We start from the raw sequence: 57,671 nt of genomic DNA, 5'->3' as shown, positions 1-57,671 counted from the left end.
CGAGGTTGGGTATGTGGACGGGGTTGGGCACGGGCTGTTGTGGCACCGGGTCGGGGGGCTGCCAGACGGGCGGTGAGGGTGTGTCCGCGGACATCTCGACGATGCCGGTGCCATGAGTCTGCTGACGCAGTGGCTGGCCTGTGGTGGGGTGGGTCAGGTCGGAGGTCACTTCGAAGTGGAGTGTGGCGTGGTCGTGATGACGTTCGATACGGGTGATCGTGGAGTTGAGGGTCTTTGCGCGGTGCGGCAGCACGATGACGGGTTCGTCCAGTTCAAGGTCGCGCAGACCGGTGGGTTCGAGGTCGGGGATGGCTTGACGTGCGGCACGAAAGGCCATGTCCATGACGACGGTGGAGGGGGCCAGTGGGCGGCCGCGGACCATGTGGTGGGCGAGGTCTCGGTCGCTGTCGAGGGTGAAGGTTCGGGAGGCGGTGACGGGCGTCGCCGGGACGGCGGGAACACTCGCGTCGGCGCGGGTGGACGACAGGGTGGGGGCTTCGCGTAGGAGCCAGCTCATCTCGGAGGCGGGCAGGTGCACGATGACGGGTGGCCGACTGCCGTCTTGCAGGGCCCGGAAGAACCACAGTATGCCTTCGTCGGATGTCATGAACTCATTGATGCCGAGCTGCCGCATGGCTGTGCGAACGTCGTTGTCGGCGGCGATACCGACTTCTGCCCAGGCGGTCCAGTTGATGGTGTATTCATTGCGGTCTTCCATCGAGTGAGCCCAGCGGGCGGCTCCGGCGAGGAAGTCGTTGGCGGAGGCGTAGTCGGCTTCTCCGGGCCAGCCGGCGAAGCCGATGAAGGAGCCGAAGTTGCACCATAGGCGTGGGGGGTTGTCCGCGGTGGCAGCGCGAAGGTTCAGGTAGCCGCGGACCTTGGTGTCGCGCCCTCGCCGGAAGTCGGTGAGCCGTTTGTTGGCGAGTGATCCGGCCTGGGCGGCGGAGGCAGCGTGGATGAGGAGGTCGATGCCGCCGTGCCGGCGCTGGATGGTGGCAATGATGTCGTTCACCGATGCTGCGTCGATGAGGTCGCAGGCCAGGTAGTGGACCCGGTCGTTGCCGCTGTGGTCGCGCAGTTCAGCCAGTTGCCGGGCGATGTTGTACTGCTTGGACAGCTTGCTGTAATCGCGTAGCAACTCGGCGATTGTCGCCTCGGGGCGTTCGGCGCGCTGCTGGGCGAGGAAGGCCGGCTTGTCTGGTGGGGCTACAAGGATGTCGGCGCTGCCGCCGGCCGGAGCGGGGGTGCGGCCCAGCAGGTAGATCGTTGGAGAGCAGTACCGGGCCATCGTGGTCATGATCTCGCCCGTGATGCCGGTGGCTCCACCGCATACGACGACGACGCTGTCGGTGTTGAGGGTGTCGTCCACGGCGGTGAAGGCCGGGGTGTGCAGGGGTTCGGGGTCCAGCGGTTGGAGCGCGTAGCAAAGGCGTCGTCCGTGCGGGACACGCACGGTGATGCCCAGGGGGTGATCCGCCTGTGCCTCTTCATTCAGTTGGGTGAGGGCTTCGGGCAGGTTCTGACTGTGGGTGGCTACCGTCCAGGCGCAGGCTGCGGGCGCTTCGACGGCCAGAGTTTTCATCAGCCCGTTGAACAGATGTACAGCGGGGTGCGGGATGTCGTGGCGCACGGCGTTGAGAAGGAGCGCCGCTGCGGTTGCGCCCGCGGTGAACCTGTCGTTGAGGATTTGCAGGGCGCCGAAGGTGAGGTCGTGCAGCGTCAGTACGCGTTCGAGCTCGTTAGCTTCCCAGGCGGGACCGAGGTCGGTCAGGGTGGTGATGACGCGCAGGTGCCGGATGCCGGCGGGCAGTGCGGCGCGTACGGCGTCCAGGTCTGCCGGGTCGACGACATTCAGGTGCGGGCGGTCCCCCGTGAGGGCGGTGGTGCTCCAGATCCGGGCGGAGTCGGGCAGGTCCAGTTCGACGACGGCCTGCGGGATGTCGGTGACGATGAGGGTGTCGGGCGGTACCGGCTGCCGCATGCGTGCTGTGGCGCTCCGGTCGAGAGCGGGAAGCTCGACCCACTGCGGGTGCTGGCGCGAGACGATGATGCTGTCGCAGTGCAGCACGTCCGATGCGTGTTCGGGGCGCGGGTGGCCGGAGGCTGTCTCTTCCTCGTCGCTGTCGGTGTCTGGGGCGTCGGGTTCGGCGACGGAGGCGTTGATGGTGACGTAGGGGCCGCTGGATACCTGGGAGGTGATGTGTACGGGGGTGCTGGATGTCAGGGCCGCGTTGAGACAGGCCAGCAGGCCGTCGGCGCCGAGGTAGGTCAGCTCGCTGCCGGCCAGTGGTGCCTCTTGCCAGGCGGTGGTGACGGACGCCGGACTTCGGCTACCGGGGCCGGCACTCAGTGTGGCGAGGACGGGCAGGTTCTCGCGCTCGGCGACGGAGCGGCGGGCAAGGGCGAAGGTGATGCCGCCGTCCGCTGCGCGTCGGCCGACCTTCGCGGTGCCGGTGCTGTGATCCATCCGTAAGCCGGAGTGGGCGTTGAGACCGGCCACAAACAGCAGGTCCGCGTCGTTGTGGCGCAGATACCGTTCCGCGACATGCAGGGCGGACAGTCCGGCGTCGGCACCGGTTTCGACGGCCAGTTGCGGCCCATGCAGGTCGAAATAGTTCATGGTCCAGCCGGCGATGAGGCTCGCGATGACACTGGTGCCGATGGTGTCGCTGCTGGCCGGAGCGACCGTGGTGCGCAGAGTGTCGGCGACGGAGGCGTGCGCGTCGCGGATGGCGGCGGTGACGTCCGCGTCGTCGTCGCGGTGGGTGAACGCCTGTGCGCTGTCGTCCAAGTAACAGCGCAACATGTGGCTTGCGGCGGCCTGGGTGTGGCCGACGTGGGCGACGAGAACCCCTGTGCGTGCACGCAGATCCTCGGCGTCAGTGCCGAGCCGATCCATGAGCTCGCCCACCATGCGCAAGGCCATGATCTCGGTGCGGTCCATCTTGGTGAGGACGGACGGCGGGATCCGCAGCTCGCGGAAGTCAGGGATGGGGAAGTCGTCACCGAAGTGGGGGGCTGGAGGTCTGCCTCCATGGGCGATCCAGTCCGTGGCGCTCTGGTGAGTGAAGTCACCGGGAAATGCGCTGCTCCAACCGACCAGGACGATGTTTTCGGCGGGGGCCGGATCACTGTCCTCGCCAGACGTGGTGGAGTCCGTCAGCACAAGATGGGTGTTAGCGCCTCCCATGCCGAAGGAGGAGATGCCCACCAAGCGCGGATCGGCGCCTGCGGGCCAGGGGATGTCGGCGGTGGGAACCTCGGGTGTGGTGTTGAGCTCAGGGGTCTGGGACAGTGCGGTGAAGAAGCGCTGGGCGGGTATCTCCTCGTGCTGCAGGGCGAGTACCGCATGTGCTACGGACACCAGACCACTGGTGGTGCCGGTGTGACCGGTCCACGCCTTGTTCGTGATGATCGGCGGCCAGGCCCCTCCGTCGAGCGCCATCTCCAGAGCGGCGAGCTCCACCGGGTCTCCCGTACGGGTTCCGGTCCCGTGCGCGATCAGTAGCCCGAGGTCGGAGCCGGAGATGCCGGCGGCCTGCCAGGCCCGTTCCACCGCACGCCGCTGACCCAGCGGGTTGGGGGCACTGATGGACTTGCCGCGGCCGTCGGATGCCTCGCCGTAGCCTGCGACCACTGCCAAGACGCTGTCCCGGTCTTGCCGGGCGCGCTCCAGCGTCTTCAGAACCAGGACGACGGCACCGTCGCCGAACATGGTGCCGTCAGCTTTCTGATCGAAGGGACGCACCTGATGCGACGGTGAGAGCACTCCGGCCTGCTGCAGAGTCACCATGAGCCGCGGTGTCAGCTCGTGCAGCGCCGCGCACAGGGCCACATCGCAGATTCCGTCACGCAACTGGCGTACGGCCAGGTTCACGGTGGCCAGCCCGGACGCGCAGGTCGCCGTGACGACGGCGAGCTCATCGATGTGGGGCACCACCCCGGACAGAGCCTGGCGGCACAGCGCGTCGGGCGTGAGGCCGATGCTGGTCCTGTCCGCCTGTGCGTAGCGGCGATCCAGTTCCTCACCTAGTGTCCAGATCGCCCGCTCCGCGGCGGGCGACCCCTGCCTCTCGACCGCCTCGGCCATGCGTTCACGCATGCCGATGGCGATGGAGTCCCGCTCCAGGTCCTGCACGGTGTCCGCGGAAAGAGCGATGGCGGCCAGGGAACGGTGGCCGGTGCCGACGTGTACGCCGTCGAGCGCCTGGAAAGCACAGTGGCGCAGCCAGGACGCGGGAGAAGAGGCGGCGGGGCTCCAACGACCGGACCTGACGTCGCCGATGAGTTGCGGGTGTGGAGTGAAGGTGTTGAGGAAGCTGGCTGCGCGCTCGCCCAGTTTGTCGTCCGCAGGCGTCGAGGACAGAAAGTGGTCGAGGTTCATGCGCAGTGGGCTCGGTTCGCTGACCGTTTCTCGCGTGGTGTGCAGCAGGTCCCACAGTTCGGCGGGGCTGCTGGCGTTGGGCAGCACCAGGCCCATGCCGACGATGGCGACCGGGGGCCCGGCCTGCGCCGGCTTGCGGCTTTGTGACATTGCGGAAGCCTTTCTGGTGGTGGCCGGGGTTCAGGAAGCCGCTGCGGAGGACGTGTGCTTGACGACTGCGTCGGCGATGTGGCCGATCGTGGGGAAGTCCGTGATACGCACTCCGGATGCCAGCAGCGGCACAGCGAACTTCTCGGCTACCGCGGCCAGCATGTGGGTCTGGCGTAGCGAGTCGATGCCCAGCTCGACCTCGACATGCGCGTCTTCGGTGAACACGTCCGCGGGATAGCCGGTGATCTCCGCGTACAGGTCGCCAAGGACGGCCACGACTTTCTGGCGGTGCTGATTTCCCTCGGCTGCGGCACCCGACGGGGCCGCGCCTGCAAGGGCGTTCAGTGGCGTCGGCCCCTGTGGCGGGGTGGAGACGGTGGCTGGCTCATTGGCGGCGTTCTGCTGCCGCGACGTGGGTGCCGAAGGTGGCGAACTGGTAAGGGAGTCGCGGACTGGGACTGTTGGGAGCCGTGCCGTGGCCGCGCTGGTGCCTGGGGTCCGCAGACCGGCTGCGAGCCGAGCGAAGTCTGGCGTGGCGGTGTTGCCCGGCAACGGGACGATGATCTGGACACGCGGGATGTTCGCCTCGACGAAGCGCGTCAGGGTGTCGCCGGCACCGCACTCGATGACGTGGGTGATGCCCTCGTCGTACAGGGACCGCACGCAGTCGACGAAACGGACCGGGCGGATCAGCATCTCGGCGATGTGGGTCAGCAGGTCGTCGGAGTCGTCGTGCCACCGGTCGTGAAACACGCATCGCGTGGGCGTCGTGTGGGCCTGAGCCTTGACTCCTGCCTCCTGCAGTGCTTCGCGTAGCGGAGTGACCAGCCCCGCCAGTAGACGGCTGTGGTAAGGATAGGGCGAGCTCAAACGGGTGATCTGCCAGTCGAGAGCTCCGGCGAGCCTTGCGAGACGGTCGAGTTCAGACGAGCTTCCGCTGACCACGCTCTGACGGGGGGTGTTGATGCACGCGACGGCCAGGGTGGGCAACGCGACGGCCCGCAGCAGGTGCTCGACCCGCGGCGGTGCGGCCTGTACAGCGAGCATGCCGCCGCGACCTCTCGTCGTTCCGATCGCGCGCATGCGCAGGCAGATCACGCGGGCTCCGTCCTCCACGCTCAAAATTCCCGCGTAGACGAAAGCCAGCAGTTCTCCGAAGCTGTGACCAGCCACTGCATGCGTCTCTATGCCGGCGGAACGCAGGCCCTCGGCAGTGGCGAGGGCCAGTGCGTACTGCAGGAGCGGCAGCACGGCCGGCTCCTCGTCCTCCAGCTGCGCCAGTGTGGCCGGCGGCTCGCAGAGGGCTTGGTCCTCCAGAGACGGCAGGTCGTAGGTGCGTGCGACGGCGTCGACCCGGCGCAGCACATCCATGGCCTCGGAGCGGGTGCGGCACAGGCCTGCGAGCCCTTGCGGTGCGTACTGCGTCACCCCCGGAAAGAGAAAAGCGACCTGGTGGTCCATGCGGTGTTCCATCCCTTCGAAGCACCCTGTTAGGAAGCGCATTTGCACATATCTACGAGCGCACACAACAGCGCACTGCAGGCTGCTGGTCGGTGCCGTTTGTGCCTATCGCAGCGCACCGTCATCGGTGCGCTGATCTGATGGCCCAGGCAGGTGACTGCCCGCATCCGTGCGCGCTCAGGCGTGACGGGAGGGGCGATCGGTGAACAACGATCACTGCTGGCGCACGGCTGCGCTCCGCAAGCTGGACAATGCGACCTCTCGGATGCTCTGCTGCCGCCCGGGCATGCTGATGGTCGATCCGGCTTGTTTCGCCTCGGTGCAAGTCCGGGCGCAGGCCGTATGAAAGGGTCATGAGCGCTGCCAGGGAAGGGTCGACACGCGACTCCGCAGTGACTTCGTCTCGCGGTCCCTCGTGTACGGCTTGGTGATGGAGTCCGGGTCTATCTCCGGAGACAGATGCGATCGTGCTCTCCGATGACGGAGCAGTACGGACCTCGCGGACGCAGGATCGATACGGCGAGGCATCGGGGCTGAGGGCCAGCCGGGTTCAGTCAAGGCCACGGCAGACACATGGATGGGGTTCGTCCTGCGCCCCGTCCCCCCAAGAGAACAGGCCGCGACGTGCACGGTGCAGCAGGTCGGTTCTTCGCGTTACGGCAAAGGAGCCGGCGGGCGGTGGTGACGCGCGCGCCATTCGGATAGGGAGTCTCACGCTCGACAAGGGCCGTCTTTCGTCCAGTTCCGCAGACGTGACGCGCCGGCATGGCCGGACAGCCGGCCGCTGTCTCGGCGCTCTCCTCTCGCGTTCCTGAAGGCGAGTCGCCCACCGCGCTGAGCGGAGCAACCGATGACGTGTTCTTGCTCTTGCCTGTGGAGCCCATGGAGTAGCCAATCTCGGAGTCGTTCGTTGGATCGCGTGATCGCCGTACCAGTGGTGACGCACAGGTGCCCCTGCATATCCGAAGAACGCGGACTCAGAGCGTCCAAGGCGTGCACGCGCTGAACGATTGCGCGCTTGTGAATGGGTGTGGTGCGTCTCGACCCGTACCAGGAGCGGGTGCCGCAGTGGCGTGGGAGTCGGCTGAGTGTGCGTGACGGGCAGGCGACGATTCGCTATCCCGGGCTGCGTGTCGAACTCATCCGCTCCGCCAGGGCGCGGGCTTGCGGCTCCACGGGGTAGCGAGCGAGGGCATGACTGAGACGCCGCCGCGCAGTGTCGACGTGCGCGGAATGCATGTGCGGATAAGCACGCAGAAAGCTGTGGGCGTAGCGCAGCCCCTCGTCGAGCTGGCCGACGGCCAGGTGCACCTCAGCAAGACGCGCGAGGGTCAGCGCGATACGCCTGCGGTCGGTCTGCGCGCGGTCGTGCGCTGATGCCTGCAGAGCGGAAATGGCCTCCTTGCTCTCTTGCATCGCGCCAAGGGTCTGGTAGCGCTGGTAGTTCAATGCCGCCCGCGGGTATCCGAAGAAGGGACCCGCCGAACTGGATGCACGGTCTTGGTGGCGTTCGGCGGCAACCAGGTCGGCCCGAGCCTCGCGGAACCGGCCGGCACAGGCACGAGCGTGCGCACGCTGGCTGAGCAGGAAGGCCTGAGCCGCCCCATCACCGCGGCCGCCCAGTACAGCCACAGCCATGTCGGCGAGATCGAGCGCCTGGCGCGGCAGGCGCAGCCGAAGCGCGTGGGTACTCATCGCGCGTAGCCCGATCGCGAACTGCCGCGCGTTCCCAGCGGCACGGGCCAGTTCGAGAGCGGACAGGTAATACAGCTGCGCTAGCCCGTGATAGCCACTGTCGTCGCTCATGCCAGCCAGGATGTGTACGAACTGCGCGGCGGCCGTGAATACCTCGCGATCCTGTCCGGTGGCAGGGCGCGGTTTCACCAAAACGGGCACCGCGCTGTCGCGCAAGTAGGCGACGACGAGGGGCCGGACGAGCCTCCCCCCGTGCCAGTCGGCCAGCTTTGTGAACGATGCGATCATGTCGTTATGCGTCTCCAACTGCGCTGCCGTGGTCAGGTCGCCATCCGCTGGGGTCGGCGCCTGTTCGGAAGCGGACCACGGCAGCACAGCGAGAGACGCCACGCTGAAGGGTGTCCGAGAAAGCGGAGTCCGGAGGTTCGAGTCGCCGTCCTGCCGCAGCAGGTCGAGTATCTGCTCGACCGGAGACGCCCGCCTCATCCCGAATGCGGGAATCGCAATGCTGTGCGACGACTGCAGCATGCCGGTGGCCTGAGCAGAGATTAACCGGCCGATGCGGCGAGACAGCGCGGCAGCAACGATATCGGGAACGGGGCGACGAGGGCGCGCCCCGGCCAGCCAATGCGCGACCGAAGAACGATCGTACCGAAGACTCAATTCCTGTGCCGCACCCAGTGTGTTGACAGCCTTCGCCAATTGAGTCGCGCTCCAGTGCGCCTCGACCAACAGTGCCGCCAGGGCCTCATTCCGTGTCCGCTCCGGCATGCAATCCTCAGCTTCCTACACCCGACCCGGACGTCACCAGACCGTGCGTTGAAGCATCCATTTTGTCCTGCGCTCACTGGCCGACATGCGTCCCGGCTTAGTCGATTTCTGCTTTACGTCGCGAGCGGCGGATTGCATATACCGTCTGGGTACCGTCTGGGCAGGCGCGCAGGGCCGCCATCGTAACTGAACATCCGAAAATGACGTTCGGAGTCATCTCAAGCAGATGATGCTACAAGCAGTGGAGTAGTGCGAGGTGGAGGCCGGCGCGTAACTCGTAGCGGATTCGTAGTCTCTGAACTCGTGGAGCCAGGCGAAGGTCCGCTCGACGACGCGGCGGGTCTTGCCCAGGGCGAACCATAGAAGGCGCCATTGCAGGCGATCTTCGGGATGATGCCGCGGACACGGAGGAGACGGCGGTACTTGTCGTCATCGTAGCCACGGTCGGCGAACAGTCTACGCGGCCGGCCACGGGCCCCGCGGATACGGGTATCGCATCCAGGAGAAGCTCGCTTGTGTGACGTCGTGACGGTTTCCGATGGTCAGTGAGACGACCTACGAAGTGCCATGCCGGTCGACGATCAGGTGGTGCCTGCCGGCGGCCCGGGCCCGGTCGACCGGCGGAGGTCAGGTACGAGCCCCCCTTGAGAGGCCGGACATGTGAGCCGTCGATCGCAACATCGTCCATGTCCGGCAGGCCGCGGACTGAAACTCGGCCAGCGGCACCTCGTGCGACCGCGATCAGACACCGGCCTCGGTCCAGGCCCACAGCCAGGCCGATCCGCTGGATGCCGACTGGACGCTGTCCACCACCACATCACCGGCCGCCTCCAGGAAGCCGCCCCGGCCGGGCGCCCGTGGAGGAGCCGGTAGCGATCAGGGAAGGTCTCCTGGTCCGGATACTCCCCGGCGGGGACGTCGCTCATGTCTTCCTCGGTTCGGGCTCTTCCAGGCTGTTGCTGCTTTCCTCCACGCTCCGGACGCTGCGGTTCAGGAAGCGGCCATTGCTGCGGCTGTTCCGCTCCTGGACGTCCCGAACGGCCCTTTGCCGTCACCGGCGTTGCGGTACAGGTTGCCCGCGGTGTCCCGCTCGACCAGGTCGCTCCTGCCGTCACCCGTGTTGTCGCCGACGCCGACGACCGCGTTGTACGAGGTGCCCCACGCGGAGAACACAGGGGAGGACCCGGTAACCGAAGGGGGAGGTTGATATGCCACCCTGACCGGCTCTCACCCAGACGACCACCACACCCACCGAATTTACGTAAAGATCAGTAAGGCTGCCTGCCCTGCTTCCGTTGTTTGCGGCGCAGACGCGGCCCTTCGAACGTTCCGGTCGCCTCGACGATGATCCGCACAGCGGAGGAGAACAGCGCGAGAAGAGCTGGACCGATGAATTCTCGGTTCCAAAGGAAGCAGCACGGCAGGGTAAGCAGACCCCAGATTGCCGCCGCTACAGTTCCTGCCTGCCTTTGGAAGGGAAACAACAGCCAGGGCACGAGTGGCGAGAGGAAGAATATGGCGAAGCCGATGAGAAGGGCGCCAGCCGCCATCGTGTGGGGCCTTTCTTTGTGAGCAATATATGTGGTCGCCCTCTGACCGAGGGCGACCACACGTCTAGTGGGTGTACTCAGGGTCGGGCGTCTTGTCGGGCGCGTTGCAGAAGTGCGTCGAGTCAGGGTCTGCACCGGGGTTCGGTGAGGGAGCCGAGATGTTGACGCTCCACGGGTTTCCGGAGTGACCTGAGGTTATTGTGCAGTTGGAGTAGGGGTCCTCGGTGCTCGGCGGCGTAGCGGGTCCGCTGAAGTGGTAGAAGTCGCCCGTGGTGATCGGGGCACTGGAACCGGTGTAGCTGCCGCCAAGATCGATGGCCTTGCCGTTACGGTACAGGTACTGGCTCGGCATGTAACTGGACCGCAGGACCGGTGCACCGCTGACCTTCTTGATGGTGCCGTCGGCGCAGGACTTGAAGTCCAGTTCCTGCCAGATGGGCGGCGCCTGGCCGAAGATCGAACCAGTGAGCCCCGGCTTGAAGAACATGTTCCGGATCTCCTGGCTCATGAGGGCAACGGGGTTGTCCGACGACCCCGTATCGTTCGAGACCCGGTTCACCCAGTCGGCCACGCTGTCGGTGAGGTGCTGGTCCGCGAGGGCCGGCCGGTAGCCGATGGATCCACCGGCGGTGTGCATCACCGCGACACAGGTACCGCTGTTGTCGGTGACCGCCTTGTCGTTGTCATCGGTGATGACCGGCCGCACGCCGATGGACTGGTACGCACGTCCGGGAAGGGTGCCGTCGCTGTTGGTCGTGGTGGTGACCCACTGGCCGTTATGCACGTTGAGGTCCTTCGCGACGTAGTCAAGGTCGGGCGGCTGGGTGCCGTAGTCCTTCTGAAGCGCCGCGAAGAAGTTCCGGACGAAGTCCGGTATGTGGGTGTCGGCGGTGCGGTCGTCGTAGGAGACGCTCTGACTGCCGTTGATGATCTTTCCGCCAGAGGTCTTGATGTACGACACCGTCGCCTTGTTGTACATCTTGTAGGCCGCGTCGTCGGTTCCGAACCACGACGGTTTGCTGTCGGAAGTGGGGCGGTCGGTGTAGGGGTTGGCGAAGTGTATCCACTGGGGGATGCTGTGCCCGTCGGGATGGTCGGTCGTGCTCGTGCCCGCTGCCTCGACGTCGGCGTTCCACTTTTCGACCGCGGCCTTGGTCTCCGGCTTCACGCAAGTGGGGGATCCCACGTCGATGCAGGTCGGCAGGCCGATGATCTTCTGCGAGGTCTTGGTCGCCCAGTCATGCAGGTCCTGCCGCGACTTCAGCGGCGTGTTGAACATGCTTGACTCGGGGCGGGTGTCGATGTTCTGGTCCTCATCGAAGAACGCATCGCCCTCGATCGAGTCCGAGACGTAGGTGCCGTCGACGGGCTGGAAGGCGACGGCACCGAGTGCGATGTCGTCGTCGCCGGTGCCGCCTGGCGTGTAGTTCGTCAGGCTGACGCTCGGCGTAGACGTGAACTTGTAGGCGCCCAGGGACACCCATTTGCCGTTATTATCGGCCTGGTCGAGGTACCGGTCGTAGGGACCGCCAAGGGCCCCGTGGATCACATAGTGAGCGTTCTTGGTCTGCGCTCCGGTGTCCGGGACTTGCACCCACACCTGAGCCAAGTCCATCTGCTCGCCGAGCGTCCAGGTTCCGTCGATGTCCATCAGTCCGCCCGGACCACCGAGATGGTCCTCGTTGCGGGTGTGGGTGTACCAGAAGTGACCGCCGAAGCCGCCGCCGACCTGGTGCAGGTCGGCTTTCGCCTCATAGTGGGTGCCAAGCGGGTCCGGATAGAACGTGAACCGGAAGCTTCCGGAGGAGATGGCCTGCCCGCAGTCGCTCCACGTCTCGGTGCTGTTGAGTACCGACGCGACCACGTGTGCCCCGGTCGGTTCGCCGGAGCACACGGGCATACCGTTCTTGAGGCGGTAGCCACGTCCGGGCTCCGGGATCAGCGTCTGGTACTTGATCAGTTCGTGACCGCACTCGGTAGCACAGTTCGTTTTGGCGGCACGCTTCTGGGCTGTCCAGCGCCGCCTGCGCGCCGAGCTCCCGCACTACTGCCACGGCATCGAGCAGATCGCCCGCCTGGCGCGGGCGCTGATGCCCGTTCATCTCCAGCCGCAGCGTCTCGCCGGCCCCGCCCCTGTGGCCGCCCTTCCCCTGCCGAGGGCTCGCGACCGACTGCGCGAAGCGGCTGGCTCTAGTCCCGACATCGGCAGGGTAATGACGTCGAGTCAGGTGTGGGAGGGGACCCTGGGAGCCCGGCTGACGTGCGCACTACACGGCGCTGGTAGCGCCGGTCGCCGCAGCGTGGGTCGCCGGCGCCTCCCGCATCGATGACGTCCTCGCCCGTAGCCCCCAAGGCAGCTCGTAAATCCTATCCCTGGGGGAGAGGTACGACAGCCCGCCCGGTTTGCTCCGGGCGGGCTGCCTTGAGGCGTGAAAACGCTGAACCAGCGCGTCAGCAGTAACACACCGAAGCGATACGGAAAACCGTACCGGAGGTTAGCGCTTCCGCTGCATGAGAACGACGCTGATTACTCCTAGCACGGCTCCTACTATGCCAGCCACTACCAATATCGTCAGCACTTTGTGCCATCCTCACTAGCGATAAGAAAGCTGTTCAGTCAGGAGGGGATTTGCGACCAGGCGTATCCGATGCCTCCGGAGACTAGCCCGCCGAACCCGCCTGCGACCGCGCCGGTAGCGCAGCCGGCAGCAGCACCCGGCCCGGTCCAGATCGTTGCTATGGCGCCACTCGCACAGCCTCGACCCCAGCGACCCCAACGGTCACCGGGCCCGCACACGCTGTCACAGGATCCGCACAAAGTTTCGCGCCGTTCCCGCCAATTCCCCTCACATACGGGCTGGAATTCGCCCCTCCCCTTCACGGCGAGGAGTAGTCATAAATGGGCATCAAGCCCGCCATTTTCATCACATTTAGTGACGCTGATTGCGGTCTGGCTTCAATATGATAGCTGAAATAGGAGCGCTCTCAGCGAGTTGCCTGACCGGTTTTCCCGGTGACTTTTGGGCTCGGCGTTCGAGCACCGCCCAGCCGGACGGACGGGGGCAGGCGGGATAGTTCCTTGGCGTGTCTGTGCGGCTCACACAAGCGGAGCCCAGTCATCAGCCGCTACAGGGTGACACCTTTCCCGAAGAGCCCCCACGGAAGGCGGCTTCGTCGGGTCCCTGTCGGGCGCGTCAGCCGACTTCACCCGACCTTTGGCTCCTCGCTGACTGCCCTGCTCGGCTCGGTGTCCGTACGGATTGTGTCGGTGCCAGTCGATCTATGTCTGGTCATAGGGGCCGCGAGGACTTCGGTTCAGCATTTTCAGGCCGCCCAAGTACCGCCCGGACGGCAGTGTGGGACCGGGGCGGCTGACGTGTCTGGAGGTGCGCGGTTCCCGTGCGCTCACGGCAGCCGCCCCGGCATACGTAGCCCTTTACCCGCGTTCCGGGGATTTCACAGGAACCCTGCGAAAACTTCCGGCGCGGACCGCCGGCAGCACCCCGCTCCGCCGGCCGCGGCCTCCAGACACGACATGCGGCTGCGGGCCCCACCCCCAGAGGGGTGGGGCCCGCAGTGTGCTGCTGCCGATGGCCGGCAGGCGGCTTTACCAGCGATACCAGCGTGCGCTGCCGCCCTTGGGCCGGGCCACGAACCCGACGAGCCACAGGACGAGCACGATGACAGCGACCACCCAGAGGGCCTTGGCGGCGAAACCGGCACCGAAGAGGATCAGAGCGAGCAGAAGAACGAGAAGCAGGGGAACCATGATTATCAACCTCCGGGCCACCTTGTGCCCGGCATCTCCCCTGCCAATCCCACTTCGCTGATCACGGCAGGTCAGGCACCGTGCCAGCGCCTCGCTCCCACCGACATGCCTGAGGCGCCGGCCCGGCGGCGCTGTGCCTGTCGACAGGCCCGCAGAGTCGCCGAAGCGCGGCCGGGGCTTCGGGGCGAGCTCCACCTCGATGGCGATCGCGAAGCGGGGCATGGGCTCGACCACGACCAGGTCGGGCCAGTGCACAGCGCGGGCGCCGGTCGACACCCACAGGGTTTCGCCACGCCGGGCGTCGGTGGGTACCCCAGATACCCGCAGGTCTCCAGGAGCCGCGCCAGGCGGTCAGGCTTGGCTACGGCGGCGTGGAGCTCCCGGCTCCGAGAACACCACGTACCGGTGCGTCTCCAATCCGATTCCGGTGTCCGCGCAGGCCAAGCGGTGCAGCAGCCGTTCGCCCGGCGGCCGCAGTACGCCGCCAGCCCTCGCCCCGGGTCTCACCCGTACCACCTCTCGACGCCGGCCTTCCGCTCACTCCCGGTAAGATCCCCATCCCCCATGCCTCCACTGCTGGTCTCTGCCCGCACGAGTCCCCCTTCTCGGTACGCACCAAGACCGGCCGCCCGGCGCAGCGCCGGGAGGTATCGGCTTCGCCGCGGCTGGCACCCGTCGCTCCGGCCGGGTGCCAGCCGCCACGCGCACACCAGCGGACTTTTCATCAGGCCCCTTTGTCTGCAGGCACTGCGAGCGGGGCGTCCGGGCTCGTCTTCTTCCTCCCGGCTTCGAGCGGGCCGGTTCGCGATGGGTCAGCGGGGCCGGCCAGAACAACTGACCCAGCCCCGTTGCGCATGACCTGTCCTTCAGAAATTCAGGTTCAGGAGGTCTGCTCCTTTTCCACGAAGTAGGAATAGGCGAAACCGCCCTGATCCGAGCCTGACAGGTCGGCCTCGAAGCTGACGGGGCCCGGCGTGGGCAGGTCGATGCTCTGCTGGAAGACGGATCCGTCGCAGTCCGAGGCGCGGGCGGCCGGGGAGAGCCGCTTGCCGTCGGTGAAGAAGGTCAGCGACACCTTCGCCCGGCCGGTGCACACGAGAGCGAACGTCACACTCTTCACCCTGGCGGGCGCTGCGGGCATGGTGTCGCCGAACGCGGCCTGGAGGAGGCCTGAACCACTGCCGAGTGACTCATGGCCGGTGAACTCCTGGTCCAGGATCGTCCGGGCTTTCTCGGCGCCCGCCCTCGCAGAGGCGGACGCCCTGGCGGCGGGCGGCGTCGACGCCTGCGAGCCGGTGTGCCCGCCGGAGTGACAGCCGGCGGCGAGGAGCGCCGTGCCGGCCAGGAGGCACAGATACGCTCCCTGCCGAGGCCGGATGGGTGTCATGAGTTCTGCCGTCCGATCGACATGTCGCCCTTACGCGGGGCTTTGACGGTGATGGTCTTCTGCTTGACCTTGCAGGGTGCCACGACCCAGGTTTTGACCGCCGTGAGCTTCCATTGCCCTCACACGACCTGCATCAGCGGGCGCGGCCCGCAGCCGCTGTCCCGGCTCCGCCGCCGCGCTCCCCCTGCCCCGGCGGCGGCAGGCCCGCGGGTTTCCTCAGCAGGTGTGGGTTCCGTCGTCGAGGCAGCTGGTCATGCCGTCACGGCCATCTCGGTCCCGGCGTAGTGCTTGAGATGCATCCGTTCCTTGACGGCATCAGCGCCGTGGAAAGAACTCCAGTACGCATGAGCGGTCACGGTGGTGGCCAGTTCCACGCACTCCTGGCGTAGCCGAGCGACGGCTGTCTTCTGCTCCTCAGTCCAGCCCGGGCTGGACTCGCGGCCGCCGGTAGCCTCGCCTGTGCGGGGGTGCTCGGTGCTGGCCCACCCGTCCATGGGCTCCACCGACCAGCAGGTCCCGCAGGAGCGCGGACAGCTCCGCGGCGGCTTGGTGTAGGCGGGCCTGGGCGACGAGCAAATCGTCAGGAAAGTCGTTCTGGGCCATATCAGAAATGATATACGGGTTCGAATTTGGTTGGGTCCGCGGCAGGCCGAGGGCTTCTACAGGCTGCTGCGGAACTCTGATGGTGGGGTTGACCGGAGCGGCCACGGCGATCGCGCCGGTGCCTGCCAGGCGGGAGGAGGGCGCGCCCGGAGAAAGCGCGGCGCCTCCGGGCGGTACGGGCCGGCAAGTCGGCGCCCGGCGGCTGCCTTCCGTTGCCGGGCCGATGTCCAGGTCCTCATCGTTGAGTGAGGGGGAGACCGGGCGGCCGGCGGTGAGGTCCGTGTACCGGTCGCGGTCGGAGGCCGTCACCCAGAACCGGTGAGTTCGGGAGCCGTCCTTGAACTCGATCGGAACGAGTAGGCCAGCGGCAGTCTGCCGTAAAAGGTCGTCGAAGAAGACATCCCGGGGCTTGGGCGTGGCATGCATCTTGCCGCAGCGGCGCTGGGTGTCCGGGCATCGGTACAGCGTATGCAGGTCGCAGCGCCAGAAGTCGAGTACGCGGAACCCCGAGACGACACGCAGGTCACCCGACTTTGCGATCACGTGGGCGGGCAGACGGTTGCTGCGTGTCCAGTGAGTGTCACTTCGGCGGGCATAGACCTCGCGGTCGGTGTGCCAGGCGGGAGTGATCCCGTGCTTCGCCGCCCGGTTCGCTCGCGCCCGTGGCTCCGCGGCCCGTGCGCCCCTGCGGTGGCCAGCTGGATCTCCCAGCCGATCAGCAGCCCGTCTTCTCCCCGTACGAGCGTGTCGGTCTGGATCCACGAGCGCGGTCCGATGCTCGTCCGCACCTCGCTGTCGGCCGGGAAGCCGGCCCCTTCGGCGGTCGTCAGGATCCGCTCCTGGTATGCCTTGTGTTCGTCGGACATGGCCGCGCGGTGACGTGCCTCGTCCTCGACCCGCTCGTGTACCGCCTCGCGCCGTCCGTTCGCCTTTACCCGCAGGTACATCCAGGCGACGACACCCGCCTTCCGGCACACTCCCCCGCACTGCAGCCCCCGCTCGGATACGGGCACGTTCCTCGCCGCGTACAACCGGTCCATCCGGTACAAGTTGTCCCAGAGTCCGACCAGCGCCTCGTGCCCTAGATCTTCGCGGGTGAGGTCGAGCTCGATACCCAGAGTCGTGTGCCAAACGACGTTCGCCAACGTGGACCACCTTCACCGTTGAAAGGACTCCTCCTTCGACGGTAGAGGTGACCACTGACAGTCAGCCGGGGATGACCGCGCCGTGGGTGGCCTCCGCCGGGGTGTCGATGTCGTGGGCGAGGTACTTGCCGTGGCTAGGTGGGGTGGAGCTGACGTACCGGTCGTTGACCTCTTTGAGAGCGGCCCACACCGGCCCGCTGGCCGGGCGCGGGCGGGGTCCTTGGCCAGGAGCCGGCCGGTGAGCCGCTCCAGCTCCGCGGGGCGTCCGGGTAAAGGATGCGCAGCGGTGCCGGGGCTTCGGTGTGGTGCTGGTTGACCAGGCGCCGACCGCGGCCTGCGCCGGTACGGTGCCAGTTTTAACCCGCTCGAATGACTTGGGGAGGTGGGGTGGACACACAGCAAGACCGCCCCCCACTGGTGAAGTCGGCCCGGGCCGACTTCACCAGTGGGGGCCAGAAGGCTCGTGGAGGCCGGCAAACCCAGGAAGCGGGCGAACTCAGCGGCGATCATGGCGCCCTGCGATCGCCTGATCCGGCCGCTCCCCTGCCGTACGCTGGCTGATCAGCCCGCTGACACGGCCTCAAGCGCCATGGCGGGAGCGATGATCAGATCACCGGACGGCAGGGGGCTCCCGTGGAAGCACGAATGTGGAACGGACTGGTCGGCGTCGCGAAGGAGACGTACACCGCCTCGCTGGGTGAGGGAGTCGTGCCGCGCCCACTGATGACGCCGCTGGTGCGCGGCGAGCTGGCCGGGCTGATCTGGGTCCGCCCGCTCAAGGCCGGCCAGGACGCGCTCGCCGGGATTGCGGCACTCGCGAACATCGCCGCGGCAGCTGGCGCGGACGAGGTGGTCCTCGCCTGAGAGACGCACGACGTCGCCACCGCCTGCGAACTCCCGATCGTCGGCCCGGCACCGTGCCTGAACATGGTGCTCGCCACCCGGGACGGACACGTCCTGCACCAGTTCCCCTACAGCGAGCAGCTCCTGTCCCGCAGCCCGGAGGGCTGGGCGTCGGTCGCCCCCGACTGACGGCCGGCCCCCGCGCCGCAGTCCGGCGGCGAACTGGTCCCGCCGATCCAGACCGCGGTGAACTTCTCCTTCACCTCCATCGAGCTGGACCACCCCAAACTGTCCCGCCAGGAGGGATGGGGCATCGCCGTCGCATTGGCGACTTCGTGCGACAGCCCCGGCCGAGCGCGGAGCCACCCACGGCTCAGACGATGGTGAAGCTGACCGGCCCGGAGGTGGTGGTGAGGCCTTCAGAGGTCAGGCACGCGGTCAGGTCGGTCGAGGCGATGACCTTGGTTTCCACCAGCGTGTGGCCGACGTAGTCGCCGGAGGTGATGTCCCCCGTGAGCACCAGGACGCTGTTGCCGTCGGGGCGCACGGAGACGGCGCCGGTGTAGGTGAAGCGTGAGGGGTGGGTCCCAGTGTTGGCCCAGGTGGCGGTGCCGGTACCGGTCGAGCTGCCGCCAACGCAGGTCAGGGGGCCGTCACCGTCTACCACGAAACTGCCGCCGGTGTGCCGCAGGTCGGTCGAGACGCAGACTCCGAGGTTGCCGGCACTGTGCAGGTGTACGCCCGAGGGAGGAGCGGTGAGATGCAGCCCGGGACTGTATGTGGCGGTCTCCGCTCCGAGCGGGCAGGTGACCAGACCAGTCGCGCTGGAGGTGGCGTTCGCGGTTGTGTCCACGGGCATGGCCAGGGCCGTGGACGGCGCGGCGACCACGCTGAAGAGACCACCTAGGCCGAGTGCGGCGGCTGAGGCTGCCGCCGCCGTCCACCGTATCGAGGAAGCTCTGGCAGACATGAGAGATACTCCTTTCTTCGTTTTATCCGACTCCGATCGTCCAAGTGCCGCGCACCTCATGTCCATCACTCACACGAGTGAGAAACGCGCATACCGCATGTTGGCGGCGGTCGGAACATCGGTACAGCGGCTGGCGCCGAGATTGATCTTGGTCGGCCAGCACACCGGTCGCGGGCTCCGCTGGGCTTCGCGGAAAGATCGCCGGGTCAGACCCGGGGCCGGCTACGGTCCGCTCGTGCCGGTGGAGTTTCCGACTGATGAGCAGGCCGAGGCGTACGGGAAGTTCGCCGAGGAGCCGACGCGGACCGGGAGGCGGCGCAGGCCAAGCGGCGGTCGCATAACCGGCTCGGATTCGCGGTCCAGCTGACGAGCGTGCGGTTCCTGGGCCGGGTCATGGCGGATCCGCGGCAGGTGCCGGCGGAGATGGCGGAGTACCTGGCCGGGCAGTTGGGCATCGAGGACGCCTCGTACCTGATGTTTGTACGGCGAGCGGGACGGTACGGCCTATACGCACGCCGGGTAGATTCAGGAGGCCGGGGGGCTGGCGGAACTTCGCGGAGGTCCGCGAGGAAATGCGGGGTGGCTGGACGCGCGGGCGTGGACGACTGGGGAGGAGCCGAAGGCGTTGTTCGACGCGGCGGCGGTGTGGCTGTGCGAGGGCCGGGTGCTGCTGCCGGGTGTGAGCCGTCTGGCCCGGCTGGTGGGGCCGGTACGGAAGGCTGCGAACCAGCGGCTGTGGGACACCCTGTATGGGATGCTCGGCGTCGGGCAGCGGGCGGTGCTGGACTCCCTGCTGACGGTACCGCCGGGTGAGTGTCTCGGAGCTGGACCGGCTGCGCAGGGGCCCGGTGCGGGTGTTGGGCCCGCAGATGAAGCGGGTGCTGGAACGGGCGGAGGGGACCGCCGCGCTCGGGATGGGAGCCGTGGACGCGTCGGGGATACCGCCGCGCAGGTTGGCGGAGCTGTCGCGGTACGGGGTGGACGGGAAGGCGTCGCTGCTGCGCCGGCACTCCGGCGCCCGTCGGCTGGCTACGCTGCTGGCCATCACGGTCTACTTGACCTCGCGAGCGGTGGAAGACGCGCTGGAGGTGCTGATCGCGACGAAGCTGCTGGCGAAGGCGGAGCGCGAGAGCGCGAAGGAGAAGCTGAAGACCCTGGCCGCGGGTGAAGCGGGTGTCGGCGAAGCTGGCGACCGCCTTCCAGGTCGTGTTCGACACGACCTCGGAGCAGGTCGGCACCGAGGCCGAAGTCGCCCGCGCGGTGAAGGTGCGCGCCCGGCACTCGCACTGCGACACCTAGCAGGCTGCCGATGATGCAGCAGAACAAGCCCGTTGGCGCACCGCCCACCACCTGCTCCAGACCCGCCTGGCCACCGTGCGCGCCACGGCCGGTGCACCCGCGGCAGCTGCGCCGCAGCGTCCGGTCCAGGCTCGGTGGGCCGACCGGCTCCCTGACGTTGCCCGCCGGCCGCTGAGCACCGAGCAGCCGAAGGAGAACGCATGACGAATCATGGCCCGGCAGGCGAACGCGGTTCCAGTCGCAGCGGGTTGGAGGTGCCGTCACGGCTGGCCGGTGATGCGGGTTGGTAGGCACATGTCCTTGAGGCGCCCAAGGCCACCGACTGCGTGAGCCGTTGGGCGTCGACCGCTGGCACCATCTGGGGCAGGCCGCCCACCATCAGGTCGTCCTGGCCGCGGGCGGCATCGAGTCGTTCCTCACCGTCGGTGACTTCGCGTTACTGGGCGGACCGTTCAGCCAGTCGGCGCCCGAGTGCGAGAACCACCGTTTTGAGGACTTCCGGCTGTTGGATGATGAAGGGCCGGTCCAGCATGGCGAGTGTGCCGGCGACCCACTCGAGGCGTTCAGCCCGCAGAAACACCTGCAGCCAGTCATGACCGTCCGCAGCGTCGGGAGGAGACGCCGGCGCAACTGACCCGAGTGTTTCCGGAATCCAGCGCCGCACATAGGCCGGATCAGCGCGGATGAGCACGGAGACGTCGTATCGCGAAGGTGCCGCCGACAGTGGTCCCAGCACCTGGGCGACTGGGTCGATGTTCGCGGGCGCTTCAAAGGTGCCTGGCAGAAGCCGCAGATCGGCCATCCTGTCCAGGCGGTAGGTACGCTGCGCCTGGCGGTCGGCGTCGAAGCCGGTGAGGTAGAGCAGGTTTCGGTACGCCACGATGCCGTGCGGCTGTACGTGCCGCGTAGCCGCATGCCCCTGACGCGTCCGGTACGTGAACGCAACCGGGCGCTGGTCCCGTGCTGCCTCAGCCAGACCGAGCAGCGTCTGAGCGCCTTCGTCAGCAGCAGGACGAGCTTCGGCGTCGTCGTGGTCTTCCGCGCCCGGGCGTCGCTCACCGGTGAAGTCCACTGCCCCGAGTACCGCGTCGATGCGGCGGGCAAGCACGGCAGGGAGTACTCGGCGCACCTTCGCCGTGGCCGTCTCCATCACCAGTGGGGTTACCGGACCACTGTGCGCATGTTGGTTGACCAGCAACGCCCACACCACGGCAAGGCCTTCCTCGTCTTTCAGCATCAGCGGCGGCATGTGGTAGTGACGGGCCAGACGGTAGCCGCCGTACCGGCCGCGGACCCCGTCCACTGGAATGTCCATTTCGCGTAGCTGCTCGACATAGCGACGCACGGTGCGCTGATCGACTCCGAGGCGCTCGGCGAGGTCGACAACAGTGCGGGTTCCTCCCGTCTGCAACAACTCCAGCAAGGCGAGAACGCGTGCGGTTGGTCGGGTCATACCTACGATGATGCGGCATTTCCGGGCGGAATATGACCTGTATTCATTCTAAGGTGACCACATGACCTCAGCCGCAGTGCAGCTCGCCTCCGTCCGTCTCATCACCGATGACATTCCGCGGCTCGTCCGCTTCTACAAGGCCCTCACCGGTGCGACCCCGCAGTACCTCACCGAGGATTTCGTCGAACTGGTGACCCCTTCAGCCACCGTCGCTGTCAGCGGCTCCGCCCGCGTCGCTTTCATCACCACCAATACGCCCCGTGGGGGTGCAAACAACAGTGCGATCGTCGAGTTCCTCGTCGACGACACCAACGCCGTATACGAGAGGCTTGCGACCGATTTTGGCGACGATCTTGATGTCGTTCAGCCTCCGACCGTGATGCCGTGGGGTAATCTGTCGGCTCTCGTCCGCGACCCCGACGGGTCCCTTGTCAACCTCTACACACCAGTCACCCCCGAGGCATGGCAGCTTCAGCGCAACCGGACACCGAGGCCACCGCACGCAGGCCTGTAAAACGAGCGGTGTAGCCGAAGCCGGCGACGGTACCGGCGGCACGGCGGACCTGATACAGGCGGGTCGGGCGAGTGCGGCCTGCTGATCGGGTCGGGGTCTGCGGGTTTCCGGGCGCGCCACCCGTGAGTTCGGTTTCGAGCCCCTCTTCGGAGAGCTCGAAGCCACGGCCTTCCGCCATCTCGTGCAGCCGCTCGATCACGGCACGGCAGCGCCGCGGGCGGTGCCCGCCGTTGAACGGCTGCCAGGTGTATGGGCTCCAGTCGCCGAAGTGGACGGCGTACTCCTCCATCGCGCACTGTTCCCAGCGCTGCGCCTTGATCCACTCGGCGGCGGCCCGGTGACGCTCGTCCTTGAGCGAGGGGAGCATGAGCGGGATCAACTGGCAGTGGTAGCGGTCGAGCTCACGCGCGAGCCTGGTCTCGCCACAGGCCTGGTTGTAGATCACGATGCGGCGGGTCCCGTTGCTGCGCCCTGCCGGCAAGGGCCGGATCGCATGGGCGGTCAACGAGGTCTCCGGCGCGGGCTGGACGGCCAACGAGATCCTGGCGGCCCTGGACCTGCGCCAGGAACCTCTCGTGGCGTACGGCGCGCGTCCGGGCTCCTCGCGGCCCGGCCGCGAGGCATGGCGACCAGGCCCGGCTGGACCAGCCGCCAGCAGCGCGCCGTGCAGGTCGACCGAGGTTCTCGATGTTGGTGAAGCGGACCTCTCGCGGTACGTCAGTCAGGCTCGGAATCCGATTCCGATCCGACTTCCGGAACCTCAACGCCCCGCTTCGTCACCGTTACATACGTGTTCTCAACCACGCTGTTGATCTTCTGGAACATGGACTGTGCGCGGGCTTCCTCGTTTCCCAGGTCGTTGTGATCGTACTCGGGGAAGCCGATGTTGGAGACGTCGTCGGAGCGGAAGATCCCTGGGTGGACACCCTGGTCTCCCTCGGGGTAGAGGACCGCGACGCACGAGGGGCAGGGACGCTTGGTTCCGCCGAGATGGTCCGGAACGACGCCGCCGTTGCGTGCGGCGATCCGGCGCTCGGCGTGCAGGCCGGCCTCGCCATCTGTCGCCACCGTGATCCCGGCAGCCAGCGCGCCCCGGAGCGCCGGGAGATTCAAGGGCGAGTCGAGCTGCGGCTTCACCTTCCTGTGCTGCCGGTCTCCGCGTTCGTGTATCTCCTGCTGGTTCCTGGGCTCGCCGGGAAGACCATTCTGGCGGGTGTCCTCGATCATGGTGCCCAGTACCTGGGCGGCACCGGTATGCCGGAACATGTTTTGTAGGTGGTTGTTCGAGCTGGTGTCGTTGGCCGCGACGAGCAGCTGACCGCGCGTGCCGATGCCAGCCTGCACCTCCACGGGGTTGAAGCCCTGGTTACGAAGGTATGCCTTGATGGCCGTCGACACGCGACGAAGCTCCTTCACCTGTGGTGTTTCCGCGAAGGCCCTGGGTCTGGACCGCTTCTTGGGCCGCTTGGACGCCGTAAAGTGGGCAATGATGCCGTCGGGGCCTTGGGTGCCGCTCACGTCCCACCGGCCGGAACGCACGAACTCCCCATACAGGAGAGTGACGAACCGCGCCCGGCCGCTGTCGAAGAGGTCCTGCTCTGTGAAACCCCCGTCATCGAACTCGTCCGACGAACTCCGGGGCGCCCGCTGGATGAACGTACGCTGCACCGGCATACCCGGCCCGTGTGCCGAAGCCGGGCCGGGCCCATCGCCTCGAACCGTGCTGGTGCCACCGGAGCTGATGCGGGCGGCGTTGGTCTCCGCCTCCCGCTCTTCCGGGTCGCGGGGACGGGTCATGTTGAACCCGCCGCCCGTCGGGCGTCCGGCGGAACGGCGTTGCTGGTTACGTACTACATGCGCGAGCTCGTGGTTCAGTGTTTTGAAGTCGCCACCCTCCTTACCGATCACGATGTCCTGGTCCACCGTGAAAGCCCGAGCTTGCACGGCGGTGGCCGCTTCCTGTGCGGCAGTTCCGGTGTGCAGGCGGACACCGGAAAGATCAGCGCCGAACTGTCCCTCCATACGTGCCCGCGTCCCTGGTGCCAGAGGTCGACCGGGGGTGCGCAGTCCCGCCTCGACAGCTGAGAGCTGGACGGACTCCCCGTGTCCGCACTCCCCGTCGTGGCGGTGCTCATCTTCGGCCTGGCCGCGGGACAGCATTCTCCACACGACCTGGTTGCCGACACTCGCCTGCAGGGCCATCAGGCCACCCCGAGGAAGCGGGCGGGGCGACCTACCCTTGTCCACCTTGCCGACCGCAGCAGCAGACCTCTTCTCATCGCTTGAGCGCAAGGAAACCCCTCTCCTCAGGGCGGCGGATCTTCAGGGCGGCGGAACAAACACTGACACCGCGTGGTGTGACCGGAATGAATCACTGTCGGTATTCTCCTGCCGCCATCCAGCATCCCGCCCAGCGATGGGGATTTCCAGACAAAATCGATGGCCAGATGAGCCGAGGCAGCGCAATGCGTCCGTGTTCCTGGTCCGCCGCGCACGAGGCGGCAACCTTAACGAAGCCGCTCAGTTCCTCGGCATCAGCGGCCAGTCGGCGCCTCAGCTCAGCGACATTCCCGCCGACCTCACCCAGCAGCGCCCACCTCGTCCGACACCGCATACCCCAGGCGGACCCCGGGTCCGCCTGCCCGGTCGTCTTGGCCTGCTCCAGCCAGCGCCACACCATACGCTCCGAAACACCTACTCGTCCCAGCGACCGCACGCACATGCCTCGTCGACACCCCCCGCCCGCTGACGCTCCAGCAGACGACGCACCACCAAACCCCGGGGCAGCACAGGCCCGCAGCTGGCCTTTACCTCTTGGCCCACCCCACGATCACACCGGCCGCGCCAAACTCACCGCATGAGGACTCTCGAACCTGAGGCAGCATCAGCTGCCAAGCGACAAAGCTCCACGACAGCGAACCCACCCACCAATCTCTCATCTCATGACAGCGGCCGCGGTGATCGCGGACGCCGCACGGACCATGCCGCACACCCTGCGCTCGCTGGAACTGACCGACGAGATCACCGCCGAGCTGACCGTGCTGGTGGGCTTCGACCAGGACCTGGCGGCCGAGGCCACCCGCACCTCCAACCGGATACGCGGCCTGCTCACCCAGTTCCACCCCAGCCTGGAACGCGTCCTCGGCCCGCGCCTGGACCACCCCGCCGTGACCTGGCTGCTGGAACGCCACGGATCCCCAGCCGCCCCGCGCAAAGCCGGACGCCGCAAGCTGGTTGAGGTGATCCGCCCCAAGGCCCCGCGCATAGCCCAGAGGCTGATCGACGAGGTCTTCGATGCGCTCGCCGAGCAGACCGTCGTGGTCCCGGGCACCGGCACCCTCGACCTCGTGATCCCGTCCCTGGCCCGCTCGCTCGCCGCGGTCCACGAACAGCGACGAGCCCTGGAAGCACAGATCGGACAGCTGCTGGAGGCTCACCCTCTTTCCGCGGTCCTGACCTCGATTCCGGGAGTCGCGGTCAGGACCGCCGCCACCTTGCTGGTCACCGTCGGCGACGGCACCGGCTTCCCCACCGCCGCCCACCTGGCCTCCTACGCCGGCCTCGCCCCGACTACCAAGTCGTCGGGAACATCGATCCACGGCGAACACGCACCACGAGGCGGCAACCGGCAACTGAAACACGCGATGTTCCTGTCGGCGTTCGCCGCGCTGCACGATCCCGTCTCCCGCACCTACTACGACCGCTGCCGGGCCCGCGGGAAGACCCACACCCAGGCACTTCTCCGCCTGGCCCGACAACGGATCAACGTGCTCTTCGCGATGCTCCGCGACGGCACCTTCTACGAACCCCCAGCCCCACACCCCGCTTGACCAAAGACATAGAGGCACCCCCCTGTTCAGCGGCATACGCGGCGCCCAAATCGCCGGCCGCGCCAGCCTCATCACCTGCGGCCCCCTCCCCGCCCGCCACGGAAACACCCGTCCCTTCACCGACCTCATCACCGATATGGAAGCCGCCCTCGACCTGACCCAGCACACACCCGGCGCACTTCCCCGCCACGCCTCCTACCTCCAACAGCGCACCGCCGGCCGTATCGGAAGCCTCACCCGCCTCATCCGCCAAGCCGCCATCACCGCCATCTGTGACGGCACCGAACGCATCACCAATCACTCGAAGCCATCCAGCTCGACCACCTCGCCGAAGAAGCAAGCCGCCCCCGAACCCGCCAACCCGCCAGAACGGCATGATCCGGACGTGAAAAAGAGCGCTGATACGCCCGACGACGAAGACTTCACCGTCCTCTACGACCGGGCCTGGGACACCCTGATCCCCGCCCGCGCCAACTACCTGGCCGGTGTCTCGCCGCACTACGATGAGGTCTTCCACGACGTCGTACAGCGAACCGAACGCGCAGGCAGCCTCGGCAAGACGGACATCGCAGCCCTCGTCGTCTGGAAACGGCTCTCCGCACAGACCCGTTGGGGGTCGGCGCTCATGTCCCTGCCCGAGGCACAGATCCGCTCCGTCGCCGAACGGGCCGTCACCGCTGTCCGCGACACCGTCACGCGCAGTGAAGCCGCCCGCACCGGACGCAGCATCATCTGGGAACTGCCCGGCTTCCGCACCGGTGACGCCCTCGCCTCAGCCGTCCTGACCGCAGCAGCACCCCAGCGGATGGCCGTCTACGACCAACGCGTCCAGCACACTCTGGACACCCTCGGCCTCACCCTCACCCCCACACCGGGACGCTACGGCCGCTACCTCCAACTCCTCGACGACCTCCTCCAACACGGCGCAGCACACACCGGCGACTGGACCGCGCGCGACATCGACACCGCCCTGTACTGGACCGGAAGCCCCCCCGGTACCAAACCCCTGACCAGCACAAACCCGCACCGGTCCTTTAGATGCCAGACACCATCACCAGCGCCACACCACCGTTATCAACGAACCCTCAACAGTCTCAGATCAGAAGCCTCGGCACCACCACCGGAGCATCCCAGAGACACCCATCCACTTTTCAGCAAAACTCCAACACCCCAGCTCACACTCCACTCACTGCACCAACTACGAACCCCGGAATCACATGAGGGTTTGCTGGTCGAGTTCGCGATCAGTCAGGCGGAGGCGTCCTGGAGAGCGGGGTGGGGGGAAGGAGGCTGGAGTCCGAGGCGGGACTGCAGTTGCACTCGTGAACTGACCCCCAGTTTGCGGTAGATCCGGGTCAGGTGCTGCTCCACCGTGCTGGTCGTGAGGTAGAGCTTGCCGGCGATCTCCCGGTTGGTCAGGCCCCTTGCCGCGGCCTTGGCGACCCTCCGCTCCGCATCGCTGAGCGCGAGCATGTCGACTTCCGTCTCCTCCAGCACGTCCGGCGCGCCGACCCGCCGAGCGGGCTGTTCCGCGAAACACGCCTGCCTGATGCTGTTGGTCTTGCGTGCCACCGACCGCGCCCGGCCGGCATCCCCGAGTTGGGTGTACGCATCGTGCAGCGCGGCGAGCGCACTCGCCAACTCGAACTTGTCCCCGCTCCGGTGCAGCACGTCCACAGCCTCGCGCAGCATCGGTGGCCGCAGGTGCAGTTCGCGGGTCGCCGCCAGCAGCCGCATGGTGCGCCCGCGCACCCGCAGGTGGCTGTCCGTGCCGATCCGGCGCAGCTGCTCGCGAGCGTAGCGCGCGGCTGTCTCGTGGTTCCCGAGTTGCAGGTGAGCGGCGGCCATCTCCGTGCGCCACGACAGTGTCTCGGTTTCGGCCATCCCCCACTGGTCGAGCAGGTCGGCGACGGCCTGGAAGTCGTCGAGGGCGACCTGGGCGAGACCGCGCTCGACGTAGTGACGGCCGCGCGCCAGCAGGTAGGACAGCCCGAACGGCGTCTCGAACATCACGTCCGGCACTCGCAGGGCCAGCGTGCGGGCCGCTTCGTCGTGTTTGCCCTGCAGCGTCTGCGCCGTCAGCAGGGTACTCAGCGGTTCAGCGGCCAGTACGCCCCAGTCGGCGACCGGGATGAGTTCGAGCGCGGCGCTCGCCCGGGAGGCCGCAACGCCGAGCGAGCCCCGGCGCAGGGCGATGTCCGCCGCTATCGCGCAGAACAACGCACGCCAGGTGGGTGCCTGAAGATCGAGGCAGGCCTGCATCAGCTCCCGGCACCGCTGCTCGGCCTCCTCCAACCGCTCGGCATACACCATCGTGCGCAACGCGAGAATGAGCGGCAACAGGTTGATCTCGGTCAGCGGCTGCTGCCACAGCGCCTCGTCGGCCTGGCCCAGCCGCTCCGCCGTCGCCCCCTGATGGTGGGAGCTCTGGAAGTGTTCGAGCAACCGATAACCGATGGCGCCCGGAGGCGTGATCGGCGTGCCGTTCGTCCTGCTCTCGCAGGCCACGCGCCGGAAGATGCCGGGATACACGTCGGCCAGCCACATCCGTACCATCTCGAACTCCCACGAGGGCGGGGAGCCCGGCGGCACGTCGGCCGCCAGCCGGGAGAGCACGGAGCAGGCATCCTCCACCCGGCCCTGGAGCAGCAGCATGATCACGGGCAGCGTCGTGTGCCGGCCCCGGAGCCGGCCGCTCAGCATCGCCTCGGTCAGCTCGGGCAGATGCCCGACCGAGGCTCGCAGGTCGTCCCGCCACCCCGCCCGCAGCAACAGGGCAAGGATCTCCACCCGACGCCGGCCGTCGGTATCCACCTGGTACGCCAGCCGCAGCAGCTCCGTGGCCCGCCGCGCGTGGCCCTCCTTCAGCGCCTGCTTCGCCCCTTCCACCAGGTTCAGCACGGCCGACGGGTCGTCGAGACGGCCGGAGGCGACGAAGTGCTCCGCGATCGTCAAGGAGTCCGCACCGCACGCCTTGAGCAGATCCGCGGCACGCCGGCTCAGCTCGGACCGGTCCGCGGCCGAGAAGGTGTTGAGCACGACGCCGGCCATGACCGGGTGCCGCATCCGGCCGGCCTCCACCAGACCCGTGCGGGTCAGTACCTGCATGGCGACAGCGACCCGGTCCGACGGGACGCCGACCAGCCGGTCGAGGTACGCGAACCGCGACGGCTCACCGATGACCGAGATCGCACCGGCGACCCGCGACGTCACCGGATCGCACCGGCCCAGGACGAGCTGGACCGCCCGCTCGAACTCGGGGCCGGTGTTCAGCTCGGCCGGCGGGCCGTCGCCGCAGGCGGCGGCCCAGCTGTCTTCCAGTAACGCGTGCAGCAGGAGCAGATTGCCCCCGGTGAGCTGGTGGGCCTGCGCGGCCAGCTCCGCCGAACCGGACTCGAGGAGTCTCCCGGCCATGAGCTGCGCGACGCCGCTGGACGACAGGGGAGCCAGCAGCAACCGCCGCAAGTAGGCCTGCTGGTAGAGCTCGGAGCACAGGAGGCGGGAGTTGTCCGCAGACATCTCGATGTCGTCGTCGCGCCAGCCGAACACAATCAGAATGCGGGCGAGCCCGGCACGGCGGAGCAGATAGATCAGCCAGTCCTGGGAGAACGTGTCGAGATACTGCGTGTCGTCAATGGCGATCACCACCGTGCTCTGCCCGGCCAACTCCAGAACCGCCGTCGCCAACCCGTCCAGCACCCGGGACCGGCTCACCCCGTCGCACGCCGCATCGGCGAGCAGCTGGTGGTCGAGCAGACCACGCACGGTCGCCGCCCAGTCGCGGTCGAACACCTCACCAGCAAGCAACTGACGCACGATACCCAGCGACAGCGAGCTCTCGGTCGGCGCCCCACTCGCCCGCAGCAGCCGCGCCCCCGCCTCGCGAGCCCGGCCGCCGAACTCCTCGAGCAACGCCGTCTTACCGGTTCCGACAACCCCCTGGAGCACGACAACCCGCACGCCCCCAGCGGCGGACTCCGCAAAAGCTGCAGCCAACTCAGCGAGCTCAGACTCTCGCTCGATCATGCACGATCCCCTGTCTCTCATGGAGCTGTTCCTACGTCGCGCGCACCGACATGCCACGCGGAACAAGGGTTTAGGAATACGGAAATCGATGGGTTGAGACCGGACATCAATGCCACAAAATTAATGCGACCACTCCTGCGGGCCGACATTGGCCACCACCATGGCCACACTCATATCTACCCCAGCCGATCACGCCGTTGAACCTATGGGCAGAATAAGGAACCACCCTGGTTTCAACCTCAGTTGGTGCTGCGAGCTGGGGGTTCGCGGTCGCTCGGTAGTGGTTTCCGGTCGGCGCGACAGGCAAATGTGCCCTATCTCACCGCGTAGGCCACGGTGGTCGCGGGAGTCGGCTCCATCCGGCGGTGGCGACCTCTTCGTGCGAACTCGGCACCGGAGCCGAGGGGTATACCGAGAGCAAAACTGCCGCCACCCGGAGTCACAAGAGGTTCCTTGCGCAATGAGGCCATACCTTCTAAGACCAAGTCCGGGCCCGCGGGGTTGACAGAGCCAGGGTTTCTTTTTCTTGAATACTGCGTACAGAGAAAGTCGAAACGTCCATGACAAGCGTTCCGCCTCATCTACGAACGGCGCCGTGAAGGCCGCGAGAGAGTGCCTTTCACCGCGACGTCGGCCGCGTCGAGGTGCCCGGCGACGGGGGGGGGCGGTGCTGATGCCGTGCGCTACCCGCACAGCGCAGATCGGCTCGACACCGCCGGGGCGGTCCCGCATCCCGGCGGTGAACACTACGAGCGCGGGCGTGCGTCCGGCGTCACCGGCCGGAATCCCGGTGCACCTGGCGGAACGCGTTGATGCTGCCGAGGTGCCGGGCACGCTTCTCCCTGTCCCGCACGCCGAGGCCTTCTTCCGGCGCGAGGCACAGCACGCCGACCTTGCCGTGGTGCACGTTGCGGTGCACGTCGAGCGTGGCCCGGCCGGTGTCCTCCAGCGCGTAGGACTTCGACAGCGTCGGGTGGATGAGCCCCTTGTCGATCAACCGGTTGGCTTCCCACGACTCCCGGTAGTTCGCGAAGTGCGATCCGACGATTCGCTTGAGGTTCATCCACAGGTACCGGTTGTCGAACTGGTGCGTGAACCCCGAGGTGGACGCGCAGGTCACGATCGTGCCGCCTTTGCGGGCCGCGTAGACCGAAGCGCCGAACGTCTCCCGGCCCGGGTGCTCGAACACGATGTCCGCGTCGTCGCCGCCGGTCAGCTCCCTGATTCGGGCGCCGAACCGCTGCCACTCCTTCGGGTCCTGGGTGTGCTCGTCCCGCCAGAACCGGTACCCCTCGGCGCTGCGGTCGATGACCAGCTCCGCACCGAGGCGGTGGCAGATCTCCGCCTTCTCCGGACTGGACACGACGCACACCGGGATGCCGCCGCCGTTGAGCACGTACTGCGTGGCGTACGAGCCGAGCCCGCCGGAGGCGCCCCAGACCAGGACCACGTCGCCCTGCTTCATGTTCGCACCGTTGCGCGACACCAGCTGCCGGTACGCGGTCGAGTTGACCAGCCCGGGGCTCGCCGCCTCCTCCCACGTCAGGTGTGCGGGTTTGGGCATCAGCTGGTTCGCCTTCACCAGGGAGATCTCGGCGAGGCCACCGAAGTTGGTCTCGAAGCCCCAGATCCGCTGCTCGGGGTCGAGCATCGTGTCGTCGTGGCCCTCGGGGCCTTCCAGTTCGACGCTGAGGCAGTGCGCCACGACTTCGTCGCCGGGCTTCCAGCGGTGCACCCCGGGCCCGGTGCGCAGCACGACTCCCGAGGCGTCCGAGCCGACCACGTGGTGGGGCAGGTCGTGTCGCTTCGACAGCGGGGACAGCTTCCCGTAGCGCCGGAGGAACTTGAAGGTCGGCAGGGGTTCGAAGATCGAGGTCCAGACCGTGTTGTAGTTGATCGCGCTCGCCATCACCGCGATCAGCGCCTCACCGGGCCCGAGCTCCGGTGTCGGGACCTCCTCCACATGCAGCGACTTGCGCGGGTCCTTGTCCGCGGTGGCGATGCCCTCGAACATCTCGGTCTCCTCGGCGTGTACGGTCACGCCGCGGTAGCTCTCCGGCACCCGCAGTCCGGCCAGCGCGCCCGGGTCCCCGGTCACGACGGCCTGCTGGATCTCCTTGAGCTCTGCGTTCGGCACGGCTTTCCTTCCTTCGCTGATCCGGTTCACGACAGGAGGCCCGCGTCGGCCTCGTCGTCCTCGCCGGCGACACGCTCGTCCGGGTGCCACCAGTCGTTCCCGTTCTCCGGCGGCCGTCCGGCCGCAGAGGTTGTCATCGGGCCTGCTGAGCCACTCCCGCAGCGCTTCGGCCCACCAAGCCGTGTCGACGACCCAGTCGAGCGCCGGCTGGTCCGCCAGGTGCACCTGTCCCGCGCGGACGCGCGCCAGCTCTTCGGCCCAGCCGGCGACTGCGGGGCCGAAAGCGCCCTCCGGGTCGGCGATCCCGAGCGCCTCGCCGACGACCGGCCAACCGATCCCCTCGGCCCGTGCGGCCACGACGGCCCTCCCCACATAGCGGGAGACCAACTCGGTCAGTGCTCGCGCGGCGCGCAGCGCGGCGAGATCGGTTTCGTCCGGCCAGTGGTGTTCCGGCACGACGTGTGCCGCGCGCAGCGAGCAACCGCCCACGCTGCCAGCGCGGCGGCGACTTTCGCATGCAGTGCAACGGGAAGTCCGTCGACTCCGGCGTCCGCGCGTGCGTCGGCCACGGCTTTCACCGGTCCCCGGGGCCGGATCATGCCGACCGGCGGCCGTTCCGTCACCGCGACCACATCTCGCGCGCTGATAACCAAGGTGTGCACACACTCTCCGTTGCCACTGCTCACGGGCCGGCGGGCCCGACTTCCGGATCACGGACTCGACCGCGTCCACCCCGCCGGCCTGGGCGACACGGCCGGGGGACGTTCGTGCCGCGGGGCCGGGCAGAGCCTGGGCCCGCGGCGCGATGCGAAACGGTCGGACTCAGTCGCGGTGCGCGGTGTCCAGCGCCTTGCCGCGCCACGGGGCGATGTGCTCGGCAACCAGCGCGTTCTTGGCCTCGAGACGCTCGTAGGCGTCGCTGCCCACGAGCAGGTGCGAGGGGAGCGTCTCGCCGTCGGTCACCTCGACGATCAGCGCCGCGCCCTTGACCGGGTCTCCGGGCTGGGCGTGGTTGGCCGCGCCGACCCCGTCGCGCACGAGGTGGGCGGGAGTACCGTCGTAGGCTGCCAGCCGCACCTCGGAGACCGACAGGGAGCTGGGGTCGAAGAGGTCGGTGCGGAACGCCCCGGGCTCGACGACCATGCTCTGGATTCCCAACGGGCCCAGCTCCGCGGCGAGGGCTTCGCTGATGCCGGCGACCGCGAACTTCGAAGCGCTGTACAGGCTCACCCCGGGCTCGCCCTCGAACCCCGCCCGGGAGCCGATGTGCACGATCTTGCCCTTGCCGGCAGCACGCATCGTCGGCAGGACCGCTCGCGTCACGTTGATCAGGCCGAAGACGTTGACGTCGAACAGCGACCTGGCCTCGGCGTCGGTGACCTCCTCCAGCGCGCCCACCAGTACGCGGCCCGCGTTGTTGACCAGCACGTCGATCGTGGCGAACCGATCGACGACCTGCGCGACGGCACGGTCGATCTGGGCCTGGTCGGTGACGTCGAGGGTGACCGGATGGCATCGCTCGGCGGCGCGCAGGTCGTCGGGCAACGCGTCGAGTCGCCGGGCGCCGACGGCGACGTCGTGTCCCGCTTTCAGGGCATGCCGGGCTGTCTCGGCGCCCAGCCCCCGGGCGGCTCCGGTGATGAACCATGTCGCCATGACGGAAACGTCTCCTTCTGCAGGCATCGGTGCTCTATGCCGGACCGCGGTCCACGGCCCGGCGTAGTTCCTTCTTGCTCTGGCGGTGTCACTCGAAGTGGGCGGTGGGTGCCCGGCCGAGGTCGGTGTCCCATAAGGGACCCGGGGAGTGTTCGGCCCGGGTTCCGTCCGATCCGACGGTGTAGCGGCTCACCGCGCCGGCCGGCGACCCGGTGCGGGGTCTCGCTCCGGGGCGCCGGCGGCGCCGCGGCCCGCAGGACCGTGTGGTGACGCGCCGGTTCCGGCCCCGGACCACGAGATCCTCCGGCCGTGTTCGTCGACCGCGGCCAGGCGGGTCACGACGGCACGGTCAGGACCCTCCGGCCACCTCGTCGGCGTACTTGCGGTTCATGTGCTCGAGCGCCGCGCCGGCTGCGACGGTCGCTTCCTCGCGCCGCGCCAGGATCCGGGCCCGGGCGTCGTGGGAGGCCTGGGCATGGCTCGTTCCCGCGCCCTGGAAGTGCGGGGCGACCTGACGGGCGACGAGTTCCCACGAGCGCCACTTCGCCGTCGGGGCGGCCCAGTCGTGCGCCAGCAGCAGTACGGTGCCGAACCCCCCGGACTGGTCGACCATGCGCTGGATCTGGCGGCGGACGTCGTCGGCCGTGCCGATCGCGCCCAGGCCCGATTCATTGACGAACTCGATCAGCTCTCGCGTACTGCCGTCGGGCAGCGCGAGCCCGGGCGTGGCAGCGTTGTCATTCAGGTGCCTCAGCCAGTCCCGCAGCCCGAACTCGACGTCTTGGTAAGCCTGTTCCCGGGTCTCGGCGACGTGCACGTTCGTGACCAGCCGCCAGGTCCTGCGGTCGGGCGCCGGCCGTCCCGCGTGGGCGGCGCGCTCGGTGGCGATCCCCCAGTGGTACGCCAGCGCGTCGAACCCGTCCTGGCTCATGGTCGCCCCGAGCGAGATCAGGCTCACACCGCGACTGCCGGCCAGGCGCGCGCCGGTCGGCGACGCCGTCGCGGCCACCGCGATCTCGAAGCACGGTTCGGTGTACGGGCGCAGTTGCAGCGTCGCGTCGACCAGCGTGTGGGTCCCGACCGTCGTGGTGACCGACTCACCGGCCAGCAGCCGCTGGATGACGTCCAGATGGGTCTCGAGGAGCTCACGGCTCTCGGTGGGGGTCATGCCGATCATGGCGACGTCGGAAGGCAGGGAGCCGGGACCGACCCCGAGCATCACCCGGCCCTGCGTGAGGTGGTCGAGCATCACCATCCGGTCGGCCACCCATAGCGGATGGTGGTACGGGATCGAGGTCATGCCGGTCCCGAGGCGGATCCGGGTGGTGCGCTCCGCTGCCGCCGCGATGAAGATCTCGGGCGAGGCGATGAGGTCCCTACCGGTCGAGTGGTGCTCCCCGATCCAGGCCTCGTCGAAGCCCAGCCGGTCGAGGTGCGCCATGAAGTCCAGGTCGTGGCGGAGCCACCACGTCGGGCTCTCCCCCAGCGGGTGGATCGGGGGCAGGAATGCGCCGAAGCGCAGAGTAGTCACAAGTTCTCCACCAGGTCGGCGTCCACATCAGTCACTCGCGGCCGCGGCGCTTCCACACGACGGGCGGTGCGTGCGCCAGCGCAGAGCCGACGCGGACGGGTGTGCTCGGTCGGGTCGGTCGGCACCTGGCGCGCGTCCTCGTAGCGCGTGGCCGGCCGACCGGTCTTGTCGTAAGCGAGCCGGAACCGGGTGACCGGCCGGTCCCGTCGCAGCTCGTCCGGCTCCGGCGGGGGATGGATGAGTGAGGGCGCGGGCGGAGAAGGGGTCAAGACAGGCGCTTGGTCGGCGTGAGCCATGCATCAACCTCCGGGAAGCTGCGTGCGCCCCACGATAGGTTCTGCGACTCGTCGAACCATCCCCTAGTTTTCCCGGTGGCCCCTCCCCTAGTTGTCACCCGCCATGTCTGGGGTCTCCGGGTCACCCTCCCCGTGCCCGACCCGGCGGCGGGACTCGACATGCAGAGGCGGGCAGGCCCGCCGTCCGGTGAGCAGCTCGCCGGTGTCACCGCGCGCCCGCCGGTGGCGACGTCCGCAGCCGCGTTCCGCGGTTGGCAGCGCGGCCTCGCTCGACGAGCGGAGGCCGCACCTCATCACCACGGGTGCGGGTGTCACAACGGGTCTGCCCCGGCAACGAGTCCACGTGCCCGGTTCAGTCATGCCGCGCTGATCTGGATCCCCCGAAGGCCCCGCAGTGTGAAGTCGGGGCCGAAGTCGACATCGCCCGCGATCTCGAAGTCCGGCAGCTTGTCCAGCAGGCGATTCAACCAGATGCGCATCTCCATCCGGGCCATGTGGATGCCAAGGCAGATGTGGGGACCGAAACCGAAGCCCAGATGCGCTTTACGGGTACGGGAGATGTCGAAGGAGTCCGGGTTGTCCCAGCGAGCGGGATCGCGGTTCGCGCAGCCCAGAAGAGACACGACTGCGGAACCTTCGGGGATCGTGAATCCCCCGACCTTCGACTCGTCGCTGCAGGAGAAGCGCAGGACCGACTGCGTGAGAGTCGACCAGCGGTGGACCTCTTCGAGTGCGGCCGGAACAAGCGACCTGTCGGCGACCAGCGCGCGGCGTTGATCAGGATGGCGTCCCAGCGCGTACAGCATCATCGCCATCACCTGCGCCGTGCTCTCGTTCGCCGCGACCGTCAGCATCGTCCCGTTCGCCAGTATCTCCCGGTCGGGCATGGACGGCGCGAAATCGTCGAACACCATCTGGGCCATGAGCGATCCGTCGCTCACCCCCCGCGCCCGGTGTTTCTCGATGAGGCCGGCGATGTACGAGTTCAGAGCGACCGAGGCCGCAGCGCCGTCCGCGACGATCTCCTGCCCCCTCGGGGTCGGGTCCAGCCGTGCGCCGAGCACCGCCGCCGTTGCGTCACTCCACTTGATGAAGTCCTCGTACACGTCCTCTTCGGCGCCCAGCAGTTGGGCAGTGACAACAGTGGGAATGATCCGCGTCATCTCCGCGAGGGCGTCGAGAGGTTCGCCGGAGCGAAGGCGTTCAACGAATTGATCCACATATACGTCCACCACTCGCTGTATCCGCGCCGCCCAGTCGACTTCGACAGTCCTGCGCTCGAAGTCCGGCTCCCAGATTCCGCGGACCGTCTGGTGCCGTGCGCCGTCGGTGCCGAGAAAGGTCGGTCCGCCGAACGCTTTCTCCATCTCGGGGAGCACGTTCGCGGAGTTGAAATGGCGGATGTCACCGAGTACTCGCGCGCAGTTGCGATGCGACGTCACCATGTACTGGTCGTGGTGGGAGTTGTAGACAACCGGTCCCAGGGTCCGCCACGCGGCCATGGTCTCATAGGGGTCCTGCACGAAGTCGGAATCAAGCATGTTCACGTCCACGGTGGGACATTCCGCCGCTGCAGATTTCATTGCACATCCTCTCCCTGGCCGGGATCTGTGTCACCGGGCGTCATCGAGGCCAACACGTGTTCAGCGGGAACGTTGTAGCGGTGGGCGTCCCACGTGTGCAGCTGGGACAAGCGGATGAGCTCGTCCTTGTCTGCCGCCTCGATGAGACCTCCGCACATCGGGCAGCTCACTTCAAGGCCGACGTCCATGACCGGCTCCCCCTTCCGGTCGCAGCGGTCGAGTGCGTTCGGAACCGAGGCCGAGGAGCACACGCCTCACGCAGTCGGCTATCTCGGCGACGTGCTCATGTATGAAGAAGTGACCTCCGGTCAGGACCTTCAGTTCGAAGGATCCCGCTGCATGCCCTCGCCAGGCACGCGCTTCCTCGAGCGACACGCTCGGATCGCGATCGCCGGTCATCGCCATGATCGGCACGTTCAACCTGGTCTCGGTCGTTGGCGCGCGATATGTCTCGACGGCCCGGTAATCGGCGCGGACAACGGGGAGGATCATGCGCCTCATCTCGTCGTCGTCGAGGAGAGCCGGGTCGGTTCCTCCCAGCGATCGAAGGTCGGCGATGATGCTTTCGTCGTCGGCCGCGTGGAAATCCTCAGCGCGATGACACGACGGGGCGCGACGTCCGGACGCGAGCAGCGCGAGCGGCGTTCGGCGATTGTCCCGCTGAAGGCGACGCGCCACCTCGAAGGCCACCACCGATCCCATGCTGTGACCGAAGAACGCGAGCGGTTCCTTTCCCCACGGGATCAACTCCTCGCAGATCTCGTCGGCGAGCCGGCCGATGTCCTCGATCAAGGGCTCGTGACGCCGGTCCTGCCGCCCTGGATACTGGACCCCGAGCACCGATACATCCGGTTCGAGTGAGTTTGCCAGCGAACGGAAGTATCCTGCGGAACCACCCGCGAACGGGAAGCAGACGAGGTGTACTTGACCGCGCCGAGCCGAGCTGCGCAGGGGCCTGATCCATGATCCGTCACTCCCGGTTGATGCGTGCACGTTCCTTCTTCCTCAGGCCCTGCAACCGGAATGCCGCTGATCGTCCCGTAGCCGTCCAGCCTACTGATCGAACGGGTTCTGCCCTGCGGGGAATTCGAAGGTACCGATCTCCGGCCTGGTCAACGGGATCACCTTGCGACTGGAGAACTTCCAGACCCCCGCCTCGCGCACGTACTCGTCCTGGTAGTACGCGGTGGCCCGGGAGAACCCACCGGCCCGTACATCGCCCTGGGCGAAGACATGGCAGTTGCCGGACGCCCGGTCGCCGCGAATCTCGTTGACGACGTGGTTGACCGTCATGTGGCAGAGATTCTCCATCTGTCCGTAGATGTCGGCCTCGAAGTGGTGCCGGATCTCGTCCTTCCCCGTGAACTTGCCCAGCCCGAAGCCTTCTTCGTCGAAGACCGGGCTGTCGTCGCTGAACAGCTCCATCAGAGAATCGAACTGGCGAGTGTCGAGTCGAAAGGCGTACTTAGCCGTCAACTCAATGATGTCGAGTCGATCGACCGTCAGAGAGAGTGCGCTTTCCGTCATCGTGAGTAGCCCTCCGGTAGCTTGTTTCGCGTGCGCCTGAGACGCTGACACTTCTTTGGTGGACCGATGAGCGATCTGCCGCGAGCCGGCACCTATCGCATCTTGTTGGGGAGCATCATTCCGGCGTCCACCGGAAGCGTGATTCCGGTGATGTGACGCGCCTCTTCCGACGCCAGGTAGACCACGGCGTCGCTGACCCCTTGCGAGTCCAGCCAGCCGGTGGGCAACGCGCTCATTTCTTTCATCACTTCGTTCGCATCCTCCGGTGTCGGATCGGAGACTTCGGGCAGGTAGATCTTTCGCATCTGAGCGTTGTTGACCATCGGCGTGTCGACGTTTCCAGGGTTCACCGAGTTCACCCGGATGTTGTGTGGTGCCAGCTCGACCGCCAAGGCACGCATCAGCCCGACCACGCCGTGCTTGGACGCGGTGTAGTGCGCCATGGTCGGCACGCCGATCAAGCCCGCTGTCGAGCTGATGAAGATCAGCGATCCGCCTTCATTCCGTTCGATCATGTGAGGGATCACCGCCTTGACGGTCCTCCACGATCCCGTCAGGTTGACGTCGATGATCTCTTGCCAGGCCTCGTCGGTAAGTTCCCACGAGAACCCGAAGCTGGACATTCCGGCATTCGCGCACACGACGTCGATGTGCCCGAACTCGGCTATCGCCTCGTCGACGACATCCTGCAGCTCGTCGGAGTTGCGCGTATCTGCCCGGCGCGCAAGGATCCGCCGCCCCAGCTGCTCGACCAGCTGCGTCGTCGAGGAGAGGTCCTGACCGTCCGCGCCCGGATACGGCGCGGTTTCGAGGTCTGCGCACAGGTCGACGGCTACGATGTCCGCCCCCTGCTGGGCGAGGCGCACCGCATGCGAACGTCCCATTCCACGCGCAGCGCCAGTGACCAGTGCGACTTTCCCGGCGACCCGACCCATTTCTCAACCTCCACGTCAGAGAACAAAGGCGTCTGATTCACGGCGTGATGCCACGAATACTGAGAGGTGAGTGTCCTCACCCCGTCACGGCATCGCGCGGTCGTTCACTCGGCGGAGGCGAACATGATCAGTTTCACGTCGGCCCCTTCCACCTTGCCGAGGTCGTAAGGGCGCCAGGCCATGAAACCCGTCTGGCCGAGGTACCGGCCACTGGTACCCACGCTCGGGTAGTAGGCCCAGTCCCCTGAGAGGAGGGAGCCGAGATCGATCCAGCCGGCGACCCTGATCGTTCCGGACCCGTCCTCGAAGACGACTTCGTTGGTCAGATAGGCCATGAACTGCTGGTCGGACTCTCGCTGATAGTGAATCTTGTAGCCACCCGAGGTGGTGGCCACCTTCTCACCGGACTTGGTGAACAGGGCGTGCTCGTAACTACCGCCCTGGCCGACCTGGATGTTCTCGAAGTCCTCGATGTCGGTGGTGGCGCTGATCGTTGTCTCGACCAGTTCCTCATAGCTGTTGATCACGGCTTCGATCCTTTCTTGAATGAGTTTTTCAGGCCTTGCGGAAGACGTCTTTGAGCACGATCTTCCCGTCGCTCAGGATGAAGAGGTCAACACCACGGTTGACCACCTTTCCGTCATCGGTCTCGACGGTCCACCGAACCAGCCCCATGTTCTCGTCGAACATGATCGGCGATTCGAACTTCCCGTCGACCCCCGAGGCGACCATCTTTTCGCGCATCGCGTTCATACTGGTGATCAGATCGCCGATCTGCTCCTTGGTGTGCACCGTCCCGATTCCGTCTCCGTCGGGCGTTATCCACTTCCCGTCGTCGGCGAAACACGCGACGGCGGTCTCGATGTCGCCGGCACCCGAGCTCTCGAAGAACCGGTCGATCACTTCTGCTGACATGGGTCCGCTCCGTTCCCGTCGTTGACGGTGTTGAGGAGTCATGCGTGCAGCCTGACCGGCAGCCGCTCCAATCCACGGAACTGCAGGGTGTAACGCCAGGTGAGTCGTTCCAGCGGCTCGGCCGCCTCCCAGTGCGGGAACCTGTCCAACAGCCGGGCCAGCACGATCTCGCCCTCCAGTCGGGCCAGCGGCGCGCCGACGCAATGATGGATTCCGTGACCGAAGGCCAGGTGCGTAGCGGTGTTCCGGCGAATGTCCAATCGGTCCGGCTCGTCGAACCGTTCCGGGTCCCGATTCCCCGAGGACAGCGCCAGGAACACCACCTCGCCGGCGGGGACAACCGTGTCGCCGACCTCCACCGGTTCGGTGGTGTAGCGCAAGGTGGAAAGGTTCAGCGGGCTCTCATAACGCAGGAATTCCTCTACTGCGTTCGGTATGAGGGTGGCATCCCCGCGCAACAGCTCCAGCTGTTCGGGGTGCTTCAGCAAAGCGTACACCGAACTGCTGATCAAGTTCGCGGTGGTCTCGTATCCCGCGTTCATCATCAGGAAGATGGTGGAAAGCAGCTCGGACTCTTCGAACCGCTCCTCGTTGTCCGGATCGATCATCGCGTTGATCAGGTCGTCCGCACCGTCATGACTCTTCGCCTTCTGGGAGACCAGGGTCCGGAAATAGCCGAGCGACGCCATGTAGGCCTGGTACTTCTCCGACGGCTCCGAGTCGACGCTGGTCAGCGCCCGGTTCCACCGACGGAGATCGTGGTGGGCGGCGCGGGGGACGCCGAGCAACTCGCCGATCACCGCAATGGGGAGGGCCATCGCCACCGACTCCACCAGGTCGATCTCGGCTCCCGCCGGGATCGCGTCAAGCAGTTCGTCGGTGAGTTCCTCGATGCGCGGCCGCAGGTCCAGTGTCCGGCGCATCGTGAACGCCCTGCTGAACATCCGCCGCAATCGCGAGTGTTGCGGCGGATCGCTGAACAGCATGCTGTCCGACGTGATCGACGCGCCCGAGACGTCCTCCGTGCTGTGCTTGGCGATGATCGGTGCGGCTCCCGCGGCCGACTTCGAGAGCCTGGGGTCGGCCAGCAGCCGGCGCACATCGCTGTACTCGGTGACCAGCCACGAACGCAGACCTGTGCTCAATGTCTTGATGACGAGCCGCCGGGGCCCCGTCCCGGTGCGCATCTCCCGGTAGGTCAGATACGGATCCTGGATGAAGTCCCAGTTCAGCAGGTCTGACTCGGCTGTCTCGGTGCCGGAGGTGTCGGGCTTCGTGGAGTCGGTCATGGGGAGACTTCCCTTGTGCTCAAGTGGCGGAACAAGGAGATCAACTGGTCCGGAACCGTCTCGGTGTTCACTGGCCGGGACCGCCCAGCTCTCGATTGATGAAGTCGAACAGTTCGTTGTCATCGGCGTTCGCGATGAGCCGGCTCTGCTCGGACTGGCCGCCTTGGTCGGCGAGCGCTGCGGCCATCTTCTGGACTCGTCGCAGCACCTCGTTCTTGGCCGCCTCGTCGATGCCGTCGTCCCCCGTAACGGCCGAGAGCACCTCTTCCAGCCGGTCGAGCTCGGCAAGCGCGGACTCGGCCTGGTCGGCATCCGCGCCGAACATCTCCGTCCGCAGGTGGTCACGGAGCGCCAGCAGGGTCGGGTGGTCATAGGTGAGCGTCGCCGGCAGCGTCAGCCCGGTCACCGAGACGAGCCGGTTGCGCAGCTCGACCGCGGCGAGGGAGTCGAAACCGAGGTCGACGAGCGCCTTGGTCGGCGAAAGGGCCTCGGCCGAGCTGTGACCGAGCGCCTCGGCCACCTGCTCCCGCACCAACTCCAGAAGTGCGGCGTCGCGTTCGTCGCCGTTCAGAGCGTCCAGGCGCGCCCGGGCCCGGGACCGGCCGTTCGGCTGGGCGAGCCGGTCCCCCGCGGCGGCCACCGGGAAGACCGCCCGGTACTCGGGCAGGTCACTGATGACCGCGCACTTGACGGTGCCCGCGGTCGCCTTGATGAACCGGGTCCAGTCCACGTGCGTCATGGCGATGTAGGTCTCGTCGTGATCCAGTGCTCGCCGCAGTCCGGCCAGCGACTGGCCGGGATCCATCGGGTGCAGGCCCCGACGGCTCGCCCGATCGGTCGCACCGGTGTCGTCGGCCATGCCTCCGCCCGCCAGCAGGCCCCAGCCGATCGTCGTGGCCGGCAGACCGCGCGCCCGCCGGTGGTGGGCCAGGGCGTTCAGGAAGGCGTTCCCTGCAGCGTAGTGCGACTGGCCGGGTGAGCCGATGAGGCCGGCGGCCGAGGAGAACAGCACGAAGGCCGAGAGGTCCAGGTCCTGAGTCAGCTCGTGGAGGTTCCACGCTCCCTCCACCTTGGGCCGCAGCACGTTGTTCAGCCTGTCGAGAGTCAGCTCGGTGACGACGCCGTCGTTGGCAACTCCCGCGCTGTGGAACACGGCGGTCAGCGGCAGGTCGTGGGGAAGGTTCGCGAGCAAGGCCTTCACCTCGCCCCGGTCGGCGACGTCGCAGGCGGCGATGGTCACCGCAGCCCCCAGGGCGGTGAGGTCGGCTTCCAGCTCGACGGCGCCCGGCGCTTCGCGGCCCCGGCGGGAAGTGAGCACGAGGTGCGGCGCGCCCTGCTCGGCCAGCCAGCGCGCGGTGCGGGCGCCCAGGCCCGTGAGGCCGCCGGTGACCAGCACGCTGCCCGACGGCCGCCAGTTCCGACGCGGCGGTTGGTCCGGGTCGGCGCGGACCAGTCGGCCGCCCAGAACGGCGCCGTCCCGCAGTGCTGCCTGCTCCCCGGTACCGCCGTCGCCCAGCAGGCGGATCAGCCCGGCCGCCGAGGCGTCGTCGAGGGTGACCGGCAGGTCGACAAGACCACCCCAGCGGTCGGGACGTTCCAGTGCGAGAGTCCGTCCGAAACCCCACAGCAGGGCCTGGTCGGGATGGTCGAGCCCGTCGCCGGGGACGACGTCCACCGCGCCCCGGGTGAGGCACCACAGGGGTGCGTCGATCTCGCGGTCCTCCAGTGCCTGGACCAGACTCACCGTGGCGGCCAGGCCGACCGGCACACCCGGGTGTCCCGGGACGGGGGACTGCTCCAGCGCCAGCAACGAGACCACCCCGGCGAGCGGCGGCTCGCCGAGCCGGGCCGCCAGCGCGGCCCGATCCAGCTGGTGCTCGCCGACCTCCAGGACACGGATGCCGGCGCCGGCGGCTGTCATCGCCGCTTCGATCGGCGCGGCCCAGGCGCCGTCGCGGTGACCGGCGGGCACCACCAGCAACCAGGTGCCGGTGAGCGTGGCCTCGGTCCGGGTCGGCACGGGCCGCCAGCCCAGCCGGTACCGCCAGCCGTCCACCACCGTCTTCTCGCGCCGGTCGATGCGCCACCGGGTCAGTGCGGGGAGCACGGCGCCGAGTCCGTCCCGTTCCTCGGTGTCCAGCTCGGCGCTGAGCGCGTCGAGGTCGCCCTGTTCCACCAAGTTCCAGAACCGGCTGTCCACGGCGTCCGGGCCGGCCGGCGTCGTGCCCGGTGTCTCCGGTGTGTCCGGCCAGTAGCGCGTGTGCTGGAACGCGTACGTCGGCAGCGGGGTCCGTCCCGCGCCGACTGCGGGGAAGAGGGCCGGCCAGTCGACCCGGACCCCGGCGGCGAACAGGACGCCCAGTGCGGCGAGTACGGATTCGGTCTCGGGACGGCCTCGCCGGAGGCCGGGCACGGCGACGACATCCCCGCCGGGCACGCATGCGCGGACCAGACCGGTCAGGGTCGCGTCCGGCCCCAGCTCCAGGAAGCGGGTCACCCCGTCGTCCCGGAGTCCGGAGACCGTGTCGGCGAACCGCACCGCGTTCCGGACGTGCTGGACCCAGTACTCGGGTGTGGCCACGTCGCTGCCGGTCATCGGTATCCGCGGCGGCTTGAACTCCAGACCGTCGAGCGCGGCCCGGAATTCCGCGAGCATGGGGTCCATGAGCGGGGAGTGGAACGCGTGGCTGACGGCCAGCCGCTTGGTGCGGTGTCCGGCGTCGCGGAGGCGTTGTCCGAGTTCGCCGACGACGGGCTCGGCGCCGGAGACGACCACCGACTGGGGGGTGTTGACCGCGGCGATCGACACCTCGGCGCCCTGCGCGGCCACGAGCGGCGCCACCACGTCCTCACCGGCGTCGACGGACATCATGGTCCCGCCCGGTGCGAGCCCCTGCATGAGCCGGGCCCGCGCGGTGACCAAGGCGCAGGCGTCGGTCAGCGACAGTACGCCCGACACGTGGGCGGCGCTGATCTCGCCGACGGAATGGCCGGTGACGAAGTCGGGCCGGACGCCCCAGGACTCGAACAGCCGGAAGAGGGCCACTTCGATCGCGAACAGCGCGGGCTGGGCGAACTCGGTGGTGTTCAGCCGGGCGTCGTCCTCGTCGAAGACCATGTCCCGCAGCGCCGGGTCCAGAGCCGCGCACACCTCGTCGAACGCCGCCGCGAAAACGGGGTGGTCCCGGTGGAGTTCACGGCCCATCCCACCTCGTTGCGACCCCTGGCCCGTGAAGACGACTGCCAGACCACCGCTGCCGGCCACACCGGTGGCCTCCGCGCCGGGTGCGGCGGTGCCGTCGGCGAACGCCGCCAGTCGCTCGCGCAGTTGCTCGCGGTCGGCGGCGAGCACCACCGCCCTGTGATCGTGCACCGCGCGGTCGGTCACCAGCGATCGCGCGACGTCGGCCGGCGTCAGTTCGGGCCGGTCGGTCAGGTGGGCGTGGAGGCGCGCCGCCTGGGCGCGCAGGGCGGCCGGCCCCCGGGCCGACAACACCACCGGCTGCACCCGCCGGCTCGCGGAGCCCTCGTCCGGGACCGGCGCCGTGGGCGGCGTGGGGAGGTCCTCGGGCGGTTCTTCCAGGATGATGTGCGCGTTGGTTCCACTGAGGCTGAAGGCGGACACGCCCGCCCGCCGGGGACGGCCCTGTCCGGCCCAGTTACGGGCCCGGTCCAGCAGTGCCACTCCGCCGGAGGACCAGTCGACCTCGGGGGACGGGGTCTCGGCGTGGAGCGTCGGGGGCAGCAGACCGTGCCGCATCGCCATGATCATCTTGATGGTTCCGGCGGCGCCGGCGGCGGCCTGGGAATGCCCGATGTTCGATTTGATCGAACCCAGCCAGAGCGGGGTGTCGGACTCGCGTGCGCGTCCGTAGGTGGCCAACAGGGCCTGCGCCTCGATGGGATCGCCGAGCCGGGTCCCGGTGCCGTGTCCCTCCACCACGTCGACCTCGCTCGCCGACAGGCCGGCATTGGCCAGCGCGGCGCGGATGACCCGTTGCTGCGACGGACCGCTGGGCGCGGTGAGGCCGTTGGAGGCGCCGTCCTGGTTGACCGCCGAGCCGGCCAGCACGGCCAGTACGCGATGGTCGTTGCGGCGGGCCTCGGAGAGTCGCTCCAGCACGAGCAGACCCACGCCCTCGGCCCAGCCGGTGCCGTCCGCTCCGGCGCCGAAGGCCCGGCACCGACCGTCCGGGGACAAGCCCCGCTGCCGCGCCATCTCCACGAACATGTTGGGGGTGGCCATCGTGGCAACCCCGCCGGCCAGCGCCAGCGAGCACTCGCCGGAGCGCAGCGCCTGGGCCGCCAGGTGCATGGCCACGAGGGAGGACGAGCACGCCGTGTCGATGGAGACGGACGGCCCCTCGAATCCGAACTCGTAGGACAACCGCCCGGAGATGACGCTGGCCGCGTTGCCGGTCAGCACCCGGCCGCCGAAGTCGCCGGAGTCGCGGGCCAGCAGTGCGGGGTAGTCGCTTCCGTTCGCACCCACGAACACCCCGACCGGGCCGCCGCGCAGGGCGGAGGGGACGATGCCGGCGTTCTCGAACGACTCCCAGGCCGTCTCCAGCAGCAGGCGCTGCTGCGGGTCGATGGCGATGGCCTCGCGCGGCGAGATGCCGAAGAAGTCGGAGTCGAACTCGGCCAGGCGGCCGAGGAATCCGCCCGCCCGGGCGTACGTCGTGCCGACCCGGTCGGGGTCCGGGTCGTAAAGGCCGGCCAGATCCCAGCCGCGGTCGACCGGGAAGCCGGTGATCCCGTCGCGGCCCTCGGCCACCAGCCTCCACAGTTCGTCCGGCGAGTTCGCCTCGCCCGGATACCGGCAGGCCATGCCGACGATCACGATCGGGTCGTCATCGGCCGCAGGTGCGGGCCCGGCCGGAGTGACGTCGGCGGTGTCGGCCCCGTCACCCACCAGCTCGGACCTGACGAATGCCGCCAGTGCCTCAGGGGTGGGGTGGTCGAACACCAGCGTCGCCGGCAGGCGCAGTCCGGTGGCCGTGTTGAGCCGGTTGCGCAGTTCGACCGCGGTGAGCGAGTCGAACCCGACCTCGTGGAAGGCGCGGGTCATGTCGACCGACGCGCCGCTCGGGTGGCCGAGCACGGCGGCGATCTGCTCGCGCACCAGGTCACCGACGGCCTTCACCTGGTCGGCCACGGGGGAACCGGCCAGTCGCGCCGCCTCCAGCCCCGCCGCCGACGCTGTTGCCGCGCGCCGGGCCGGACGCCGTACCAGGCCGCGCAGCAGGGCGGGCACCGTGCCGGCCGACCGCACAGCGGCCAGGTCGAGGCGAGCGGCCATCACGTTCGGGCGACCCATATCGACCGCTGTGGCCAGCGACTCGAGGCCCTGGGCGGTCGCCATCGGCAGCATCCCGCCCCGCCCCATGCGCGCCACGTCGGTCTCGCTGAGGTTCTCGGTCATACCGCTGCCCGCGCCCCACCAGCCCCAGCTGATCGAGACCGCCGGGAGGCCCTGCCGGTGTCGCTCGACGGCCAGCGCGTCGAGGAAGGCGTTGGCGGCGGCGTAGTTGGCCTGGCCGGGTGCTCCGAAGGCCGTGGCGGAGGAGGAGAACAGCACGAACGCGGAGAGGTCCAGCTCCCGGGTCAGTCGGTGCAGGTTCCAGGCACCGTCGACCTTGGGGGCCAGTACCGCGTCGACCCGGTCGGTGGTCAGGGAGTCGAACACGCCGTCGTCCAGCACTCCGGCGCAGTGCAGCACCGCGGTGAGCGGGAACTCGGGCTCCACCGAGCGCACCAGGGCCGCGACCTGCTCGCCGTCGGCGACGTCGCAGGCGACGACGCGCACCGCGGCGCCGAGCTCCGCCAGCTCGGCGGCGAGCCGGACGGTCCGGGGAGAGTCGTCGCCCTGGCGGGAGGTCAGCAGCACATGCCGTACATGGTGGTCGGTGACGAGGTATCGGGCCACGTGCCCGGCGAGCGCTCCCGAAGCACCGGTGATCAGTACGGTTCCGGCCGACCACGAGGTGGCCTGCGCGGTGTCGGCGGGTGCCGGACGGGCCAGCCGCGGGGCCCGGAGCACACCGTCGCGCACCGACACCTCCGGCTCACCCGATTCCACCGCCGCGTGCAGCGCGGCGGCGGTGGTCGCGTCGGCGCCACCCTCCACGAGGACGATGCGATCGGGGTTCTCCGACTGCGCCGAGCGCAGCAGACCCCGCACGGTCGCGCCGGTCAGGCTGTCGTTCGTCACCACCACCAGCCGCGAGGACTGCCAGGCGGGATCGGCCAGCCACGTCTGCACCGAGCGCAGCACGCTGTTCACCGCCGCGTGGACGTCGGCGGTGACGGCGGGCCCCTCCCCCGGTACCGACATCGCGACGAGGGCCGGGATTTCGGCCGCCTCTTCCCGGCCGGACACCAGCTCCGCGAGCTGGAGCGGGCCGTCGAGCACGGTGACCTCGGAGCGGGGGGCGATGTCGTCGACCCGGCCGCACTCGACCCGGCTGATCTCGAACAGGGAGTCGTCGCGGGACGCGGCGGCCCGGAGCTGGTCGGCGGAGACCGAGCGTGAGGACAGTGCCGCCACGCTGAAGACGGGAGTGCCGGCGTCGTCGAAGGCGTCCAGGGCGACCGTGTCGGTGGACACCGGCCGGACCCGGACGCGCAGCGCGGTGGCGCCCGAAACGTACAGCCGCGCTCCGGTCCAGGAGAAAGGCACCAGACCCTGGGGGGTGTCGGAGGTGAGGGCCCTGAGCACGCCGCCGTGCAGACCGGCATCCAGCAGCGCCGGGTGCACGCCGTAGCGCTCGGCGTCGGCCCCGCTCGGCGGCAGCGCCACCTCGGTGTAGAGCTCCGCACCGCGCCGCCAGCAGGCCACCAGCCCCTGGAACGTCGGCCCGTAGTCGTGGCCCGCCTCGGCGAACAGGTCGTACGCGTCGGCGACGTCGACGACGTCGGCTCCCCGCGGCGGCCATTCGGTGAGCGGATCGGGTTCCGGCGCGCTTCCCGGGCCGGACACGGTTCCGGTGGCGTGCCGTGTCCAGGCGGTGTCGTCGGCGTCGCCGTCGGGGCGTGCGGAGATCGTGATCTTCCGGTGGCCCTCCTCGTCGGCGCCCTCGACCAGGATCTGCAGCGCGATCGAGCCCGCCGCGGTGATCAGCAGGGGCGACTCGATCGTCAGCTCGTCGAGCACGGTGCAGCCGACCTGCTCGGCCGCCCGCAGGGCCACGTCCATGAAGGCGGTGCCGGGGAGCAGGGCCTGCTCGAACAGCACGTGCTCCGCCAGCCACGGCTGGGTCCGCGGCGCCAGCCGGCCGGTCAGCAGCACGGCCTCGCCGCCGGCGACCTCCACGCCGGCCAACAGCAGCGGATGGTCGAGCGGGTCGAGACCCACCGCGGCGAGATCGGCCGCCGGTTCGGGGATGTCGAGCCAGTACCGCTGGTGCTGGAACGGGTACGTCGGAAGCGGGGTGTGCCGAGCTCCGGTGCCGTCGAACAGGGCCGGCCAGTCCACCTCCACTCCAGCGGCGAACAGCGTGCCGAGTGCGGTGAGCGCCGTGCCGGCTTCGTCGCGGTGCCGACGCATGCCGGGGACCGCGACGACGTCCGGCTCGACGAGGCACTCGCGGATCGCGCCGGTCAACGGCGCGTCGGGGCCGATCTCGAGGAACCGGGTGACGCCGGCGCCGTGCAGTTCGGACACCGTGTCGGCGAACCGCACCGTGTCCCGCACGTGCCGCACCCAGTACTCCGGGTCCGTCACCTCCTCGCCGCCCGCCATCGGGATGCGGGGCGGCTGGAATGCCAGGCTGTGGACCAGGGCGCGGAACTCGTCGAGCATCGGGGCCATGAGCGGCGAATGGAACGCGTGGCTGACGACGAGCTGTTTCGTACGGTGTCCGGACTCGGTCAGGCGCCGCACGATCTCGGTGACGGCCGGCTCGAGCCCCGAGAGCACCACCGAACCGGGGGTGTTGACCGCCGCGATCGACACCGTTTCGGCGTACTGCGCGACCAGCGGGGCGACCACCTGCTCGCCGGCGGTCACCGAGACCATCACACCGCCCGGGTCGAGCCGCGCCATCAGCCGGCCCCGCTCCGACACCAGCCGGCACGCGTCCGGCAGCGACAGCACGCCGGCGACGTGCGCAGCCGCGATCTCGCCCACCGAATGACCGGTGAGGAAGTCCGGCCGGACACCCCAGGACTCGAAGAGCCGGAACAGCGCGACCTCGACGGCGAAGAGCGCCGGCTGGGCGACCTCCGTGGCGTCGAGCCGGTTCTCCCCGTCGCCGAGGACGGCCTCCCGGACTGCGGGATCCAGCTGATCGCACGCCTGGTCGAACGCGGCCGCGAAGACCGGGAACTGCCGGTGCAGTTCCGCACCCATGCCCGGGTGCTGGGCGCCCTGACCGGTGAACACCATCGCCAGCGAGCCCCGCCGGGCCACATCGGCGACGGTTCCGGTTCCGTCGCCCCCGTGCGCGTACTCCGCCAGCCGCTCCAGGGCCTGCGCGCGGTCGGAGGCGAGCAGTACCGCTCGGTGATCGTGGCCGGCCCGGTCGGCCACGAGGGAGTAGGCGATGTCCGCCAGCGCAGCGTCGGGCCGGTCGCGCAGGGAGGATTCCAGTCGCTCTGCCTGGTGCCGCAGGGCCTCGGGCCCGCGAGCCGTCAGGACGAGCGGCCACACCGGCAGGCCGGCCGCGGGAGTCGGGACCTCGGCGGTGAACTCGGCCGGAGGCTGTTCCAGGATGATGTGTGCGTTGGTCCCGCTGACGCCGAAAGAGGACACTCCCGCCCGGCGGGGGCGGCCGCGGTCCGGCCACTCCCGTGCCCGGTCGAGCAGGGCGATCGCGCCCGACGACCAGTCGACCTGCGGCGACGGGGTGTCCGCGAAAAGTGTCCTGGGCATGATTCCGTGCCGCATCGCCATGATCATCTTGATCGTGCCGGCGATGCCCGCCGCCGCCTGCGTGTGGCCGATGTTCGACTTGATCGACCCCAGCCAGAGCGGCGCGTCCTCGGCGTGCTCGCGGCCGTAGGTGGCCAGCAATGCCTGGGCCTCGATCGGATCACCCAGCCGGGTCCCCGTGCCGTGTCCCTCGACGATGTCCACGTCGGAGGCGGACAACCCGGCGCCGGCCAGGGCCTGGCGGATCACCCGTTGCTGGGAGGGGCCGTTGGGGGCGGTCAGCCCGTTCGACGCGCCGTCCTGGTTCAGCGCCGAGCCGGCCAGCAGTGCCAGCACCTGGTGTCCGTTGCGCCGCGCGTCGGACAGCCGCTCCAGCACCACCAGGCCCGCGCCTTCGGACCAGCCGGTGCCGTCCGCGTCCGCGCCGTACGCCCGGCACCGGCCGTCCGCGGCGTTCGCGCGAAGCCGGCTGTACTCCACGAACAGGTCGGGCGTCGCCATCACCGTCACGCCGCCGGCCAGCGCGAGCGAGCACTCGCCCGACCGCAGCGTCTGCGCCGCCAGGTGCATGCTGACCAGCGATGACGAGCACGCCGTGTCCACCGTCACTGCCGGGCCCTCGAAGCCGAACTCGTAGGCGATCCGGCCCGACGCGATACTGCCGGCGCTCCCGTTGCCCAGGTAGCCCTCGAGTTCCTCGGGCTTGGTGTGCAGCCGAGAGCCGTAGTCGTGGTACATCAGCCCGACGAACACGCCGGTCGGGCCGCCACGCAGCGAGGTGGGATCGATGCCCGCGTTCTCGAGGGACTCCCAGGCCGTTTCGAGCAGCAGCCGCTGCTGCGGGTCGATCGTGATCGCCTCGCGCGGCGAGATGCCGAAGAACTCGGGGTCGAACTGGTCGGCGTCGTGCAGGAAGCCACCCTCACGGGTGTAGGTGGTCCCGGGATGGTCGGGGTCCGGGTGGTAGAGATCGGCGAGGTTCCAGCCCCGGTCGGTGGGGAAGGCGCCGATGACGTCCCGCCCCTCGGCGACGAGGTCCCAGAGCTCGTCGGGCGAACCAACCCCGCCCGGGAAGCGGCAGGCCATGCCCACGATCGCGATCGGGTCGTCTCCGGTCCCGGCCTCGGCCGTGCCGGCGGCCGGCCGGGCCGGGGCGGCCGTCTCGCCGCCGATCTCGCCCCGCACGAACTCGATCAGGGCGGCCGGGGAGGGGTAGTCGAAGATCAGTGTGGCCGGCAACCGCAGCCCGGTGGCCGTATTGAGCCGGTTGCGCAGTTCCACCGCGGTCAGTGAATCGAACCCCAGAGCGGTGAAGGGCTGCCGGTCGTCGACGGCGGCGCTCGAGGAGTGCCCGAGCACGGCCGCGGCATGGGTGCGCACCAGCTCGGCGACGGCCTGGTCGCGCTCGGCCGGTTCCAGTGCCGCCAGGCCCTCGCGGAGTCCGGCCCCGTCCGCCGGGTGGGGTTCGGCGACCCGCCGCGCCGGACGGCGCACCAGCCCGCGCAGGAGTCCCGGGACCGTGGCCGCGCCGGACAGGCCGGCGAGGTCGAACGGGGCGGCGACGACCCGGCCCTGACGGCGGGAAGCCGCGTCGAAGAGGGTGAGGCCGAAGTCGTTGTCGACCGGGCGGATGCCGGTGCGGGCCATCCGGGCCCGGTCCTGGCTTCCGAGGTGGCTGCCCATGCCACTGGCCTCGGCCCACCATCCCCAGGCGATCGACACCGCCGGCAGGCCGAGCCTCCGCCGGTGCTCGGCCAGCTCGTCGCAGAACCCGTTGGCCGCCGCGTAGTTCGCCTGGCCGGCGGTGCCGAACGCCGACGCGGCCGAGGAGAACAGCACGAACGCCGACAGCTCGGCGTCCTGGGTGGCCTCGTGCAGGTGCCAGGCACCGTCCACCTTGGGCCGCAGCACCGCGTCGACCCGGTCGGGGGTCAGTGAACCCACGGTCGCGTCGTCGAGCACACCCGCGCAGTGCACCACGGCGCTGAGCGGGAACTCCGGTGGCACCGAGCCGACGAGGTCCATCACCTCGTGGCGGACGGCGAGGTCACACGCGACGATCCGCACCGAGGCGCCCGCCTCGGTCAGCCGCTCGATCAGCTCGTCGGCACCGGGGGCGGCCGGGCCCCGCCGCGAGACCAGCACCAGCCGTCGCACCCCGCACTCGGCCACGAGGTGCTCGGCCACCATCCCGGCCAGCACGCCGGACGCCCCAGTGAGCAGCACGGTCCCCGTGCCCCACACCGAAGACGGCTCGTCCGACGCGGGCCCGGCGGGCTTCGGGAGTGCCTCGGCGGCGACCCTGTTCAGGCGGGGCGACCACAGCCGTCCGTCGCGAACCGACACCTCCGGCTCACCCGACGCGACAGCGGCGCGGGCGAGCGCCTCCACCGACCGCGCCCCGGCCGGCTCCGGACCGGCGAGCGCCTGCTCCACGAGAACCACCCGCTCCGGGTTCTCCGACTGCGCGGAGCGCACCAGACCACCGACCGCCGCACCCACGAGCCCGCCGTCGGTCACCACGACCAGCCGCGACGGCTCCCACCGGCTGTCGGTGAACCAGTCCTGCAGCACCCGCAACGTGCCGTTCACCGCGGTGTGCACCGACTCGACCGTCGACTCGGGTGCCCGGCCGCCGGGAACGCGCAGCACCACCAGCTCCGGCAGCGGCGCGCCACCGTCCACCGCCGAGCCGAGCGCGGCCAGGTCGGCGTGGAGCCACGCACCGACCGTGTGCTCGTCCTGCGCCGGCGCGGTCCGCGTCGGACCGGACGGCACCACCCAGCCGATCGGCCCTTCGGCGCCCGCCCCCGAACCGGCCTCGGCCGGTCCGCAGGGCACCCATCCGGGCTCGAACAGCGCGTCGGCGTGTGCGGTGCCGACATCGCGCAGTTGCTCGGCGGAAACCTCCCGGGCGACCAGCGAGTCCACCCTCAGCACCGGGCGACCGGTGGTGTCGAAGCCGTCCACCGACCACGAGGAAGGCCCCGTCGGGGAGAACACGAGCCGCAGTGCCGAGGCACCCGAGGCGAGCAGTCGCACCCCGGACCACAGGAATGGCACCTGCACGCCGGGGTTGTCCGGCTCGGCCCCCTGCGAGCCGAGCCGGTCCATCGCCAGGCTGTGCTGGCCCGTGTCCATCAGGGCCGGGTGCAGGCCGAAACGCACCGCGTCGGCCGCGAGTCCCTCGGGCAGCTCCGCCTCGGCGAAGACCTGGTCACCCGTCCGCCAGGCCCGGCGCAGCCCGGTGAAGGCGGAGCCGTAGTGGTAACCGAGCGCGGCGAGCCGCTCGTACGCTCCGGCGACGTCCAGTTCGGTTGCCCCGGCCGGCGGCCAGGTCGCGTCTGCCGGCCACGGCGCCGGCTCCGGACGGTCGCCGGGCACCGCGCTGCCCCGCGCGTGCCGCGTCCACGTGACGCCCAGGGCCTCGCCGGGTTCCGCCGGCTGGGAGAAGACCTCCACGGTGCGGCGGCCGTCGCCGTCGGGGGCCCCGACGAGTACCTGGACCAGTACGTCGTGTCCGCTCGGCAGGATCAGCGGCGCCTCGATGGTCAGCTCCTCCAGCCCGCCGAGGCCCGCCTCGTCGGCTGCGCGGATCGCCAGCTCAAGGAACGCCGTACCGGGCAGCAGGGGCCGGTCGAAGAGCGCGTGGTCGACGAGCCACGGGTGGGCGTGCAGCGAGAGCCGGCTGGTGAACAGGAAGCCTGCGTCACCCGCCAGAGTCATCTTCGCCCCGAGCAGAGGGTGATCGACCTGTTCGAGGCCGACGGCGGCCAGGTCCCCGGGCGTGGACGCCGACGCGGTCGGCCAGTAGCGCTGCCGCTGGAAGGCGTAGGTCGGCAGGTCGACCCGCCGCGCCCCGGTACCGGCGAAGGTCGCGGACCAGTCCACGGTGAGCCCGGCCCGCCACGCGGCGGCCATCGACCGCAGGAACATGTCCGGGTCGCTCTCGCCGCGGCGGAGGGTCGCCAGCACGGTCGCCCCGACGCCGCGCTCGTCGGCGGTCTCCTCGATCGCGGGACCCAGCAGCGGGTGCGGGGCCACCTCGAGCAGCACGCGGTACCCGTCGGCCAGCAGCACGGCGGCGGTGTCGTGGAACCGTACCGGCTGCACGAGGTTGGTGAACCAGTACCGGCCGTCGAGTTCGCCGCCCTGCACCCGGCGGGCGAACGTCGTGGAGTAGTACGGCACCGAGGCGGTGGCCGGGCGGATGCCGGTCAGGAGCGCGAGGAGTTCGTCCTCGACCACCGCCATGTCCGGGGAGTGCGTCGGGTAGTCCATCGGGATGGGGCGCGCGCGGACACCGGCGGCCTCGTACTCGGCGCGCAGCGCGGCGATGCGGTCGAGCGGGCCGGTCACGACGACCGATCGCGGACCGTTGATCGCGCTGACGTGTACGCCGGTCAGCCGTGCGACCCGGTCGCGCACCCGCTCGACCGGCAGCCCGACCCAGAGCGTGCCGTACCCGGTCACCCGGCCGGACACGCGCGCCCGCGCGGTCAGGACCCGGGCCGCGTCGGCGAGGGTGAGGATGCCGGCGATGTGCGCGGCCGCGACCTCGCCCACGGAGTGCGCGATGATCGCGGAGGGCACCACACCCCGGGAGATCCACAACCGGGCGAGCGAGACCATGACCGCGAACAGCATCGGCTGGACCTGCTCGGCCTGGTCGAGGTCCGCGCCGTCCGCGCCCTCCAGGAGATCGCGCAGGGTGCGGCCGTGCCAGTCCACGTACGGCGCGAGCGCCGCCTCGCACTCCGCCATGGACGCGGCGAAGACCGGCGAGGTGTCCCACAGCCGCAGGGCCATCCCGACGTACTGCCCGCCCTGCCCCGGGAACACGAACACCGGGTCGGTGTCGCCGGAGCCGACGGGTCCGGTGACCGGGGTGGTGCCGGCCACCAGGTCGTCCAGCCCGGACAGGAGTCCGGCGAGGTCGGCGCCGAGCACCACGGCCCGGTGGTCCAGCGAGGAGCGGGTGCCGGCCAGGGAGAACGCCACGTCGGCCAGCTCCGCCGGGCCGGTGGCCCCGGAGGCCAGGAGGTGCTCGCGCAGCCGCGCCGCCTGATCGCGCAGCGCGGCTTCGCCGCGGCCGCTGAGCAGCAGCGGCAGCACCTGCGGCGCGTGGGGCCGATCCGCCGGTCCGGCCTCGGGTTCGGTGTCCGGAGCCTGCTCCACGACGACGTGCGCGTTGGTCCCGCTCGCCCCGAACGACGACACCGCTGCCCGTCGGGGACGCCCGGTCGTCGGCCACGGCCTGGCGTCGCCGAGCAGCCGGACCGTTCCGCTCCCCCAGTCGACGTGCTCCGAGGGCCGGTCCACGTGCAGGGTCTTCGGCAGCACACCGTGCCGCATCGCCATGATCATCTTGATGACGCTGCCGACGCCGGCCGCTGCCTGGGAGTGGCCGATGTTGGACTTGAGCGAGCCCAGCCAGAGGGGCTCGCCCTCCCCTCGGTGCCGGCCGTACACGCCCTGCAGCGCCTTGATCTCGATCGGGTCGCCGAGCACCGTGCCGGTGCCGTGCCCGTCCACCGCGTCCACCTCGTCGGGGCGCACGCCGGCGTTGGCCAGTGCCTGGCGGACGACCCGCTGCTGGGCGAGGCCGTTGGGCGCGGTGAGGCCGTTGGAGGCACCGTCCTGGTTGATCGCCGAGCCGCGGAGGACGGCCAGCACGGAGTGGCCGTTGCGGCGGGCGTCGGAGAGCCGCTCCAGCACCAACAGGCCGGCGCCTTCGGCGAAACCCGTCCCGTCGGCGTCCGCGCCGAACGCCTTGCAGCGGCCGTCGGCGGACAGTCCCTGCTTGTCGAACTCCTGCAGGTCGACCGGGGTCGCCATGACGGTGGCCCCGCCGGCCAGTGCCAGCGCGCACTCCCCGGAACGCAGGGCCTGCGCGGCCAGGTGCATCGCCACCAGCGAGGAGGAGCAGGCCGTGTCGACCGTCAACGCCGGCCCCTCCAGGCCGAACTGGTAGGAGAGTCGCCCGGCGAGCACCGCGGCGGAGGTCCCGGTGAGCAGGTAACCGTCGGCCAGCTCGGCGCTGCCGCGGAGCAGGTCCGCGTAGTCCTGGTCGCTGGTGCCGGCGAACACACCGGTCTGGCTGCCCCGCACCGACTTCGGGTCGATCCCGGCCCGCTCCAACGCCTCCCAGGTCAGTTCGAGCAGCAGCCGCTGCTGCGGGTCCATCGAGGCCGCCTCGCGCGGCGAGATCCCGAAGAACCGCGCGTCGAACTGCGCCACGTCGTCGAGGAAGCCGCCGCCGCGCACGTGGGTGGCGCCCTGACGCGTCGCATCCGGATGCAGCAGGGTGTCGAGGTCCCAGCCCCGGTCGGTCGGCAGCCCCGAGACCGCGTCGCGCCCGCCGTCCACCAGCTCCCACAGCTGCTCCGGCGAGCCGACCCCACCCGGGTAGCGGCAGGCCATGCCCACCACGACGATCGGGTCGTCGGCGAGCGCGGCGAGGGGGACGGCCGTGCCGGATTCCTCGTCGGCCGCGTCGGTCACCAGCCGGAGCAGGTACGAGGCGAGGGCCGCGGGGGTGGGGTAGTCGAAGGCGACGGTGCCGGCCAGGTCGAGATCGAGCGCCGCGTTCAGCCGGTCCCGCAGCTCCACCGCCGCGAGCGAGCTGAAGCCCAGGTCCTGGAAGGTGCTTTCGAGGTCGACGTCAGCCGGCGAGTCGAGGCCCAGCACCACGGCGACCGAGGTCCGCAGCAGATCGTTCACGACGCGCCGCTGGTCCACGACGGCCAGCACGTCCGTGACCCGGGCGTCGGTGCCCGGCTCGGGCGTGGCGGCCGACGGCGGGCCCGAGGGAGCGGGGGCTACGGAGCCGTCGCGCGGCAGCCAGTGCCGGTGCCGCTGGAAGGCGTAGGTCGGCAGGTCGACCCGCCGGCCCCGGCCGGGGAACAGCGCCGCCCAGCCCACCTCGCCGCCGCCGGTGAAGAGGCGGCCGGCCGCGTCGAGCAGGGCGACGGCCTCGGGCCGGTCACGGCGGGAGGCGGCCACCGCCCGCACCCCCCGGTCGGCGGGGAGGCATTTCCCGACCCCGGCCGGGAGCCTCGCGTCGGGTCCCCACCC

General features: G+C 69.1%; 31 protein-coding genes and 3 pseudogenes (1 of these 34 running past the window's edge). 6 read left to right on the top strand and 28 right to left on the bottom strand.

Annotated features, from left to right (window positions below; translation table 11 throughout):
* The 11 genes from NX794_RS31030 to NX794_RS30975 all read right to left on the bottom strand — a co-directional run.
* Window positions 1-4,534, bottom strand: the 5' portion of a protein-coding gene (locus tag NX794_RS31030) for an SDR family NAD(P)-dependent oxidoreductase (protein ID WP_258782848.1). The gene continues 461 nt to the left of window position 1, outside the view; 4,534 of the gene's 4,995 nt are visible here — the first part of the coding sequence; its start codon is at window positions 4,532-4,534; the stop codon falls past the left edge of the window.
* 30 nt (window positions 4,535-4,564) lie between these two features.
* Window positions 4,565-5,995 carry an acyltransferase domain-containing protein gene (locus tag NX794_RS31025; RefSeq protein ID WP_258782847.1) on the bottom strand — a complete coding sequence of 477 codons (1,431 nt, stop codon included), beginning with the start codon at window positions 5,993-5,995 and terminating at the stop codon, window positions 4,565-4,567.
* 1,116 nt (window positions 5,996-7,111) lie between these two features.
* Window positions 7,112-8,461: an NsdA family TPR-like regulatory protein gene (locus tag NX794_RS31020; RefSeq protein WP_258782846.1), complete on the bottom strand. Its 1,350-nt coding sequence runs from the start codon at window positions 8,459-8,461 to the stop codon at window positions 7,112-7,114.
* A 990-nt stretch (window positions 8,462-9,451) separates the two neighbouring features.
* Window positions 9,452-9,634, bottom strand: coding sequence for a hypothetical protein (locus tag NX794_RS31010; RefSeq protein WP_258782845.1), 183 nt, complete (start codon window positions 9,632-9,634; stop codon window positions 9,452-9,454).
* 95 nt (window positions 9,635-9,729) lie between these two features.
* Complete coding sequence (locus NX794_RS31005; RefSeq protein WP_258782844.1) at window positions 9,730-10,011, bottom strand: hypothetical protein; 282 nt, start codon at window positions 10,009-10,011, stop codon at window positions 9,730-9,732.
* A gap of 64 nt (window positions 10,012-10,075) precedes the next feature.
* On the bottom strand, window positions 10,076-11,905 hold the full coding sequence (locus NX794_RS31000; RefSeq protein WP_258782843.1) for a carbohydrate-binding protein: 1,830 nt from the start codon (window positions 11,903-11,905) through the stop codon (window positions 10,076-10,078).
* A 1,713-nt stretch (window positions 11,906-13,618) separates the two neighbouring features.
* Window positions 13,619-13,780 (bottom strand): DUF5670 family protein, encoded by a 162-nt coding sequence (locus tag NX794_RS30995; RefSeq protein WP_258782842.1) that lies wholly within the window; start codon window positions 13,778-13,780, stop codon window positions 13,619-13,621.
* A gap of 880 nt (window positions 13,781-14,660) precedes the next feature.
* Complete coding sequence (locus NX794_RS30990; RefSeq protein WP_258782841.1) at window positions 14,661-15,167, bottom strand: hypothetical protein; 507 nt, start codon at window positions 15,165-15,167, stop codon at window positions 14,661-14,663.
* Window positions 15,168-15,418: 251 nt separating this feature from the next.
* Window positions 15,419-15,661, bottom strand: coding sequence for a hypothetical protein (locus NX794_RS36150; protein WP_487416684.1), 243 nt, complete (start codon window positions 15,659-15,661; stop codon window positions 15,419-15,421).
* Window positions 15,582-16,313, bottom strand: a complete 732-nt coding sequence (locus tag NX794_RS30980) for a hypothetical protein (protein WP_258782839.1) — start codon at window positions 16,311-16,313, stop codon at window positions 15,582-15,584. The genes NX794_RS36150 and NX794_RS30980 overlap by 80 nt, the downstream gene beginning before the upstream one ends.
* Window positions 16,310-16,915 carry a hypothetical protein gene (locus NX794_RS30975; RefSeq protein WP_258782837.1) on the bottom strand — a complete coding sequence of 202 codons (606 nt, stop codon included), beginning with the start codon at window positions 16,913-16,915 and terminating at the stop codon, window positions 16,310-16,312. Before NX794_RS30975 ends, NX794_RS30980 begins: the two co-directional genes overlap by 4 nt.
* A gap of 633 nt (window positions 16,916-17,548) precedes the next feature.
* Between NX794_RS30975 and NX794_RS30970 the strand changes: the two genes are divergently transcribed.
* Window positions 17,549-17,779: a hypothetical protein gene (locus NX794_RS30970; RefSeq protein WP_258782836.1), complete on the top strand. Its 231-nt coding sequence runs from the start codon at window positions 17,549-17,551 to the stop codon at window positions 17,777-17,779.
* Between the two features lie 352 nt (window positions 17,780-18,131).
* Here NX794_RS30970 and NX794_RS30965 read toward each other — a convergent pair whose 3' ends face one another.
* Entirely contained in the window at window positions 18,132-18,728 is a 597-nt protein-coding gene (locus NX794_RS30965) for a hypothetical protein (RefSeq protein ID WP_258782832.1), read from the bottom strand.
* 235 nt (window positions 18,729-18,963) lie between these two features.
* Here NX794_RS30965 and NX794_RS35995 point away from each other — a divergent pair.
* A pseudogene (locus NX794_RS35995) lies at window positions 18,964-20,003 on the top strand (DUF4158 domain-containing protein); the annotation flags it as partial.
* Between the two features lie 460 nt (window positions 20,004-20,463).
* Here NX794_RS35995 and NX794_RS30945 read toward each other — a convergent pair.
* Entirely contained in the window at window positions 20,464-21,480 is a 1,017-nt protein-coding gene (locus tag NX794_RS30945) for a helix-turn-helix transcriptional regulator (RefSeq protein WP_258782828.1), read from the bottom strand.
* A gap of 61 nt (window positions 21,481-21,541) precedes the next feature.
* Between NX794_RS30945 and NX794_RS30940 the strand changes: the two genes are divergently transcribed.
* The gene (locus tag NX794_RS30940) at window positions 21,542-21,994 is read left to right on the top strand and encodes a VOC family protein (protein ID WP_258782826.1); all 453 of its coding nucleotides are present in this window, start codon (window positions 21,542-21,544) and stop codon (window positions 21,992-21,994) included.
* On the opposite strand, the gene NX794_RS30935 is transcribed toward NX794_RS30940, so the two are convergent.
* Together NX794_RS30935 and NX794_RS30930 are read right to left on the bottom strand one after the other, a co-directional pair.
* Complete coding sequence (locus tag NX794_RS30935; protein ID WP_258782824.1) at window positions 21,930-22,529, bottom strand: hypothetical protein; 600 nt, start codon at window positions 22,527-22,529, stop codon at window positions 21,930-21,932. The genes NX794_RS30940 and NX794_RS30935 overlap by 65 nt on opposite strands.
* 182 nt (window positions 22,530-22,711) lie before the next feature.
* Window positions 22,712-24,154, bottom strand: coding sequence for an eCIS core domain-containing protein (locus NX794_RS30930; protein ID WP_258782861.1), 1,443 nt, complete (start codon window positions 24,152-24,154; stop codon window positions 22,712-22,714).
* 791 nt (window positions 24,155-24,945) lie between these two features.
* On the opposite strand from NX794_RS30930, the pseudogene NX794_RS30925 reads away from it, so the two are divergent.
* From NX794_RS30925 to NX794_RS30915, 3 genes and pseudogenes are all read left to right on the top strand, one after another.
* Window positions 24,946-25,824, top strand: a pseudogene (locus NX794_RS30925) (IS110 family RNA-guided transposase); the annotation flags it as partial.
* A gap of 16 nt (window positions 25,825-25,840) precedes the next feature.
* A pseudogene (locus NX794_RS30920) lies at window positions 25,841-26,202 on the top strand (TniB family NTP-binding protein); the annotation flags it as partial.
* 7 nt (window positions 26,203-26,209) lie between these two features.
* Entirely contained in the window at window positions 26,210-27,172 is a 963-nt protein-coding gene (locus tag NX794_RS30915) for a hypothetical protein (protein ID WP_258782823.1), read from the top strand.
* On the opposite strand, the gene NX794_RS30910 is transcribed toward NX794_RS30915, so the two are convergent.
* From NX794_RS30910 to NX794_RS30850, 13 genes are all read right to left on the bottom strand, one after another.
* Entirely contained in the window at window positions 27,073-29,850 is a 2,778-nt protein-coding gene (locus tag NX794_RS30910; protein WP_258782822.1) for a helix-turn-helix transcriptional regulator, read from the bottom strand. The two genes, NX794_RS30915 and NX794_RS30910, sit on opposite strands and share 100 nt — an antisense overlap.
* 772 nt (window positions 29,851-30,622) lie before the next feature.
* The gene (gene ccrA, locus NX794_RS30905; protein ID WP_258782860.1) at window positions 30,623-31,963 is read right to left on the bottom strand and encodes a crotonyl-CoA carboxylase/reductase; all 1,341 of its coding nucleotides are present in this window, start codon (window positions 31,961-31,963) and stop codon (window positions 30,623-30,625) included.
* Between the two features lie 846 nt (window positions 31,964-32,809).
* Window positions 32,810-33,643 (bottom strand): SDR family oxidoreductase, encoded by an 834-nt coding sequence (locus tag NX794_RS30900; RefSeq protein ID WP_258782821.1) that lies wholly within the window; start codon window positions 33,641-33,643, stop codon window positions 32,810-32,812.
* 349 nt (window positions 33,644-33,992) lie between these two features.
* Window positions 33,993-35,174 carry an LLM class flavin-dependent oxidoreductase gene (locus NX794_RS30895; protein WP_258782820.1) on the bottom strand — a complete coding sequence of 394 codons (1,182 nt, stop codon included), beginning with the start codon at window positions 35,172-35,174 and terminating at the stop codon, window positions 33,993-33,995.
* Window positions 35,175-35,826: 652 nt separating this feature from the next.
* Window positions 35,827-37,023 carry a cytochrome P450 gene (locus tag NX794_RS30890; protein WP_258782819.1) on the bottom strand — a complete coding sequence of 399 codons (1,197 nt, stop codon included), beginning with the start codon at window positions 37,021-37,023 and terminating at the stop codon, window positions 35,827-35,829.
* Window positions 37,024-37,049: 26 nt separating this feature from the next.
* The gene (locus NX794_RS30885; RefSeq protein WP_258782814.1) at window positions 37,050-37,241 is read right to left on the bottom strand and encodes a hypothetical protein; all 192 of its coding nucleotides are present in this window, start codon (window positions 37,239-37,241) and stop codon (window positions 37,050-37,052) included.
* A complete protein-coding gene (locus NX794_RS30880; RefSeq protein WP_258782813.1) occupies window positions 37,225-38,046 on the bottom strand; it encodes a thioesterase II family protein in 822 nt (273 codons plus the stop codon). Before NX794_RS30880 ends, NX794_RS30885 begins: the two co-directional genes overlap by 17 nt.
* 60 nt (window positions 38,047-38,106) lie before the next feature.
* The gene (locus NX794_RS30875; RefSeq protein WP_258782808.1) at window positions 38,107-38,580 is read right to left on the bottom strand and encodes a nuclear transport factor 2 family protein; all 474 of its coding nucleotides are present in this window, start codon (window positions 38,578-38,580) and stop codon (window positions 38,107-38,109) included.
* A gap of 92 nt (window positions 38,581-38,672) precedes the next feature.
* Window positions 38,673-39,515 (bottom strand): mycofactocin-coupled SDR family oxidoreductase, encoded by an 843-nt coding sequence (locus NX794_RS30870; RefSeq protein WP_258782806.1) that lies wholly within the window; start codon window positions 39,513-39,515, stop codon window positions 38,673-38,675.
* Between the two features lie 104 nt (window positions 39,516-39,619).
* On the bottom strand, window positions 39,620-40,042 hold the full coding sequence (locus NX794_RS30865; RefSeq protein ID WP_258782805.1) for an allene oxide cyclase barrel-like domain-containing protein: 423 nt from the start codon (window positions 40,040-40,042) through the stop codon (window positions 39,620-39,622).
* A gap of 28 nt (window positions 40,043-40,070) precedes the next feature.
* A complete protein-coding gene (locus tag NX794_RS30860; protein ID WP_224222578.1) occupies window positions 40,071-40,430 on the bottom strand; it encodes a nuclear transport factor 2 family protein in 360 nt (119 codons plus the stop codon).
* A gap of 38 nt (window positions 40,431-40,468) precedes the next feature.
* Entirely contained in the window at window positions 40,469-41,719 is a 1,251-nt protein-coding gene (locus NX794_RS30855; protein WP_258782803.1) for a cytochrome P450 family protein, read from the bottom strand.
* Window positions 41,720-41,786: 67 nt separating this feature from the next.
* The coding region (locus NX794_RS30850) for a type I polyketide synthase (RefSeq protein WP_428985995.1) at window positions 41,787-57,671 on the bottom strand (15,885 nt) is incomplete at its 5' end.

Source organism: Streptomyces pyxinicus (genome assembly GCF_024753135.1).
Taxonomy (GTDB): domain Bacteria; phylum Actinomycetota; class Actinomycetes; order Streptomycetales; family Streptomycetaceae; genus Streptomyces; species Streptomyces pyxinicus.
Note: the sequence above shows the minus strand (reverse complement) of the source record. Positions and strands in the feature narration are given on the sequence as shown.

What these genes read in the sequence shown, in the direction of transcription:
- NX794_RS30945 (WP_258782828.1), bottom strand. Translation starts at nt 21,480, where the DNA reads ATGACCCGACCAACCGCACGCGTTCTCGCCTTGCTGGAGTTGTTGCAG.
- NX794_RS30885 (WP_258782814.1), bottom strand. Translation starts at nt 37,241, where the DNA reads ATGGACGTCGGCCTTGAAGTGAGCTGCCCGATGTGCGGAGGTCTCATC.
- NX794_RS30940 (WP_258782826.1), top strand. Translation starts at nt 21,542, where the DNA reads ATGACCTCAGCCGCAGTGCAGCTCGCCTCCGTCCGTCTCATCACCGAT.
- NX794_RS31020 (WP_258782846.1), bottom strand. Translation starts at nt 8,461, where the DNA reads ATGCCGGAGCGGACACGGAATGAGGCCCTGGCGGCACTGTTGGTCGAG.
- NX794_RS30855 (WP_258782803.1), bottom strand. Translation starts at nt 41,719, where the DNA reads ATGACCGACTCCACGAAGCCCGACACCTCCGGCACCGAGACAGCCGAG.
- NX794_RS30860 (WP_224222578.1), bottom strand. Translation starts at nt 40,430, where the DNA reads ATGTCAGCAGAAGTGATCGACCGGTTCTTCGAGAGCTCGGGTGCCGGC.
- NX794_RS30965 (WP_258782832.1), bottom strand. Translation starts at nt 18,728, where the DNA reads ATGTCTGCCAGAGCTTCCTCGATACGGTGGACGGCGGCGGCAGCCTCA.
- NX794_RS31005 (WP_258782844.1), bottom strand. Translation starts at nt 10,011, where the DNA reads ATGGCGGCTGGCGCCCTTCTCATCGGCTTCGCCATATTCTTCCTCTCG.
- NX794_RS30930 (WP_258782861.1), bottom strand. Translation starts at nt 24,154, where the DNA reads ATGCTGTCCCGCGGCCAGGCCGAAGATGAGCACCGCCACGACGGGGAG.
- NX794_RS30900 (WP_258782821.1), bottom strand. Translation starts at nt 33,643, where the DNA reads ATGGCGACATGGTTCATCACCGGAGCCGCCCGGGGGCTGGGCGCCGAG.
- NX794_RS36150 (WP_487416684.1), bottom strand. Translation starts at nt 15,661, where the DNA reads ATGGACGGGTGGGCCAGCACCGAGCACCCCCGCACAGGCGAGGCTACC.
- NX794_RS31025 (WP_258782847.1), bottom strand. Translation starts at nt 5,995, where the DNA reads ATGGACCACCAGGTCGCTTTTCTCTTTCCGGGGGTGACGCAGTACGCA.
- NX794_RS30990 (WP_258782841.1), bottom strand. Translation starts at nt 15,167, where the DNA reads ATGACACCCATCCGGCCTCGGCAGGGAGCGTATCTGTGCCTCCTGGCC.
- NX794_RS30995 (WP_258782842.1), bottom strand. Translation starts at nt 13,780, where the DNA reads ATGGTTCCCCTGCTTCTCGTTCTTCTGCTCGCTCTGATCCTCTTCGGT.
- NX794_RS30910 (WP_258782822.1), bottom strand. Translation starts at nt 29,850, where the DNA reads ATGATCGAGCGAGAGTCTGAGCTCGCTGAGTTGGCTGCAGCTTTTGCG.
- NX794_RS30875 (WP_258782808.1), bottom strand. Translation starts at nt 38,580, where the DNA reads ATGACGGAAAGCGCACTCTCTCTGACGGTCGATCGACTCGACATCATT.
- NX794_RS30870 (WP_258782806.1), bottom strand. Translation starts at nt 39,515, where the DNA reads ATGGGTCGGGTCGCCGGGAAAGTCGCACTGGTCACTGGCGCTGCGCGT.